Source organism: Sphingobacterium sp. PCS056, from assembly GCF_023273895.1.
GTDB lineage: Bacteria > Bacteroidota > Bacteroidia > Sphingobacteriales > Sphingobacteriaceae > Sphingobacterium.
On sequence record NZ_CP096883.1, the window covers coordinates 1,384,112 to 1,441,782 of the forward strand.

The following is a 57,671-nucleotide window of genomic DNA, read 5'->3' on the forward strand; positions in this document are numbered from 1 at the left end:
TCATGTTTAATGAAGGTGGATATTTCCTGATCAATAAATTGCTTTCTGTCTTTCAAGACCCATCGGTCACCGTGAGGATCATTGTGTTTACCATTTGTTTTTCAGTTAGTTTTAGTTGCTTCAGATATACCGATAAACTTTGGAAGGCTTTTGTGCTGTTAATTTTGTTGTTTTTAAATCCGCAGTTCTTTGCTATGGAACTTGTGGTCTTGCGGCAAGGTTTAGGCCTTGCTATTTTGTTGTTGTTCTTTCCAAGCAATCGTGTCAAACTGTTATTTTTATTATTATTGTTGGGGTTGATCCATACCTCATTTTATATTCTGTTTGCTTTTTTTCTAGCCTCTTTAGTTATCGAAAAGATTTTAAAAAATTCTTTGATTGGTTTGCGTCAGCTTGTTTTAGTTCTTATCGGAATTATCTTTAATGTTCTCATCTATTTTGTGAGTCAATATTTGGGTGCAAAACAAGAATTAAATGCGAGCGATGCCGGCGGTTCAGGATTTATGTTTCTCATTTGGTTAGTTGTGTTACTTTATATCTTGATTTTTAAAAGGGAGAGCCGCACGAGTTACGACAAATATTATGAATTATTTTACGATTTTTCGGTGATGGGTTTAATGATCTATTTAACTGGATACTTTCTATCTCCGATTAGCGGTAGGCTAATCGGTACATTTATTCCTTTTATTTATTTAGTTCTTTTAAAGCGTGTTAATTTTTTAGGTTTTATTGTTTTATTTTTAGTTTTTTGTTTAAATTTTCTTTTATTTTTTCGAGGAGGTATGGAGGCGTTTACATTGGTTAGTATTATTGATTTTTTTAAACACTTGTTATTTATTTCGTAAGATGAAGAGAAAAATTTTTGTAGCAGAATTAATTCAAAATGCCTTTCCTCACGCAGAGATCAATGCCGGTATTTTAACTATTTTAGATCGGTACTTTTATACGTGTGAAAAATCCATTATTGCAGATTCAAGACATGTAAAGGCAATAACAAGTATTCAACCATTAGCCGATTGGGAAAAATTACCGATTCAAGTAACCGGTTTTCAAGCTAAATATCTATTGTATTTGGATCTTGTCATGTGCATGCGTGTCGTGCGGGCCTATTTTAATCTGCAATCTCAGGATGTTTTAGTTATCTTAGGAATACTACCTTTATCCCATATTGTTTTAACCTTTTTAAATAAGATAGGTAGGAAGCATATTTTTGTCTGTCTACATGGAGAGATGGAAGCACTTCTTCCGCGAACTAAGATTGGGCTCACTCGGTATTATTACAGATTTACGCAGTTTTTGTTTAAAATATCAAGCGGTTTGACCTATTTGATCTTAGGTGAATCCGTCTATGCTAATATTAAATTTTTGTTTGGAAAAGAAACAAAATATTTGATTATAGATCAACCTTATTTATGGTCTTCAGAACAGGTCGTTTCTAATAATGAAGTAGAAAATAAAGGTGAAGTTATTAAACTTGGGATTGTTGGACGATTCAATAATTCTAAAAATGTACAGGAATGCTTTAAATTTATCAAAGGTATAAAGCCCCTTATCGAAGCTGGTAAAATTGAAATATATATTATTGGAAAAGTAGATATTCATATAGAAGAGGATATACGGGAATTATTAACTTTTTACTCAAGTAGCCCATTAAGTCCAGAGGATTTTATGGCATATATTCAAAAGCAAAATTTCATTTTATCTTTTACGGATAGAAGCTACTATCGTGCTACTCCAAGTGGGGTATTTTTTGATTGTATAAAATATAGTAAACCTATTTTTGGTTTAAAAAATGATTATTTGTGCCACTATTATAATAAGTATGGAGCCTTTGGATATTTATATGATGATGTTTCTGAAATGATAAATGCATTGCAACAGAATCAAATACAATGTCGTAGAGATTTTGATTCGACATATGAATTACTTAGATCCCGAACTTCAGTAAGTGCTATCTATAAAATAATGGCAAGTAAGTTTGATGAAATTGGATTAGCTCCAGATCCTCTGAAGGAATATTAAGTTTTTTTTATTGCGTTAATCATATTATCAGTGAAGGTTTTACATGTTATAAATAGTCTCCATACGGGAGGTGCTGAGAAGCTAGTCATTTTGTCATTACCACGGTTAAAAAGCGAGGGCTTGGATGTTGAGTTGCTGCTGTTAAATGGTGAAGAAACTCCATTTTTAAAAGAATTGCAATTAAATTCTAATATCCAGATCAAATTTTTAGGATATTCATTCTATAATCCACTGTATATTTTTAAATTAATTTCTTATTTAAATAAATATGATTTAATACATGTTCACCTTTTTCCTGCCATGTATTTTGTTGCCTTAGCGAAGGTTATATCTTTCAGTAAGACAAAGATTATTTTTACTGAACATAGTACTTCCAATCGGAGGCTTCAAAATCCTATTTATAATCCCATAGAGCGTTTAATTTATTCTATTTATACAAGCGTCATCTGTATAACGGAAGAAGTAAAAAAAACATTGGAGGATAAACTGCATCTGAAAAATGATAAATTTCATGTTATAGAAAATGGAATTGATATCAATTATATAAATAAATCAGTTGCGCATAACAGGTCTGTTTATGGGTATCATGAAAGTGATAAGCTAGTTTGTATGGTCGCTGGTTTTCGAAGAGAAAAAGATCATGATACCGTTATACGAGCATTAGAATTATTGCCGGAAAAATATAAATTAATATTTATTGGAGATGGATATCGAATGGAAGAGGTTAAAGCTTTGGTAGCATCTCTTGATATTTGTGATCGGGTTAATTTTTTAGGAATTCGGAACGATGTTTTTTCGTTCATAAAAATGAGTGATATTGCTGTTTTAAGCTCGCACTGGGAAGGTTTTGGTTTAGCTGCAGCGGAGGCGATGGCATGCGGTGTTCCAACTATTGCATCCAATGTTAATGGATTATCGCAAGTCGTATCGGGAGGTGGTCTATTATTTGAAAAAGGCGATGTAGTAGAACTCACTCGTCTGGTGTCATTATTAGAAGAGCCTTTGTTTTATAAAGAAATCAGTGACAATGGGAAGAAGAAAGCGGCATGTTACGACATATCCAATATGATTCGTAAAATGATCGTATTATATACCAAAGTCACAGGGAAAATGAGTAGTTTAACTCTAAATCATAAAAATGATGAAAGGTAAGAAAGTATTACATATTGTTTCCGTATCATTTTCACTGCGCTATTTTGTGGGAAATCAATTTCATTATTTTAAAGAAAAGGGGTATGAATTTCATGTTGCCTGTTCTGATTCTCCAGATTTTACAGCTTTATCGCGGGAATTTGGCTTTACGTCATTTCCAGTCCCTATTTTACGCAGTATTAATCCCCTTCAAGATATAAAATCTATTTATCGATTATATCAGTACATCCGTCGTGAGCAGTTTGATATTGTTATTGCGCATTCGCCTAAAGGTGGTTTGATCGGTATATTGGCGGCTTATCTCGCCAGAACACCAAAACGTATTTTTTTTAGGCATGGTTTAGTCTTTGAAACGGTTACAGGATTAAAAAAGCACTTACTGATTAATATTGAACGGTTGATCGGTTTTTGTGCAACCAGTATTGTTAATGTAAGTCCCTCCATTGCCAGAGTTTGTGATCAATTGCAGTTAAATTCATCTTCTAAGAATGTATTATTAGGGAATGGAACGTGCAATGGTATCGATATCACCAAGTTTAAACCACGATTTGGTTATAAAGATGATGCAGTCATTACAATAGGTTTTGTGGGCAGGTTGTCCAAAGACAAAGGTCTGATTGAGCTTATTGAAGCATGGAAATTGTTATGCAAGGAGTACAAATCACTACGATTATTACTCATAGGTCCTATGGATGAAAGAGACCCTCTACCGCATTCAACTTTAAATCAGGTACATGTTGACCCGACAATCGAATATGTTGGTGGAGTGGATGATACTTCTTTATATTACAACAAAATGGATATTTTTGTGTTGCCGTCCTATCGGGAAGGTTTTCCCACTGTTACCTTAGAAGCGTCAGCTTCGGGTGTGCCCGTAGTGACTACTAGAGTCACGGGTTGTGTTGATTCTATTGTTGAGCATGTAACTGGAATTTTTGCGGAAAATACTGCCGTTAGTCTCTATACTGCATTGAAGTATTATATCGACAATCTAGAGGTTGCTCATGTTCATGGGGCAAATGGACAGCAATTTGTAAAAAACAATTTTTCGGAAGATTTTATTTACAGACAGATTGAAGATAAAATTTTATAGGCATGTAGCAATGGTTGTACTGTACCCGTATGTTCTATTTATAAAAATCAGTAGTTTATTCCCTACTTCTCTCAAATTGCTACCTATTGAGCAGCACTTGACAGGTCGTAAATTATCATTTCTTAGCCTTAAATTACCCGATATTAGGAAAATTAATAAGTTTTTTAAATTCATTTTTAGGCAATTAAAGTTTTTTTATGTTTATTTTTCACTGATGAATAATGAGTTTAAAGGTCTTAAGACGCTCTTAACTGCTTGAAATTTACTATTCTATAAATATTTTATTGATAACTGTAGCATTTCTAAAATACTTAACGTTAAGTAATAAAACTGCAAATTTTACTATCTTTGCAGCGTTAATTATTAACTGGATTTTATGGTGTGTATCTTTAATGTTATATTATTGTCTATTTTCGAATATTTATATTTGTAGCATAGTAGGTGCGAAACGATTTGTCTAGTGGACCTGATAGGTGTTTTCCTCCTCAATTCAAGTCCTTCTCCATTTGTTTGGATGACTTTGAAAACGAATTTTAGAGAATAATAAGGGTAATTAACGTACGTGTTTAAGTAGGTAAGCGTAAAAAACTGGAATTTTGATCCACTTAATTAATTGCTTTTAATTGATTAAAGCAATTTTTTAAATAGGAATTTATGTAATGATATGAATAAGGTTGAGTGATATGAAGGTATTAGTTTTAGGTGGTAATAGCGGTTTTATTGGAAGCCATCTGAGTAAGAGCTTGGCGACTTCATTTGATTCCAAATTTGTGTCGATGAGGAATTTAGGTTGGATAAATGAAAATTTTTCGCCTAATTGCATCATCAATTTGGTGGGCAAAGCGCATGATTTTACTGGGACAGCAAAAGAAGAAGATTTCTATTATGCCAATTTTGAACTTGCTAAAAAAGCTTTTCAAATATTTTTATCATCATCCGCAAGTCTATTTATTCACATTAGTTCTTTGGCTGCCATAGAGGAGGTCGAGGCCCCAAATCCATTATCCGAGTTCGCGAGCTACAACTCCGTAACCCCATATGGTAAATCTAAACGCGCAGCAGAGGAGTGGCTTCTTCAGCAAACTTTACCCGCTGACAAAAAAATGATTATTTTGCGTCCACCCATGGTGCATGGTGAAGGAGATAAGGGCAATCTCAATCAGTTGTATAAATTAGTAAACAGAGGAATTCCTTATCCGCTGACCCAATTTAAAAATAAGCGGTCATTTTTATCTATAGAAAATTTTTGTTTTTTTATTGAACAAATCCTGTTTAAAAAAGATAAAATGGAGACGGGGATTTATCATCTTGCCGATGATGAAACATTGTCATCTAACGAAATTGTTAAGGTCATTAAAGAAGAGACAGGGTTTAATACCCCTTGTCTGCCAGTACCAAAAAGTTTAATTCGTTGGATATCTAAGGTTGGTGACCGAACATCATTGCCGTTGAATACTTGGCGTCTCAAAAAATTGACCAGCAATCTGGTTGTTTCAAACAAAAAAATAAAAGTAGCTTTATCCATTCAACGACTTCCTCGTACCGCCAAAGAAGGATTAAGAGAAACTATTCGCTCATTTCAACGAGAAAGTAAACAAATATTTTGATCTGTAGTTTGAAATTTTTTTATAGGAGATGTTGGTTCGTATACTGCTTGAATTATAGTTCTAGATTCATTTCATCTACAAGGCTTTAAACAAATTTAAAAAAAGTGATTTAGATCGATCTTTTTAGGACTTTCTATGATCAATCTTAATAAAGTATGAAGACAGCATTAATTACAGGAGTGACAGGACAAGATGGTTCTTATTTAGCCGAGTTATTATTGGAAAAAGGATATATGGTTCATGGTATCAAACGAAGAGCATCTTCGTTCAATACGCAACGTATAGATCATTTATATCAGGATCAACACGAAAATCATATTAACTTTAAACTTCATTACGGTGATTTAACAGATTCAACTAATATCATCCGAATTATTCAAGAAGTGCAGCCCGATGAGATATACAATTTAGGAGCTATGTCACACGTAAAAGTATCATTTGATTCGCCAGAATATGTTGCTCATGTAGATGGTATCGGAACTCTACGTATTTTAGAAGCTGTACGTATCTTGGGACTGGAGAAGAGAACCCGAATTTATCAAGCGTCTACTTCTGAACTTTATGGTGGACTAGCTGAGAACAAAAATGAAAGAGGTTTTTATGATGAAAAATCACCTTTTTATCCTCGTTCACCTTATGGGGTAGCTAAAATTTACGGTTTCTGGATTACAAAAAACTATAGAGAAGCTTATCATATGTATGCATGTAATGGGATTTTGTTTAATCATGAGTCTCCACGCCGTGGTGAAACATTTGTCACCCGTAAAATTACTATGGCTACAGCAGCTATAGCTTTAGGGAAACAAGAATGTTTGTATTTAGGAAATCTGAATGCATTAAGAGATTGGGGACATGCCAAAGATTATGTGGAGGCCATGTGGCGGATTTTGCAGCAAGATGTAGCAGAAGATTATGTCATTGCTACTGGGGTAACTACCTGTGTCCGCGACTTTGTGAAAATGGCTTTCGCAGAGGTCGGCATTGCGTTACAATTTGAGGGGGCCGAAGAAAACGAAATTGCAAAAGTGAAATCATGTTCAAATCCTGAATACCAATTGGAGATCGGAAAAGTGATTGTCCGAGTAGATCCTCAGTATTATCGTCCTACTGAAGTTGACTTGTTAATAGGAGATCCAACAAAATCGAAAACCCAGTTGGGATGGGAACCAAAATATGATTTAGCTTCTTTAGTGAAAGAGATGGTTGAAAATGATATTTTAATTTTGAAAAACTAAGATCTTAAACTTCATTTTTCAAAATTCCTACGCGCTATGTTATAAAAAATGTAAAGAAGAGCATATCTTATTGTATATCGTTGCAATGTGGTCAATCATCTAAAGAAAACTTAAAACTATTGTATAAAGTCATCTTCTTCCCATTACTGCGAAACAAGGTTTAAGGGAAACGCTTGAATCATTTCAAAAAAAGAACTTTAATTTTCTAAAAAAAACTAAATGCCTCCAGATTACATATGGAGGCATTGCCTCATAAAAATCATTGTATTTGTACCTGATGATTTTTTTACCATCCTTTTTCGTTGATCGCACATTATTAAGAGCCATCTTTCCTTATACCTTTTATTTGTCTATCACAAGTTTTGTATTATAATGGTTTTGGTTTATGCTACATCGCTTGATGGTACACACTTCCTTGTCCATTATCATAGCTATTTAAGAGTTATAATAGAGGGTTCGTAGAGTGTTCATATAGGTAAAGCTCTATAAAACCTCTCTTTGATCCAGCTTAACATAAAAAGAAATCTCTTAAAGAATCGGATCTCCATAGAAGGAACTGCCCATTCGTCTTAAATGGTAGCTAGTTATAATTAACTGCTACTCAACCCTACTATTCCGATCGGACTGCGTTCACATTATTTTGATCATCAATGACCATCTCGATCGAGTTAACAATTTTTTAATTTGGAGATTTAATTTCCAATGAGTACTTTTGTTACTCAAAGACTAATCAACCAAATGTTGGATTCGCTTATCACGTCCAAGACAAGACTCAAGCTTCTGATCAAATTTTTTGTATCAGCTAGCAATCAGGGCTATTTACGCGGATTGGCTGATGAGTTTCAAGAGTCTACTAATGCCATTCGAAAAGAATTAAATCAATTAGAAGATGCGGGTTTTTTGACTAAAAAATCAGATAAAAATAAGATCTTCTATCGCGCCAATACCACACATTCCTTATTTAAGCCGCTTCAAAAATTAATTCATACTTTTTTAGGAATCGATGAGCTCGTGGATCATATTCTTGATCAAGCAGGTGATATTCAGACGGTCAGTATAATCGGTGATTATGCTAAAGGGCTTGATTCTGACCAGATCGAAGTACTTATTTTAGGCGAAAATCTAAATGAGGCATATTTATTGCGGTTAGCGGCAAAGGTTGGTGCAAAGCTGAAAAAAGTGGTGATACTGTATTGCAATGTTTCCACGCACGATGGGCATTGCATTCAGTTGTACACTAAGTAACACAGAAGTATAATTATTTCAAATAAAAATGAGTAAAATATTAATCACTGGAGGGGCTGGATTTATTGGTTCCAATTTAACAGAGCATTTCTTAGGAAAAGGTTTTCAGGTAGTTGTGTTAGACAACTTTGCAACGGGGCACCGTCACAATCTGGAGCAGCATGCAGACAATCCTAATTTTTCTTTAATTGAAGGTGATATACGTAATACGGCGGACTGTGAGTTGGCTGTACAGGGAGTAGATTATGTATTGCATCAGGCAGCATTAGGATCCGTTCCCCGTTCAATCAAAGATCCACAGACGACCAATGAAGTGAATGTAACGGGCTTTTTAAATATGTTAGTTGCTGCACGTGATGCTAACGTGAAACGTTTTGTCTACGCAGCCTCTTCTTCTACATATGGCGATTCCGAAAATTTACCAAAAGTAGAAGATATTATCGGTAAGCCTTTGTCACCTTATGCCATCACCAAATACGTCAATGAGCTTTACGCAGATATCTTTTCCAAAACATATGGTTTAGAAACTATTGGTTTACGTTATTTTAATGTCTTTGGCCGTCGTCAAGATCCGAATGGCGCGTATGCTGCTGTTATCCCCTTGTTTGTGAAGAAATTTATGAATCACGAAGGACCAGTGATTAATGGTACGGGTGATTTTTCACGTGATTTTACTTACATCGACAATGTCATTCAAATGAATGAGCTAGCCATGCTGACTCAAAATACAGACGCTGTCAATACAGTCTATAATACAGCGGTAGGTGACCGCACCACCTTAAATCAATTGGTGGCACACTTAAAAGAATATTTGACAGCGTTTGATGCTGAGATTGCACACGTTAATGCTTCTTATGGCCCCAATCGTCAGGGCGATATTCCCCATTCATTGGCATCTATTGAAAAAGCAAAAACATTATTAGGTTATGAACCAACACATACTATAGATAAAGGCTTAAAAGCAGCTGTGCAATGGTATTGGGAAAATTTAAAATAAGTATTAAGAACATTAGTTATAAAATTTAGAACACCAAAATTATAAAATAGATGAAAAAAATTGCAGTTATAGGCTTAGGATACGTAGGATTACCTTTAGCCCGCTTGTTTGCAACAAAATTTCCAGTGGTCGGTTTTGATATCAACCAAAAACGTATTGATGAGCTGCGTGCTGGGAAAGATTTAACATTAGAAGTGGAAGATGATATTTTACAAGCTGTTTTAACAGATTCAAATCCGCTTTCATCAGGTACTAATGGTCTATGGTGTTCTAACCAATTAACTGATATCGATGATGCAAACTTCTATGTCGTTACGGTGCCTACACCAGTTGATAAAAACAATCGTCCAGATTTGACACCTTTGTATAAAGCTTCCGAGACCGTTGGTAAAGTTTTGAAAAAAGGAGATATCGTGGTGTATGAATCTACGGTATATCCAGGTGTTACTGAAGAAGAATGCATTCCGGTATTAGAGCGCGTATCCGGTCTTAAATTTAACGTTGATTTCTTTGCCGGTTATTCACCGGAGCGTATCAATCCAGGAGATAAGCAACATACAGTTGAAAAAATATTAAAAGTAACTGCAGGTTCAACACCAGAGATTGGTCTAGAAGTCGATGAAGTTTATAAAACTGTGATTACAGCAGGTACGCATTTAGCACCTTGTATCAAAGTTGCTGAAGCCGCTAAAGTAATTGAAAACTCACAACGTGATATCAATATTGCCTTTGTCAATGAGTTAGCTAAGATTTTTAATATTTTAAATATTGATACTCATGCCGTTTTAGAAGCAGCAGGTACCAAGTGGAATTTTCTTCCATTCAAACCAGGATTGGTCGGTGGTCACTGTATTGGTGTTGATCCATATTATTTAGCTCAAAAAGCACAAGAGCATGGCTATCACCCAGAGATTATTTTGGCAGGTCGTCGTCTCAATGATTCTATGGGCGAGTACGTAGCATCACAAGTGATCAAAACGATGATCAAAAAATGTATCAATGTCAATGGTGCAGAAGTATTAATGTTAGGTGTAACATTTAAAGAAAACTGTCCAGATGTACGTAATACCAAGATTGTAGATGTTATCGCAGCATTAGAAGACTATGGTGTCAAAGTAACCACTTATGACCCTTGGGCAAATCCATCAGAAGTAAAGCATGAGTACGGTATTGATAGTTTAACTGAGTTACCTTCATCAAAATTTGATGCTATCATTTTAGGTGTAGCGCATAATGAATTCTTAGATGTCGATTTTGATTCTTTAAAGAAGGATTGTGCTATTATCTATGATGTCAAAGGTATTATTTCAGAAAAAGCAGACAATAGATTATAAGTTGATGATGAATGTAAAGAAAATAGCTTGTATTGGAGCAGGATACGTAGGTGGGCCTACTATGTCTGTTATAGCTCAAAAAAATCCAGGTATAATTGTCACAGTAGTTGATTTAAATCAGGCACGTATTGATGCGTGGAATGATTCCGATTTAAATAATCTTCCAATATATGAGCCTGGTCTAGCGGATGTTATTGAAGAGGCGCGAGGAAGAAATCTTTTCTTTTCTACAGATGTTGAGAAAGCGATTGATGAGGCCGATATGATTTTCATTTCGGTCAACACGCCTACCAAAACATATGGAAAAGGCAAGGGTCAAGCTGCAGATTTAAAATTTATAGAACTTTGTGCTCGTCAGATTGCCTCAGTAGCTCAATCCGATAAAATTATTGTTGAAAAATCTACGTTACCTGTTCGTACAGCCGACGCATTAAAGAGTATTTTAGACAATACTGGAAATGGCGTTAATTTTCATATTCTATCCAATCCAGAGTTTTTAGCTGAAGGCACTGCTATTCCGGATTTGCAAAGTCCAGATCGCGTACTAATTGGTGGTGAAAATAGAGATGCAATTGAAGCTTTGGTTGGTATATATGAAGCTTGGGTACCAAGAGAACGGATTTTGACTACAAATCTTTGGTCATCCGAGTTATCCAAATTAGTAGCTAATGCATTTTTGGCACAACGTGTATCCTCTATTAATGCGATTTCCGAATTATGTGAAGTCACTGGAGCCAATGTTGATGAAGTTGCTAGAGCAGTGGGTACGGATTCACGTATTGGCCCAAAGTTTTTGAAATCATCAGTAGGATTTGGTGGTTCATGTTTTCAAAAAGATATTTTGAATCTTGTTTATATAGCACGCTCTTATAATTTACATGCAGTAGCAAATTACTGGGAGCAAGTTATTTTATTAAATGATCATCAAAAATCACGATTTGCCGAAAAAATTATACGTGATATGTACAATACTGTCAACGGTAAACGTATTGTTTTTTTAGGCTGGGCATTTAAAAAAGATACCAACGATACGAGAGAATCAGCAGCCATCTATGTCGCTGATCACTTGTTGAGCGAAGAGGCTAATATTATTATATATGATCCAAAGGTTACAGCCGAGCAGATTTATCGTGATTTAGATTATTTAGGTACTCGGAGTTCTGAAGAAAATAAAAGACTTGTACAAGTGGTTGAGGATCCGTATGAGGCTTGTAAAGATGCACATGCGATTGCTGTCTTGACCGAGTGGGACGAGTTTAGAACATACGACTGGAAGCTTATCAAAGAACAGATGAAGAGACCTTCCTTTGTATTTGACGGACGTAGTGTATTAGATAGTTCTTTAATGGAATCATTAAACTTCACCTACTATAAAATAGGTAGTGATGTTAATCAAAAGTAATATGAAAACTATACTTGTTACAGGAGCCGCTGGATTTATTGGATTCCATTTAGCTAAATCTCTTTTAAAAGACGGATATCAAATCGTTGGGTTGGATAATCTAAATGATTATTATGATGTCAGCTTAAAATTGGATCGTTTAGAAGAATTGGGAATTCGTGATTTTGACATATCTAACAGTGCATCATTTTCTGTATCAGATCAATATGAAGGAAGATTTACTTTTGTAAAATTAGATCTTCAAGATCGCATAGCTCTTCCAAAATTATTTGAGAAGTTTCAATTTGATGGTGTTATCAATTTAGCTGCGCAAGCAGGTGTTCGTTATAGTATTGAAAATCCAGCTTCTTATATTGATAGTAATATTGTAGGTTTTCTGAATATCTTGGAATGCTGTAGACACCATAAAATAAATCATTTGGTCTATGCTTCAAGTTCATCGGTATATGGCGAGAATGAGAAAGTTCCATTTTCTGAAGATGATACCGTAGATCAACCAATTAGTTTGTATGCAGCTACCAAGAAAAGTAATGAGTTGATGGCTTATACTTACAGTCATTTATATGGTATGGCGACGACTGGTTTACGATTTTTTACGGTATATGGTCCTTGGGGTCGTCCAGATATGGCTCCTATGCTATTTGCAAACGCGATCACTGCAGGTAAGGCGATTAAGGTATTCAATGAAGGTCAGATGAGTCGTGACTTTACCTATATCGATGATATTGTAAAAGGAATAAAAATTGCTTTCGATCATCCTGCTTCAACGAATCAAGGAGCGGCTTATCAAATTTTTAATATTGGTAATGGAGCTCCAGTATCACTATTTGAGTTTATCGAAACCTTGGAGAAAAGCTTAGGACAAGTTGCTGATAAAATCATGTTACCTATGCAAGATGGCGATGTTCCAAAAACCTGGGCAAATACAGATAAATTAAATAATTTGGGTTATCAAAGTACAACCCCTATCAAAGAAGGTATAGCACAGTTTATATCGTGGTTTCAAAATTATTATACAAAAGAATCTTAAAAATGAATTCAGAAATATTAAAAATAAGCAAAGGAAGATTATATGGTAACGTCAGAGTAAGCGGTGCAAAGAATAGTGCACTTCGACTTTTGGCTGGATCAATTTTGACTGAGGAACCGGTTGAACTTAATAATTTTCCAAATGGATTGTTAGATGTACAAGTACATTTGGACATGTTAAAAGTACTAGGTAAGAGCTTTGTTACTGCAGGTGATCAAGTACTTATCAAAGAAGAGACTACTGGTATAACCGTTTTAGATTGGCAAGGTAGATCAATTCGCAATACCTTATTAATTTTAGGTGCATTGACAGCACGGTTTGGAGAAGGACGTGTGCCTTTACCAGGGGGATGTAAGTTAGGAGAACGGAAATATGACTTACACGTCATGTTATTAGAAAACTTAGGTGCCAAAGTTTGGGAAGAAGATGATTATTTATGTGCGAAAGCTCCTGAAGGTGGGTTAGTTGCCAGTGAGATTCATTTGCCTATGCGTTCAACAGGTGCTACAGAAAATTCTATTTTATGTGCGTCATTAGCAAAAGGTACCACTACTATTTGGAACCCACATATCAGACCTGAGATTATGGATCTTATCGATATGCTCTCAAAGATGGGTGCTAAAATACGCGTTTATGGACAGAAATGTATTGTGGTGGAAGGTGTTCGTTCATTAAGTGGCGTAAAGCACTCCGTTATTCCTGATAATATGGAGGCATTGACTTGGGCAATCGGTTCGGTGATCACACAGGGAGAGGTTGAGATTGAAAATTTCCCTTACGAGCATTTAGAAGTACCATTAACTTATTTAAGAGAAAGTGGTATGAAAATGTATCGAGGGACTGATAGTCTTATCGTAAAAGGTGGAGAGGCATATCCTATCGAGATCAGTACAGGTCCATATCCCGGTATTAATTCAGACATGCAACCTTTATTTGCTGTTTATGGAGCTATGTGTCAGGGCGAGTCAAAAATTATCGATCTTAGATTTCCAGGAAGATATGGTTACGCAGAAGAATTAGCAAAAATGGGAATGGATTACCGTGTTGAAGGTGATTTATTGGTTATCAACGGTGGAAATAAATTAGTTGGTACAACTGTAAATGCTTTAGACCTTCGTGCAGGTATCGCCTTATTATTAGCAGGTTTGACAGCAGATGGTGTAACAGCTATTGAGAACTCTTGGCAGATACAACGCGGCTATGAAAATCTTAGTACAAAACTGAAAAACTTGGATGTTAATGTCTCTTAAAAAATTAATAAGTGTTATAAAAGAAGATTTGCAACCCAAAGCTTCTTTTATAACAAGCTATTTTTTTAGCCCTAGTTTTAATTTACTTGTTAAATTTCGCATTGGGCAGTACTTTTATTTTAAAAAGGGTGTTTTTTCATCAATAATTGCAAAATATTATAAAAATAAAATAATACGAAGAGGTTGTGATATTTCATATGGTGCATCAATTGGTAAGCGCTTAAAGTTTCCTCATCCTTTAGGAATTGTTATTGGAGATGGAGTAATTATCGGAGATGATGTTACTATTTATCAAAATGTGACATTAGGAAGTCATGGTAAGAATAAAGAATTACAAAAGGAGTATCCTGAACTAATGAAATTTGTAAAAGTTTATGCCGGTAGTATGATTATCGGTTCAGTAGTAATTGGAGAAAATTCTGTAATAGGAGCTATGAGTCTGGTTAATGTAAGTATTCCTGAAAATAGTGTGGCATATGGAATACCTGTAAAATTTAAAAATAAATTTTAATGAGCAGTTTTATCAAGGATATAGGTCGCGTCGGTGTATCTAATTTAATTATTATGGCGTCAGGTTTAATAACCTCAATAATAACAGCACGTTCAATAGGTCCTGAAGGAAATGGAACAATTGCTGGCCTATCTGTTTATCCTTCTCTCTTTTTGACAATTGGTTCTTTGGGAATTAGGCAGTCAACGGCTTATTTTATCGGTAAAGGTATTTTTGATGAAAATAAAGTTAAAGAGGCAGTGGTCAGTATTTGGCTTTTCACTACTGTAGTTTCGGTATGCATATGTTATCTACTGATGAAATTTTTTAGTAAGAGTGGTGATAATGATCTTTGGGTACTATTATCATTGATCCCCATTCCATTTAGTTTATTCGTAACTTATAATTCTGGTATCTTTTTAGGCAAGAATGATCTTAAAACATTTAACAGAGTAAACTGGATACCTCCATTATTCATCTTATTAGTAACAGTAATACTCGTCTTATTGTTTAGTTGGGGAGTTTCAGGCGCACTGATTGCTGTTGCGGTAGGACCTATTGTTATGAGTGTCATCATGCTCTTTAAAAATGATTTTATAAAAGCATTTAGATTAAAAATACATTGGAGTGTTATCAAGTCGCTTTTAAGCTTAGGAGTAATTTATGCTTTATCGCTACTGGTAATTAATCTAAATTATAAAGCAGATACTATTCTGCTTGATAGAATGAGTAATGCCTACGAACTGGGGATTTATAATAAAGGGGCAGTATTGACCCAATACTTGTGGCAAATCCCTATGGTACTAAGTACGGTAGTTTTTGCCAGGAGTGCTGCTGCAAAAGATAATTATCAGTTTTCATTAAAAGTGTGTCAGCTTTTACGTATATCAATTATTCTTATTGGCATAGCATCTTTAGTTTTGAGTATATTTTCTGAATTTATAATTACTATGCTTTTTGGTGAAAATTTTAGAAGCAGTGCCTTGGTATTACAGTTTTTGTTACCAGGAGTCCTTATTTTAACAATTTTTAAAGTAATTAATATGGATCTGGCAGGAAAAGGTAAACCTTGGATAGCCATGAAAGCGATGGTTCCCTCCCTGTTCATAAATATAGTTTTGAATATTTTATTTATTCCTAAATATGGTGCGGCAGGTTCCGCCCTCTGTTCTACAATTAGTTATGGATTTGCAGGAATTAGTTTTCTTCACTTTTATAGCAAGGAAATTGGTATACCAATAAAGAAGATTCTAGCATTTAGCATGAATGATTTTAATTTTTTTGTTAATTTTTTGAAAAAGCACAAGTATGGAAATAAAATATAATTTTGATTTAACCCCTTTTAATTCTTACCGTTTGAATGCGACTTGTCAAAAAGCTATTTTCCCTTCAACTGAAGATGATATCTTACAAGTTTTTACAGAGGAAAGTAATTACGTGCTGATTGGTAGTGGTCATAATATTATTTTATCTAAATCATTTTACGATGAGACTTTTATTATTTTAACAAAAACATTTGATTCCATTCAGGTTTTTGATGATATTTTAGAAGTTGAGGCAGGAGCTTGGATGACCGATTTAGCTGTTAAGGCACAAGAATTGGGCCTGAGTGGCTTAGAGGTTTTTTACGATATTCCAAGTTCTTTGGGCGGTGCAATTGTAATGAATGCGGGGGCATCTGGATATGAAATTAAAGATGTCCTTCTGAAAGTCCGCTATCTCGATCTACAAGATATGCAAATTAAGGAGATCCTTAAAGAGGATATGTCTTTTGAATATCGAAATAGTTTTTTTCAGCGTAATACAGATAAAGTTGTACTCAAAGCATGGTTACAACTGGAGCGGAAAGACTGCGAAAGTGTTCAGTTATTTATGGATGAAATCAAAACTCAACGATGGGCAAAGCAACCTAAAGATTTACCAAATGCTGGTAGTGTTTTTAAAAGACCAAAGGGCTATTTTGTTGGGGCTATTATTGATGAATTAAATCTTAAAGGTTATACGGTTGGTGGAGCGAAGATATCCGAAAAGCATGGTGGGTTTATCGTGAACTTTAATCAGGCTACTGGTGAAGATATTATTCGAGTAATAGAACACGTCAAAAAATGTGTTTTTGAACGATTTCAAGTTGATTTGGAAATAGAACAGCGTATTATTTAATGGAGCGTCTATCGATTGTATATTTTATTTTTGCCACAGGTAAGGCCAATGGCGGACATTATAGAAGCCTAGCGCTTACTGCTGAGCATATGGCCAAGCATCATGATGTTAAAATAATTGTTTTAGGTTATACCTACTCGCATATTATTAAAGATGCTCCTATTGAAAGCGAATTTATATATTTTAATGGTTTGAATATCAGTTCTGCTTTAAAAAAGGTGCAATTATCTGTTGATAAGAAAAGTATTCTACATGCTTTTGATCTATATGCATATTTTATTGTGCGACTGCTCCGTTTAAAACTGGGTAATAAAATTGCATTGACTAAGTGTGGGGGGCCAAATCCAAAAGATTATTTTCCTAAAGTCAAAAATCTGGTTCTTTTTAGTCAAGAAGATTTTGACTATTTCTCTGAAAGATCTCGTTATGCTGATAGCGAGTTGCATTTGATCCCCAATCGTACAGAAGACTTTCTAACAAATCTGAACAAAATTGAGGAAATTAAGAGTAAGTTTAACCTGCACAATTTTGATAAAGTTATCCTAAGAATCTGTCGTATCAGCCGAATGTATCAAAAGTCTATTTTGCAAAGTATTAATTTGCATCAATATGTCACTGATCAGGGCTGTAAAGCCGCATTAATAATCTTAGGAAATATTCAAGATCAATCAGTGATTGATAATTTAAAAGTTAAGCTTCCAGAAAGTGTTTTTTTTCTGACAGAAGATCGATTTACTGCTAATGCGAAAGAAGTGATTGAAGTTGCTGATTGGGTTATTGGGACGGGAAGAGGTTTTATGGAAGCCAGCGCGAAATCGAGAGTAATGTTTTCAGTATCGATGCAAGATGACTTACCTATGCTTATTGGATCTCATAATTTTGATCAGGCATTTGCATTTAATTTTTCAGAACGAATTGCTTTTGAAAACCAGCAAATTGTTGACAACAAGGTTAATATCATAAAACTGTTTAATGAGGAAGAATACGAGGAAAATTTAAAAAAACAATCTTTAATCCGTTTTCGGGAATATTTTTCAATAGAGGGAGCTGTAGAAAAATATAGTAATATGTACACAAAATTACGTGACGACTCTAAAGATGATAAAGATTTGATTTTACACTGGTTTAAATTTATAAGAGCTAATTTAGGAACATGGTACAGGGAATTGCGCAAACAAATAAAGTAGAAAAATTTATTTTACTTCTATTTTCTTTCTTTCTTGCCTTTGGAAAGTACGATCCTTTTCATACCGGTGGTCTTTATTTTGATGCGATTACGGTATTTTCGTTAATCGTTATTTTCAGTAATGCAAACAAAAATAGATTATGGAGCAAAGAATATTCCAGACAATATTTTCTCCTATTTTCCATTGCCATATTATTTTATATTGCCACTATGTTTTATGGATTAAGTTTTACCAATGATATCCCATTAAAGGTAAAATACCTCTTTGCCATTACAATCTTTATCTTCTTTTCTTATAAATTTAGCGAAGATGAATCTTTAAAATATAAAAGTTTGTTACTTTTTGGATTAGCTTGCGGTTTAATTGCTGTAGGTTATAAATTGGGACTTTTTAACAGTCAATTTCAATTTAACAAGGGGAGGTTACTTATTTTTGGTGAAAATCCAAATTCGATCAGTGCACGATTAGCTGCTGGATTTATTATTTTATATTATAATATTCTAGAAGACCCTTTACGTTTAGGTAAGAAACGCTTCTTATTAGCTGTTTTTTTGATTCCACTTATTCTATTCGTTATAGATACAGGTTCTCGCGGGTCATTTATTATATTAATATTAGCATTTATATTACTAACTATCGTATCCAAAATTCATATTGCAATCAAATTTTTTCTTGGATTACTTTCTGTATTAAGTACTTCTTATCTTTTGATTGCACTAGCAAATTCATCTTTATTAAGCCGATTTCAAGAAAAAGATCTAACTGGGGGAAGGGAGAGAATTTGGAACATTATCTTTGAAATTGTTCAAAATAATATTTGGGGCGTTGGAGAAGAGGGATATTTAATTGAAATGGGACTAATCTCTGATCGTGTTCAAGATGCGCACAATTTATTTTTATATCTGCTAGTATGTGGTGGTTGGTTAGCATTGACATTATTCCTAATATTCTTATGGAAGCTATTTCTAAAATCATATGAACAATTTCGACAGAAGAACGTATTACCTTTTATTTTTTTCGTGTTCTTTGTCTTTCTAATGACGAAGACCGGTGGTATTATGACATATCTGATTATGTGGTATTTTCTAGCCTACATTAATAGTTATTCGAATTTTAAATTAAAATCAGTATGAAAGTAAAATCAATTTTAATACATGCTTGGACGCTTCGTAAAAAGGATGGGAAATATTATATTCCTTTTACGCACTGGGTCTATTTGAATGAGATTGTCAAGTATTATGATAAAATATGTTTACTTTCTCCTACTGATTTAGATCTCAATGATGAAACAATGTATGAATCCATTGATGGTTTTTCGAATGTAGAAGTATACGAACTTCCCTACACGGATGGATATATTGCAGCAGTAAAGCATTTTTTTAAATATAAGAAAGCGTATAAAGAACTATCTTCTCATTATAATGTTGTCTATGCAAGGTATCCAATACCATTTGGCTGGTTACAAAAAAAATATTTTCAAGGGAAAAGTAGGATCATTCATTTCGTTGGTGACCCAATGGATACAATTATAAATAACCCCAGTTTATCAATTCTCAAAAAAGTTGTATATAGACTTTTTTTTAAACCAGAGCATGCTATGTTTATGTCAGCATGTAAAGATGCTAAAGTATATACAAATGGATATCATTTAGCAGAGCGATTAGAAAAATATGGTATAAAAGCAAAGCCTTTGATTTCATCAACACTTAATGATGAAGATTTCTATTTTGAAACAAAGGATCTAAACTGTAGTGCACCTAGAATTATTTATGTAGGATATTTAAGGAAGGCTAAGGGGGTGGAAACAATAGTTAAGGCTTTTGGATTACTTCAAGTACATAAGCCAGCAGCTAGATTAACTATTGTAGGTCATGGAGAATCAGAAGTATTTTTAAAATCACTAGTCGAAAATGAAAAGATTCAGAATGTAATTTTTGAAGGGCATGTGGATAATAGAGATAGATTAAACCAATTACTGAGAGACAACGATATCTTTTGCTTTGGCTCCCTTTCCGAAGGTTCACCACGTGTAATTCTTGAAGCGATGGCAAATGGACTTGCTGTAGTGAGTACTCCTGTGGGTTCCCTGCCTACGACATTTGAAGATAATAAAGATATTTTGTTTGCAAACTTTAGTGATGAAAAGGATTTTATGGAAAAATTACTAAAACTTTCTTCAGATTCTGAAGTTTATCAGTTTATACGACTAAATTCTTATAATAAAGTTTCTAATTATAAAATCGAAAATTTTTTAAAAACAATATTTTATGAAGCATAAATTAGTATTAATATATAGCTGGTTTATAAGAGTTATTTTCCTAGTAGTACCGGATTTTCCTTTTACAATGAGAGTTAGAGGTTTTTTTTATGGTTTAATGATGAATAAGTGTGGTAAAAACTTTCAAGTAACGAATAACGCAATCTTAAAAGGGCTTCATAACTTTTCGATCGGAGATCATGTGTTTATTGGAAATAACTGTATAATTATGGGAAGTGGTGAATTAGTAATTGAAAGTGAAGTAATGGTAGCTCCTAATACTGTCATTGTAATGGGTAACCATACTTCAGTTAATAATTCTTATCGATTCGGACCAATAAAAAAAGGTAAAGTTTTAATTGGTAAGGGAAGTTGGGTAGGTGCAAATTGTACGATAGCAATTGGTGCGGTTTTGCCTGAGAATTCAGTACTTGGAGCAAATAGCTTTTTAAATAAAGAGTTCGATATTAAACATTCATTGTATGCCGGGTCTCCCGCCAAACATATTATTAACTTATGATAAGTAGACTACTATTTTATTTGGGTGTTGTGTGGAGAAATCCAAGTTTATCCAAATCTATGAAAGAATTAATGCAAACTGATTTTGCTTCATTGGATGATTTAAAAAAGATTCAAGAAAAGAAACTTCATAAATTATTAAATATTGCATTTGAGAAATCTCCTTATTTGAAAGAAAAATATTTTGCAGCGGGTGTTAAACGTGAAGATATAAAATCTATAGCAGACTTAGTTAAATTGCCCGTTATTGATAAGGATGAATTAAGGATAAATAGTTCAAGTATTAATAGTACTATTAAATTTAAAAAGATTTTTTTGTCTGAAACTTCTGGGACTTCAGGTCAGCCTTTAAAGTTTAATAAAAATGAAGAGTGGGATTCCATAAATAGAGCTGCTATGTTTAGAGGATATAGTTGGTATGGAGTAAAACCTTGGGACAAGAATGGTTATTTCTGGGGTTATAATATTGATATAAAAAGTCAAAAAAAATAAAACTACTTGACTCTTTACAGAATCGATTTCGAATTTTTTCTTATGAAAAAGATGAAATAATACGTTTTTCAAAGAAGTTATCACAGGCAAAATACTTAGAGGGCTATTCTTCCATGATTTACGAAGTGGCTAAAATAATTAATTTAACACCACAATTAGAAAAGCCAGTAGGAATAAAGTTAATAAAAGGAACTTCAGAAAAAATATATGATAATTATCATGATGAAACAATTAAAGCATTTGGTTCAAAAATAAGAAGTGAATATGGTGCTGCAGAAGCGGGATTAATAGCATTTGAATGTCCTCAGGGCTATATGCATATTAACAGTGAAAACGTGATTGTGGAAATAGAAGATGGCGAGATTTTAGTTACGAATCTTGTATCACATTCATTTCCTATTATCAGATATAAATTGGGTGATAAAATTTCGCTTGCGCCAGAAGAATTTCGATGTAACTGTGGACGTCAGCATCCCGTTATATTAGATGTTTTAGGACGTGTTGGAAAAAAAATTATTGGTTTTAACGAAACATATCCAAGTTTAACATTTTATTATGTATTTAAAAATTTGGCATTAAATTCTGGAATAGTATTAAATTATCAAGCGGTTCAAAATAAGAAAGGTTTTGTTCTGCTTAAGATTGAGCAGGATAGATTAGAGGAAGATTTAGTTTCTAAAGAGCTTGAAAAATATTTTAAAAATGATATTAGGTTTGAGGTTCAGTACAATGTAGTCTTGCATGCAATGGATGGTAAATTAAAAGATTTTATAACTACACTAGATTAAAAATGAAAGTTTCTATAATCACTCCTGTATTTAATGCTTCGCGATTTTTAGAAGAAACAGCAAAATCAGTTCTTGGCCAATCGTATTCAGATTGGGAATGGTTATTAATTGATGATTGTTCTGGTGATAACTCTTGGACGATTATGCAACAACTTGCTCTAAAGGATCCAAGAATACGAATTTACCAAAACGATACAAATCTGCGAGCGGGTAAAACTCGGAACAGAGCAATAGAAATGGCTAAAGGAAGATTTATTGCATTTTTAGATAGTGATGACCTGTGGCATGCTGACAAATTAAAATTGCAGATACCTTTTATGTTGGATAATAATTACTCGTTTTCACATACGTCCTATGGCTATCTGGATGAAGAAGGACGCAATATAAAGAGTACATTACATGTTAGCAAAGAGGTAGATTATCAGCATCTATTGAAATATACTGAAATATCATGTTTAACGGCTGTTTACGATGCGCAAAATATAGGTAAATGGTATATGTCGGAACATGCAAGAAAACAAGATTATGCACTTTGGCTATCAATATTAAAATCAGGAGTTAAATCATATGGTCTTGATCAGGAACTCGCTTACTACAGACAGGTCAGAGGCTCTGCAACAAGTAAAAAATATAAATTAATCTGGAAACATATTGTTTTTTTAAAACAAACACAAGGCTTTAGCACGTTCAAAGCGATCTATTATACAGGTTACTGGATGGTTAATGGCTTTATTCGTTATTTCCTTAAATAAATCATAAAATGAAACATTTCATTATAATAGTATATCTTTTCAGTCTGTCCTTGCTATCTTTTGCACAGCAGACTGAAATGAGAGGGGGCTTGAAATATTATAAAATTGATAAAAAATACTATCCCTCTGCAGTCGAAAAGAGTAAGTTTGATACTGAAATAAAACAGTATAGCCAAACAGCTTTTAAGGTCGACAATGCTTTACCTAAAGGTAAAAAGACTAAAGGCCAAGTTGATTACACCACCGAAATTCAGAAGCTGATTGATCAGTATGATGTGCTGTTATTTCCCGATTATCCATTACTTATCAACGAAAAGGGATTGAAGGTGCGATCTAATCAGGTTCTTATTTTTCCTCCAAATTCAAAATTGATTATGAAGGCTAATAATAAACCTCGCTATGTGCTATTATTAATACAGGAAGTACAAAATGTCAAGATCTATAATGTCAAGATGGAGGGTGACCGTTATCAGCATTTAAATTCTGAAGGGGAATGGGGTATGGGTATCCGTGTTTTCGGTGCTAAAAATGTGAAGATTGTTAATCCTATAATTGAAAAAATGTGGGGCGATGGAATTTATATAGGTGGACCTCGAGGTAAAGAAAGTAAATCGGTCGATGTTTATAATGCGGTATTGGATAATAACCGGAGAAATGCCATATCGATTACTTCAGCAGATGGCGTAAATATTTATAATGCATTGTGTGCCAATTCAAATGGAAATCTTCCAAAAGGTGGAATAGATATAGAGCCTAATAGTAATGAGAATGTTATTGACAATATAAAGTTAATTAATCCAATCACATTTAGAAATCCAGTTTATGGAATAGCATTATCACTAGGCAAACTAGTTGGAGAAAAACGAAAAACAGTAAATATTACAATTGAAAATCCTTTGATTATTGGTAGTAAGTTTGGTTTAACCGTTCCAAGTTTTAAAGCCGGTTTTAAGAAAAATCAAGTAGTTGGAACAGTTACTGTTAACAATCTACAAGTTTATTATTCTTCAAATCCTGTTAAAAATGTTCCTGAATTCGAATATGATGTTAATGTAGTATTTAATAATTTTAAATTTTTCAATACAAAGAAAGGAGCGGGCACAATTCGAAATGAAAAAATTGAAAGACAGGTCCAAACTAATCTTTCAAAATTCCAAAGGATAAATGTTAAATAAGGTATTTGATTATTTTTTATATAGTATTATTGCTTTAGTAAGGTACTATGTTTTTAAACTGAATTAAGATCAAGAATGATATATTTACTAGTATTTGCTTCATTATTTTTATTGGAGTTGTTTTATTTTCGATTGGCAGATCGTTTTAATATTATTGATAAGCCTAACGAAAGAAGTTCGCATACAAAAATTACCTTAAGAGGTGGTGGTATTATTTTCTACATGGGTGCTCTTATTTATTTCCTCATTTCGGGATTCCAGTACCCTTGGTTTTTTCTTGGATTGACCTTGATGACCCTAATTTCATTTTTAGACGATGTCTTTACTTTGTCTAATAAAATTAGATTATTGGTTCATTTTTCAGCTGTTTTATTAATGGCTTACCAGATGCATTTATTTGACATGCCTTGGTATTATCTGTTGATTACCTTTATTATTGTAGTAGGTGTCATTAATGCCTATAATTTTATGGATGGTATAAATGGCATCACAGCTTGTTATAGTCTTGCAGTGGGAGGTTTATTATTGATCGTCAACTATAAAATCGGTTATATAGTGCAAGATCTTTTGATATTTACATTATTAGGAGTTCTCGTATTTGCATTCTTTAACTTTCGTAATAGTGCTCGATGTTTTGCAGGCGATGTCGGCGCTGTTTCAATAGCATACATCTTGCTTTTCGCTCTTGGCACATTGATATTAGTTACTGGAAATTTGATTTATATCTTATTTCTAAGTGTATATGGCATAGATGCAGTATGGACCATTATCAGAAGATTGTATCTAAAGGAAAATATATTTGAAGCCCATCGTTCTCATTTATATCAGTTTTTAGGTAATGAGGCGGGATTTCATAAATTGCTTATTTCTTTTCTGTATGGGGCCATTCAATTTTTAGTTGGTGTCATTGTTATTCAAATTTCAAATTATTCAGTACAAGCACAGGCCATATTTTCGATAATTTTACTTATTTTCATGAGTTTCATGTACTTAATACTGAAAAGTTGGATATTAAAAAAATATGTAAAAAAGATAAGCTATGTCTAAACAGATGAAAACCATAATTGGTGGGATTGCAAAGGATGCACGTGGACAAATTCGTTATGTTAATGACTTTGACATGTCACTGGTCAAGCGTTTTTACATCATTCAAAATGCAGATACTGAATTGAAGAGAGGTTGGCGCGGTCATCAGACTGAGCAAAGGTGGTTCTATGTATTATCTGGTTCATTTGAAATGGATGTAGTTCAAATAGACAATTGGAATAGTCCTTCCAATAATCTTCCTGTTGAACATTTAACAATTAAAGATACGGATCTGAGTGTACTACATGTACCAACTGGTTATGCCACTGCTTTTCGGGCACTGGAAGGAGGTAGTGAATTATTAGTTTATGCCGATTACGATATTAGTCACGCCGCATTGGACGATCACACCTGGCCTATTGACTATTTTAGATCAAAATAAATATTTCAGAATATAAGGTGATGAAGGATAATGTACAATCAACAAAATATAAAAAAAAATTGTATAATTTACAATTATGGTTGTCAGACAATGTTTTTAGAGTTAGGCATTTTAGGCATCAATTTTGCATAAGGCCTAGCATTTTACGTACATCATTTTTTAAAATAACAATTAATACGAATTATCTGGGTAAATTAATATATTTTTGCCCTTAAATTAAATCTATCTCATAATTTATAAAACATGCGATTAATATCAAAGTATGGTTTAGCATTGGTGCAAATGGCCTTTGTGCTAATGATTTTTAGTTCTTGTGGAACGCGCAAGAGCATGGTGTACTTACAACCAGATTCTACACATATAAACACTGTTTTTGAGCAGTATATCCCTAAGATACAGAAAAATGATATTTTGACCATTGCAGTGACTGCCGCTGACCCCAAGGTAACCGTACCATTTAATCCGCTAAGTTCAATAACTACAGGTGGGTTAACACAAGCTGTAGATATGGCCCTAAGACCAACATATACTGTAGATGCCGAGGGAAATATTATTTTGCCAATGTTAGGTAAGGTCCATGTTGAAGGATTAACGCGAATGCAAGCCATCGAAAAAATTAGAACAGAGCTGAGCCAATATATTAAAGACCCTGGGGTGAATATGAATTTTAATAACTTTCGGGTTTCTGTTCTGGGTGAGGTTGCTCGACCAGGTTCTTTTATAATACCAACAGAGCGTATTACAGTATTAGAAGCCTTAGGTATGGCTGGTGATATGACGATCAGAGGTATACGTCAAAATGTGACGTTGATCCGCGAAGTCGATGGAAAGAAATCGATACATCATTTGGACCTCACCAAACAAGAAACATTAAATTCGCCCTATTACTATTTAGCCCAAAATGATGTTATTTATGTAGAGCCGAATAAAGCACAAATCAATAATTCTAAATTGGGAGCAAATACAAATATTATCATTTCTATTGCAGGCCTAATAATTACCGTTATATCCGTATTGACACGCTAAAAGAATCCATGGAACAAAAACCTATGCAAAGTAAAGATAATCAAGAAGTCGAGATTAACTTAAGACAGCTCTTTGAGCAATATGCTTTTTATTGGAAGTGGTTTGTGCTTTCTGTACTATTAGCAGCCGGTATTGCAATGGTATACTTGCGGTATGCTCAAAAAACATACAATACGACAGCTAAAATTTTATTAAAAGACGAACGTAGCGCATCTGCTGGTGAGTTGGCCGGTATAGCCGAATTGAGTACCAGTATGGGGCTTGGAGGTGGACGCTCTGCTTTCGTATCCGATCAGATAGAAGTCTTATCTTCCAGAAGATTGATTCGAAAAGTGGTCGATCAGCACCATCTGAATATTTTATATTCAGTAAAAGGTCAGATTCGTTCTAGAGAGGTGCTAGAACGCGATATGCCTTTTATTATTCAGCCTCAGGGTGATCAAGACACCGTACAGTTGCAAATTCAGGTACGTTCGGCAGATGGGAAAGAGTTACGAATCACAAATTTATCAAACAATAAAGAATTTACTGCTAGTTTTGATAATTCCGTAAAAATTGGTAACAATGTCGTAACGTTTAGAAGAAATAATAATAAACAGATCGATAAAGATAATGAGTATAAAATCGCGGTAATGCCTAAAAATTGGGCTGTAGATGCTACTAGAGCGGCAATAGATATTTCTGCTGGAACAGAAGTGCAATCTTTTATTGTCAACTTTGCTATGATATCAACTACTAGCAAGAAGGCAGAACTCATTTTAAATTCTCTAATTGATATCTATAATGCCGATCTAACGAACGATAAATTACGGACAACTCGTGCAACCTCCGATTTTATCAATAAACGATTGGTACTGATTTCTAAAGATCTTTCTGGCGCTGATGAAGAGGCTGCAGATTTCAAATCCGCAAACTCTATGGTAGACATGGCTACTGAGGCGGGTGTATTTTTGAATACAGCATCTGAAAACGATAAAAAAGTATTAGAATACCGTACCCAATTGAAATTGGTAGATCATGTAAGCGATTTCTTAAGAGATGAGCAAGAAGGAAAGTTATTACCTTCTAACATTGGCTTGCAAGATGCTTCAATAGGTACTGAAATCGCTGCCTATAACAAATTGGTGATTGAACGCGATGATTTATTAAAATCTGCATCAGATTTAAATCCAACAGTTATAGCGCTGAATGAGAATATCCGTGAAAGTAGAAACAATATCCGTAGATCTCTTGAAAACTATCAACAGGTCACCAAATTGGCACTTAATAGTATTGAGCGTAAATCAAATGAAATAAAAGGACGTATCAGTTCAATACCAAGTCAGGAGCAAGGATTTAAGAAAATCTCTAGGCAACAACAGATTGTAGAATCGCTGTACTTGTTATTGTTACAAAAAAGAGAAGAATCTGAAGTGAGAGCGGCAGCTACCCCAGATAATTTAAAGATTATTGATGCTGCTTATGGAAATGGATTACCTGTTGCTCCTAAAAAGGGAATTGTACTTTTTGGAGCATTGATGATTGGCTTTCTTATTCCATTGATATCCCTATATTTGAAATTTTTATTGGATAATAAAATACATTCGCGTAAGGATATTGAAGAATTGGTTAAAATACCAGTATTAGGAGAGATTCCAAGCTCTGAAGATACTGTTATTCATCAAAACGATCGTTCTTCATTGGCAGAAGCATTTCGAATTTTGCGGACCAATATGAACTTTATGTTTGGCGCTGATAAGAAAGATAGCTCTAAAGTTGTCTTTGTGACATCAACAATTGCAGGTGAGGGTAAGTCTTTTGTAACAACAAATATGGCACAAATACTTAGTATGTCGGATAAACGTGTTTTGTTAATAGGTGCGGATATTCGGAGTCCTAAGGTCTTGGATTATCTTGGTCTCTCACATTTACAACATACGAATGTGGGTATTACTCAGTTTTTGATCAATCCAGAAATGGATGTGGATAATATCATTATTAAAAAACCTGGAAATTATGATTTCGATGTGGTTTATTCAGGTTATATCGCCCCAAATCCCGCAGAATTATTAATGAATGGACATTTTGACGATGTGATTAGGTATGCTCGTGAGCATTATGATTATATCTTGGTCGATACGGCTCCTGTAAGTTTGGTAACCGATACTTTATTAATCGCCCATAATGCTGATTTGACATTATATGTTTCTCGTGTGAACTTCTTGGACAAGCGTTTATTACAGGTCCCTCGTGAACTATATGTCGATGGTAAGTTGAAAAATTTGGCAGCTGTTGTCAACGACGTAGACTTTGCCCGCGGTTATGGTTATGGTTATGGTTACGGCTATGGTTATGGAGATAAAGGAACAAAGAAAACTGGATTAGCTAAAGTTTGGCAAAACTTAAAAACTAAGATCGGCATGAAATAGATGTTAAACGCAAAAAAGGCTCTTTTCTTTTAAAAGAAAAGAGCCTTTTTTTGTGTCTATATTTTGTTTTAATTTGGAACATTATAACAGGTATACGCCTGAATATTAAAAATTGATCAGAAACCAATAGTTTCCATTATTATTCTTTCACAAATTATCCAATTTTATTTGCGTGTTCACCCTTCTCACTTTGAATAGTTAATTTTTATCTATACCAAAAAGTCTAGAATAAGTCCTCATAATAGGAAAAAAAAGAATTTCCTGAGGAGCATATTTAAAATATGTTTTTAGGCTTCTCAAAATACGCCTCGTGCTATCAGGACGAATTGAAAATGGTGAAATTTTTCCACTTTTAAATCGTTCATCATGAAATCCAAAGTTACCGGAATACCAAATTTCGTCCATCATCCAATCTGCATTCCAGCCCTCGGGATAAGGAAAAGGTACTTTGTCTTTGGGTAAGCCGAGGTTTTTTACTAAAATAATATGAAGTAAATGTGTCCATCCTAATATTCCCGCGCCTTGATAAATTTTCTTTAAAGTGTCTGGATCTATTTGGCTTGCCACAGTATAATATAATCGTGCAGAATCACAAAGTTGTCTTAAACCAATTCCAAAAGATATGAGATGTTTCAAAATATGCGCATTTACCTGTAATAACTGCAATTCGGGTGCAAGTAAAGTAATGGAAACATCATGGATGACAAGTTCTGTTTGTTTGCTTTTATACTTCTTCTGGAGTTTTTTTAAATAATTATATTTAAGAGGACTTCCCAAGTCAAAAAGTTTTTTATGATGTTCGATATGGATGCCCTTCCAGTCATAATCTAGACTAAATCCTGCAGTGTCCTTGAAGGCTAAATTTTTATCTTTAAGCATCTGGCGAGCTTTAGCATATCCGCCTTCTTGGAAATACCAATCAATATCGCCCGAAATACGATGTGAGGGTATCTCATAGCATGCAGCTACACCCTTCCCTTTCTGTAATATAGGTTTTAGCCCCTGTTTTGTAAAAGACAAATACTGCGCAGCGATTACTTGATTCATCTGCTTATTATGCCGTTCTATCTGATCCATGCGCACTGCCCATTTCATAAGCAATGCTTTGGGGGGAAGATGCTGCTCATCTAAATAAGCAAAACTATCATAAATAAGTCCCTCGACAGTATGATTGATCGCACAATCGCGAATTTGAATCCAATCTGCCTCAGATAAAGACTGTGATCTAGTGAGCGTGCCTTTGCCCCAAAGTCCAATACGTATCAATTGAAAAAAAATAGCTCTGAGACTCTCTTTCATACTTTTTGTTGAAATGGTTATAAACCAAAAATAGCTTATTTTGGGGAATATTTTTTTTAAAACACCGATATATTCCCTTAAATTCGGAATTTAAAATTAGAAAATCAATGGTATGGCTCAAAAATTGCTAGAAACCTTCTTGAAAAATAAAGCTTGGTACACATACAATTCTTTTATTTGCAACAACAATGTGACCCAAAATTTCGTTTCTTATAACAAATCAACTTACACAATGAAAAAACTTTTTTTTACCCTGATAATGTTTGGCTGTTTGGCGACTGCTTCGGCTCAGTTTTCCCGTCCTATCACGATAGGGGCTGGGGCAGGAGTTTCTTACGGTCTGACAGATTTGAAGAATACTAAAACCAATTTTGCCTGGTACGGAGAGGGAGATTATTTATTAAGTCCGTTTATATCGTTTGGATTGCAGGCGCAAAAAGGCGAATTGTCCGGTGATAATGGTGAAAATTCATATAATAATAGTTATTATGCAGGTAATGTCAATGCCAAGCTACGATTGGGACAATTTATGGACCTACCTGAAAATTACAGCTATTATACTTTGGGCGCAAGCAATTTACAACGCATTTTAAGCAATATTTATATCGGCGCAGGAGCTGGATTGATGAAAAATCGGATTAAAACTGATTTTACGGGTACCTATATGGAGAATATTTTAAATCGCGAGGGAGAAATCGCAAAAGACCGTTCAGGTATTCACTTTGTCGTTCCTTTGAATATCGGTTTGGATATTCCATTCGGAAGAACACTGTATGGACCTAAATGGGCTATCAATGTCAATTACCAACATGGACTGACCTTTAATGATAATGTTGATGGGGTCATTCTTGGAAAAAATGATCAGTATGGCGTGATGACCGTAGGTGTGAAGTATGCATTTTTTAATCGCAATTAATTTTTGACCTTTATTTAATTAACATTTAATAATAATAGCAGTAATTATGAATAATATGAAGAAATACGTTCCGAATCCTGCCATCGGTCTGGTTTTTTTAGCAGTTTTGATCTGTATGCAAGCTTGTCAATCAAGTTCTTCCATATATCAAGCTCCTAAAGTAAATGCTTTCCGTGCCGGAACGCTTCCTGCGCCTCCGGGAATGGTCTATGTCCCCTCTGGAACGATCCTTTTTAAAAGTTCTCTGGATACTGCGGATACCGGTAAAAATGTAAGTCTAAGTGCGTTTTTTATCGATGAAGCCGAAGTCACGAATAAACAGTACCGTGAATTTATCAACTGGGTGGCAGATTCAATCGCCATTACGGATTATTTACAAGATGATCAGTATTTTTTAAATACCGGCGAACCAGCAGAGGAGCGGAAGATTGATTGGAAAAAAGTAAAAAAGATTTCGCCTTTATGGAAAAGTAATGATCCAACAATAAGAGAGCGTTTAGCGCCTATGTTACTGGTACAGGGTACAAAAAGAATGCTTAACCCTGATGTGCTTCGATATGAGTTTTCATATCAAAAAACAAAAGGTAATGCGAAAAAAGAGTTCGTCACAGAACAAGTGCCTGTCATGCCTGTCAACGATATCTGGTCGAGTGATTTCCCAAATGCACAGCTGGCTTCACTAGATATGAATTACTTTACACATGAGTCTTTTGATTATTACCCGGTAGTAGGTGTGACTTGGAGACAAGCGCGTGCTTTCACCGATTGGCGAGGTAAGGAGTTTATGGCGACGATCATGAAGAATTCATACCTCAGTGGTTACCAATTGACATTAAGTCTCCCTACAGAAGCGCAATGGCAATATGCTGCTGAAGGTAAATTGGATCCGCGTGATACTACGACTACAAAACGCTTAACGATTGATGGTGCTGAAGGTAAAGACAGATTAGCGGTCAACTTTAAGCAAGGTGATGGTACCTACTCTCGTGATGGCGCCACGTTTACCCTCCCAGTGAAATCTTATACCCCCAATGCGTTTGGACTTTATAATATGGCAGGGAATGTGTCGGAGTGGACTCTGGATGCTTTTAGCCCGTCTGCAACGGTATTTGTCAATGATTTAAATCCGGCACTTTTATATGATGCCGATGAGAAAGATGCGGATGCACTGAAAAGAAAAGTCGTCCGTGGTGGTTCTTGGAAAGATAATGGAGAGCAGCTGAATACGGATACACGTAATTATTCGGTAGACTATGAGCCTCACTCGTACATCGGTTTCCGCTGTGTTATGGCTGCATTTGAAATGCCTACGGTACAAAGTAAGACTAGAAAATATTAAAAGCATACATGCTCATGAAGATATGGATAACAATGGCAATGGCTATAGGATTGATGCCGGCCTTTGCACAACAAGAAATACCAGATAGTTTGAGATCTCAACAGGTCACCACTGCTGCTCAGGGAGAGATATTAATGGATACGATACCGACAACGGATGGTTTTTACCAAGCGAATAACTTGGAAGATGCCGTTCCTTTTGCGTATCCGGAAGTGAATATGAAGAATATTCGCTTCTACAAACGCGTATGGCGCGATATTGATCTAAAAGATGAAAAAAATGCACTTTTGGCGACGCCAGGAAATTCATTGATGGAGATTATAATGAAATCTATTGAAATAGGTAAATTGTCCCTGTATAGCCCTGATGACGATTCTTTTAAATCCAGGATGAATGCCAATGAAGGAATGGCTCGTTTTACAGATAGCGTACTGGTTCCCATATTTGACGATGAAGGAAATCAGATCGATTCCAAAATGACCTTAAATGAATTTGATCCGACGCGCGTCACGAAATTCCGGATCAAAGAGGATATCTTCTTTGATAAACAACGTAGCCGTTTAGAAAGCCGGATCATTGGCGTAGCGCCTTTAATGAATATCACGACTTCTGCGGAATTGGCAGAATCGGTGGGTTCAACTCCTGCATTTTGGTTATATTTTCCGCAATTGCGCTATAGCTTGGTCAAAGTGGATATTACCGATCCCGATAAAGGTTTGTATGATATGACGATGGATGATCTGTTTGTTCAAAAGAAGTATGTGAGTACCATCATCCGTGAATCGTCTGCAGGAGCTTTAAAGCTAGGTGATGAAGCACAGCAAGCACAAGATGCGCAACAGATCGAACAAAAGATCGACGCGTATAAAAAGCAATTGTGGACGAGCCCTAAAGGTGTAAAAGAAGAAAACTTGGAAGAGTTTATTCCGAATGCAAAGAAACAGAAAAAAGCAAAGAAAAAATAAGCTCAATTAAATTTTGCTATTACAAAAAAGCATGCTCATCTTTTGAGCATGCTTTTTTTGTTTCATGAGTTTTCCCTTTAAGATTTCATGGTATTTGATTTTCCCTTCTTTTTTTTGGTAACAAGCCAATATCTGGACGCTCACTGTTCCTAAGCGTTATTAGCTGAGGAAGTTAGAACCTAAAGTCTACGGATAATTGCTACCGTCGTGCGCAATTCACATATCCTATTAGCATATTATGCTGGGAAACATAAGATCGGTTATTTTGTGGTTACTCATCATGTCGACAAATGGATTGTGCGCACATTTTTATTCTTGACAAACGAAGGAACGCCCGAGGGCGAAAAACTGAAAGAGCTTACCGCACTCAATAAAATTGATGCGCAATATTTGAAAATAGATACGATGGAGGCCTTTATTAATTATGATATTGAAGGAAATGAGAAGCTGTTTGCTATTTTCAAAGAGGCCGGTTGTGCTTCCTTATTTGAATATGCTAAATTCTTTGATCGCACAAATAAACAAATTAAAAATGCAGATTTTATATCTAAATATTTGTCTATTGCAGGATCTGAAGATGAATATTAAAATAACTATTTTTCCTAAACCTGGATTGCTCAACTCAATTTACAAGCTTTGAGAATATTTTTATTATTGTATGCGGTTGTAATGCTTAAATAGAACTATAATAAAAAAGGCTTCAATATGAAGCCTCTCTATTAAATAAGAATTAAGGTGTTTACCACGAAAAAGTGTAATCCTTTATCATAGAAATATCATTTACGACGAGAACAGATGATTTTAGCTCTCGTTTCGTTCTTGTAGTCTGTGTCTTCTCAACCACTCTTAACAATTCTTTCATGCTCAAAGGCATATTGGCAAATGTGAATGATTTATGAAAATTTTCTAAATTGATTTGCTTATGCAGTTCATCTGCAAATGATCTGGACATAAAATTAATTCCTGTAAAATCTAATGTTATATCGTAACAGTCCTCTTTATCCAACTCGTTCTCGATATGATTGATCAGAAAATGTACAGATTCTCTGGTATCTAAAGATTCATTAAATAAATCCTTTAACCTAATGTCTGCTGCAGTTGTCATAGTTTACTCCTGTTCTTTAATAGTTTGCAAAGATATACTTAAATTATAAATTATAAAAATGCTTTTAAACAATATACAAATTCTTCTTGTAAAGAACAAATCAATAAATAAATTGTTCTTTACTTTTTTCTATTTATTCAGCAAATTTGTAATAATCAAAATCTTGAGGCACGAGCGCCGGTATTCTTAAACAGACTAATACCCCTTGCCAGTTAAAATCACCTTTTGTATTATAAATCTCATTTTTCTCGGCAGATATATAGCAGAAGGTATCTCCTGAATAGATAAAATACTTACCATTCATTCCTTCTGTCAACATACGTGTTGATGTACTTATTCCAAACCCTCTACTGATATCCTGTAATTTTGTAGATTTACCCTGAAGTGCTGCTTTCATTGCTTCTAGGTGATTCGTTACATTATAAGCATTATCTTTAAAGTAAGTATAAGATTCTAATAACGTCCTTCCAATATCGCCTATGCAAATGTCAAGGTAGCCTAATGTAGGGTAAAATTGAGCAAATATATAACCATTATCGCGGTAAGCGTGATGAATAATATTTTCAATCGTCTCATCAATAAGATAAAGCAGAGCTGAAAGGAGATTATAATTTGTGCCTACGTTAACAAATCCTCTTAATAAAGAATTTAGGTGACCAATAAAGATATCTCTTATTCTTGATGTCTCATCATCACTACCTATTGGAAATGAAAGTAGAGGTATGTATGTCTTATTTTTATATTTTTCCAATAGTGATTGGACAGAATCGCTATTAGTTTTGTCACAATGAATGATATGAGGAAAAGAAATATTACTCATATACCCCGCAACACTTTGATTTTCTATTTCTGACTGTAAATTGATAGGAGCTCTTTTACCCTCGTATTGCTTAATGAGAAGTAAGAGACCTAATGTGAAAAAAGGTTTAGTGAATGAGGCTTTACTATAATCCAGTAATATTTCTATGTCTTTTTCTGTATTATCAATCTGCACTTGGAGCTCAAAAAGTTTACCCATTGAGTCTCCAAAATTATCATTTATATGTGTTGGCAATGATATTGTTTTCATACTGTAAAAGGGTAATTAGATATTATTAAATACTGATCTAGCTGCAGTTTTGGTTTATCGTAACTAAGATACCAAAGATAAGTATGATTTTAGTAATTAATAAATGAAAAGTATGTTCATTCTTCCTCGATCACATTATTAGAGTAAATAGTGAAAATTTACTTTCGTTTATCTAATACAGGTAATATTTACCCTTGTTTATATTTCAGTTAATTAGCTTATCTTTGTTTTAGCTTATTCCCGTTGGTCCCTGAATTCTTATTCAAACTAGAGGGTTTCGTTTTTTTAGCCTTGATCCTCATCTATTTTTCATAGATAAATTGAAGCTTTCTATCATAGACCTTATCCTTCACTTTCCTTTCCCTCAGCTGGTTTCGGTGATAGGCCAATAACTGGACGCTCACCATTTCCGTAAAACTATTCGAATAGTATATGTGGCTCTATGTCGAAAGCTATTGCTAATGCGCAGACTTCATATGCATAAATGCGATTAAACTTATTTTTAAATATTTCCTTCAGCTGGTTTCGTCAACTGGCCAATAAATGGACGCCCATCGTTTTAAAAGTTAGAAGGTTATTTGGTGAGTAAGTTAGACTCTAATGTCCACCAGACAATTCATGTTGTGATTAAAAATAAATTCTAACCATTATGAACTATTCCTGTTTATCACCAACATCAAATCCTATCTTTTTTCTTTCTTTTGGGATGGGTTCCTCTATCTTGTCTTGGAGACGGTCAATGTATTCGAATACAAGCTCCATATTTTTATCTTGACCGTCTTGTTTTCTAGAAATTTTTTCGACAGCATTTTTTATTTCAGCGATTTCGAGACGGAGGTCTGTGTTATCCGTTAATAACTGACGCATGCGTGTAAATACACGCATTATCTGTATGTTTATCTTGATAGCAATGTCGCTTTTCAATACGGAAGATAGCATTGCGACTCCCTGTTCTGTGAACATCATTGGCAAATATCGACTACCACCTCTATTATCTGTTTTTGAGGTCACAATTTGTGACCTCAAAAGTTCAAATTCATTTTCTAATAACTCAAACATAAAATCATCAGGGAAACGGGTTATATTTCTTCGTACTGCTTGTTTTAAGACCTTAGTTTCAATTCCATATAATGCTGCGAGATCACTATCAAGCATTACTTTATGTCCACGGAATACATATATTTTATTCATGACCACCTCTTCGGGTAGTATTGATAGCGTTTCTTGTTTCGCCATAAGTGGTTAAATGTATTGGTGTTCAATGTCTAAGATAGTCAAAAAGTAATGATATATCTTAACCTTTAGACTCATCTCCCGTATGTGGTTGAGCTAATCCTAGTATAGGCCGTTCACCATCGCCGTAAAATTGTCGTTGCGACAATCCAGGATGCCTATTGAAAGTAAATCAACTTATCATGAACGATTAGAATAGTATATGTGGCTCTATGTCGAAAGCTATTGCTAATGCGCAGACTTCATATGCATAAATGCGATTAAACTTATTTTTAAATATTTCCTTCAGCTGGTTTCGTCAACTGGCCAATAACTGGACGCTCACCATCGCCGTACAAGTATTCGAAAAGTTGGCTGGGTTTAATCACCATTAGTTTGGCAATATTATTTAGCTCTTCTGCGTAAGGTCGCTTTTTAGGATCAGTTAGAAGTTTATTAAGTCTCACGTTATCAATTCCTGTATTATGTTCAATATAGTTTTGAGGTTTGAAATAATCAAAAAGTAACATACCAAGCGTTGATTTCCATTTATTGCTAAACTCTTTTTTATTTGAATTTTTAAAAATGTCCTCCCTCGTAATAGTGAAGCGTTCTAGATTTGAATCCTTATATATGCTAATTAAAATTTAAGAATTGTTGGATCGATGAAAATTTTAGCATATGTATCTACAAGACCTAGTTGATCATAAATTCTTAGATCTCCCGATTTAGTAATAATAAGCTTTTGGTCAGAAATATTCATGTCAATGTACTCTTTTCCATTGTAAACAATTTCACTATAAGGTACGCGCGATAAAGTATTTATTTCTAAGGATTCTTTATCTATGTCACATGGTCCATAATAAAACTTATTATCCTTTAGAACGATTTTCTGACCTATTCTTTGATTGTATACTTTCGAATTGTGAGCATCCAGCCAAACACCTACGAGATGGCCCATTTTTTCATCCGATTCAGTATGTAAATTATTGCTTACGTTCGAATTGGTAGTGGATGTTTTAGTTTGATTGATTTCGTTCGTACAACTTAGAAAGAAAAGATGTAGAATTATTATAGCGATTACAATTGGAGCTCTATTTTTCATTTATTTGATTTCCTGTAAAAAAATATATTAGAATTAAGATTTTGAGAATTTTATGGCAAATTTTAGTAGCCGCTTCATTTTTTACCTTAATTTCGGTGTCAAGCCAATAACTGGACGCTCGCCATCACCGTAGAAGTATTCGAAGAGTTGGCTAGGTAGAAGATTGAAAGCGATGGCTAATCCATAAACTTCGTCAGCATATAGCTCATTTAGTTTATTAAGTTTTAGCAAACGACTAAACCTAGTTTTATCTATATCAGCAGCGGTATAAAAATCCGACTGTGAATTTAAAAATGGATGGACAAGTGCTTTTAGTAAATTCTCTGATTCAATTACAAGATTCAATTTTTTAGCTTTTGATGACGCAAATACTTTTTTACAGAATATATTTAAGTCAAAATCATATTCTACAGAAAAATCATAAAAACGTTTCCCCATTAGAAATACTTTATCTGAAAACAACTTTTCAATATTGTCTATTTCTTTTGTGATTTGTCTTTCAGCATGCTTTTTTTTACTGATGAAATCTATAAGTTCATTCTTGAATATAAGAATATACTGTTTTTTATATTCAGGAATTTCTCTTGATTTTAAAATCTGAGAATTTTGTTGCATATTTATTTTATTGTTCTTATATTTGTTAAACAATCAGTTAGCTGATTGAAGTCTCGTTAACGAAACCAGCAAATTTTATTAACGCGAGACCTTTAGGAGCATATTGTCCCAATTTTGTATATTCGTACATTATTTGGGAGTAGCTCCTACTGGAAATCGTGTTAGGCCCTTGCTGGTGCCAGTTAGCGATGGAAGGTAGGAGCTATTCCCTTTTTATATAAGCCCTTATTACCTTCCGCGCGAGACTTATTTTCATTGACCAATGTTTTATTACCCAATCATGATGAAAAGAAAAGAGTCCAGAAATCCGATTTTACCTCTGCCGATCCAGGATCGGGCAGGGCAAAGCGCTATCAATGCACTGATAAAAAACAAGCTCCGCCAGCCGGAATAACTTGTATACCACTAAAACCAAAAGGATCCCATCTACCGATGAAAGGCGATCAATAGGAATGGCGAAGAGCCACCTTGATCGCTAAACCCCTTGTTGGTTTTACCGATTCATCTATGCAGTCTATCATGCTATAGCAATCAATTTTTGTTCTTTTATTCTTGACACACTAAAAGTAATGAATTATTTACTGCAAAGCAACACTATAGCTGCTCGATGTATAGAAATTCTGTATAGAATGAATCGGTTTTTTAATCTAGTATAACACAAAATGCAATCGCGAATAATAATGATAACCGTTGATGATGACCATTTAATTGCATTTTTCCACCTTATTTTTTAACTGTTGAGCTGTTGTAGCAGATCGTTGGATTGCTAGCGTCCATCCCGCTAAACTAGACTTAACGTAATCTTTAAAAATATGCTAAAAAATAGCAAAGGGGAAAGGTATGCCCTGTCCCCAAAGGAAGAAATATGCTTGGATGTAAGTCAAAAACGGGATTTAATGACCAAAAAGAAGCCTATGATAACAGACTTACAAGAATACATGCAGGCACATGCTCCTGTGGAATGGGAGGACAGCCTCCTGGATCCACTGGGCATCGCTGGCCATACTTATTCGGAAAAAAAGGAGCGCTATGATTCCCTGCTGATCCGTGCAACTGGTCAGGGGGACCCCTGGACTGCTGTAGTGCGGCATGAACGCGCAGATATGCTCCGGATATCGCTGGTCAATATGACCCTCTGCCAATGTTACCTATTTGCGCTGGATCTACCGATGGACTTTCCGCTCGATCATATCCTGGTACTGGGAGGACCGCGACATACCTATATCCCTGATGCCACAGGTGCCACAACGGATCTGTACAGCTATGAGCTGACGGTGCCCGCAAATACCGAACGGGAAGAATATAGGCAGCGGATATTGAATGAGCTGAATGCCCACTTTGAACTCGAAGTGCGCACGGAAATGCTTCATATCGTAAAGGGAAGCCGTCCGATAAGCCATCTGGAGCATGAGGAGGTCGAGATCCTATGGGATCAGCAACTGACCGTGATCATGAAAACAAAAAAAGGAGCGCGAGTAGGGAAGACCTATCCTATACTGGCGCAAAGCAATTAAATAGTCAAGTTTCAGTGTTTATAAATCCCCTTTCTACCGAGGGCTAAAAAAGACCTTAGGATCAGGTCTACCCTCGGCATGAAAAGGGTATAGGCACATTATGTCTAAAAATATGATAAAATTATTAAATATATATAGCACCAGTTTTTGGAAATTGATCCAGAAGCTATTCAAATCTAAGGGAGAAGGGCTTTTGTTGGTTGGGAAAATGATGATGGTGATTCTGTTGGTGGTAGGGAAAAGTGAGGGGAGGGCTCAGGAAGTTGAAGCATTGCGCGTAGGGGATTATGTGCCTAAAGATTTTTGGAACCAGAAAGTAAAGATTTATAATCAAGGCGATACTTCGGTTATTGAACTTTCGAAATACAGAGGTAAATCTTTATTGATCGATTTTTGGGCATCTTGGTGCGGCTACTGCGTTCAAGGATTTCCGAAGTTGGTGGAAATCCAAGAAGGTTATCGTAATCACCTGAATATTTTACTTGTTAATTCTAGCTATACTAAAGACACCTTTAATAAAATTCATACCATGAGGAATGCTATTCTCCGTGAAAATGATCTCACGACAGCTTTTATGGATGACTACTTTATTCAGCTATTTCCACATGGTCCGATTCCCCATTATGTATGGATTAATCCAAAAGGGAGAATTGCAGGTATAACATTCCGTGAGTTTGTAAATGAACGTATGATGGAGGAGTTTATTAATAAAAATCTGAAAAATGAAAACATTAATTAATTTTATACTTCTATTTCTGATCTACCAAAGTGGTTTTGCACAGAGTAGATATTATGGTAAGGTCGTGGATTCTCTAGGAAATCCGATTTCACAGGTATCGATCTTGTTGAAGTCTAATCAAAAATTTTACCGATCTGACGAGAATGGATCTTTTGTTATTCCTGCTGAATCAAATAAGACATTAGCAAGAATTTCGAGGCTTGGATATTTGACCCAAGAAGTGGTATTGGATGCAGAAAGAAATGATGCAGTGTATATGATGTTTCCAAGTAATAATATTCTGGACGAGGTAGAAATTGTAAATACAGGGTATCAAAGCTTGAATAAAGAACGGTCAACAGGTAGTTTTTCCTTAATCGATAGTACTAAATTGGAGACCCGAATATCTACCAATATTTTGGAGAAGCTAGAATATCTGGCTCCTGGCTTGCAATTTGATAATCGGACTGGCACTCCCAGTATCAATATCAGAGGTACAAATACATTTATTGATCTACTCACCCAACCTTTGATTATCGTAGATAATTTTCCATATTCTGGTGACATAGCCAATATTAATCCCAACGATGTTGAATCCGTCACATTACTAAAAGATGCTTCTGCTGCGTCGATTTGGGGGGCAAGGGCAGGTAATGGAGTTATTGTTATTAACCTCAAAAAGAATACAAGAGGAAGTAGCCACCTGGATTATAGTAGCAGTTTTGTAATAGGAGGGAAGCCGGATCTTTTCTACCAGCGACCTATAGCATCAACGGATTTTGTAGATGTTGAGATCATGCTATTTGAAAAGGGGTTCTATAAAAATGCTTTAAATAGCGCAAGTAAAAAAAGACTCATCTTTTCACCTGTAGTGTCCTTATTGGATCTAGAGTCCAAGGGATTGATATCGCGCAAGGAAGTAGAGGATAGGATAGGTCTATTTAGACATAAAGATTATCGAAACGACATGTTGGATTATATGTTTAGAACTTCATTTAATCAGCAACATCATCTGGGATATAATTTTGCCACCAAGAGTTTTTCGAATCGTACAGCGGTCGGATTTGATAAGAAATATGAAACACAAATAGTCAATAACAGCGAAAGGTTTTCTTTACAGTCCAGCAATAATTTTAAAATCTCCGATAAAATTCAAATACAAAATACGATTCAATGGTCTAGCCAAATTAAACGGTCTAGTTCGGGAAACCTTAATTATCCGATCATGCCCCAAGGTGGAAAGGCAGTTTTGTATCCTTACGCTGAGCTTGCTACAGAGACAGGAGAGGCGCTAGCTATTCCTTATATTTATAATTTAGATTATATACAGAATTTAAACAACACTGGATTATTAGACTGGACTTTTAAGCCGATTGAAGATTTTAAAAAGAGTAAATCCAATAATACAACCAACGGATTATCTTTAAATGCAGCTATAACTTATAAGCCTGTGTCGTTTTTGAAAATAGAAGGTCTTTATAATTATGAAAATCAACAAAATGAATTTAAGTCTTTATACGGTGAAGACTCCTTTTATGCCCGTAATATAATTAATAGATTTACCCAGATTAAAAATAATGCAATCACTCGTATTGTGCCTCTGGGTGGTATTATGAGTACGAATCATAGGCGTATGCTTGCAAATAAAGGAAGACTACAGGTTGTATTTGACTACAATCTGTGGGATGATTGGATGATCAATTTATTTGCAGGTGCAGAAATTAGTGATTTGCAAACAGGAGTTCAGGCCAATACGTATTATGGTTATAACCAAAAATTGCTGTCTACGGTACAGATTGATCCCATCAATACCTATCCAGTTTATGATGGGTTGTCTTCCAACTCGAAGATTCCAAGTTCATCAGGTTTTGGAAAATTGACGACAAGATTCGTATCGCTTTTCTCAAATGGAGCGGTAAGCTATAAAAATAAGTACTTTATTAACTTTTCTTTAAGAAGAGATGCATCCAATAATTTTGGAGTACATACGAATCAGCGATGGAAACCGCTATGGTCCTCTGGTCTTGCTTGGGCCTTGAATCAAGAGTCTTTTTTTAAGGACAAGGATTGGATTAACCTGCTAAAAATTCGTACGACAGTAGGCCATTCTGGTAATATTGGTGGCGCATCCACGACCTTACCCACTATTTACTATCAAAACAGCTCTGGATATGGATTATCAAACTGGCGTCGAGCTAATGTCAATTCCTTGCCGAATCCCTATTTAAAGTGGGAAGACGTAAGAATGATTAATTTAGCTTTGGACTTCTCATTGTTAAATAATAATCTTTCAGGGAGTATTGAAATTTATCAAAAGAAGGCGACCGATCTATTGGCTAATGATCCACTGGATTATACTTACGGAGCTGGTACCATTATGCGCAATGTTGGAGAATCTGTAGGTAAAGGCGTGGATGTTAATCTGGCAGGGAAATACAAAGTCACGAATGACGTCAGAATCTCTACGGATTTACTGTTTTCCTATAATACAGATAAAGTGACCAAATTTAGCGGAACGAATGGTGGGGCACAGTATTATATATCTGGTAAAGGAGGAAGTTTAATGCCATTGGAAGGCTATTCACTATACCCCGTCTTTTCCTATCATTTTGAAGGTTTAGACCCCAAAACAGGGGATCCCCTCGGACATCTTAATGGCGAAACAAGTAAGGATTATGCAAATCTGCTAAATGTATCTACAGACGAGCTGATTTACCATGGTAATGGACTTCCAAAATATTATGGGTCATTTAGACCGACATTCTTCTGGAAAGCTTTTCAAGCATCAGTTAACGTAGTATATAAAATGGATTATTATTTACAGAAGGAAACCATCCGCTATTCTTCTTTATTTAATTCTTGGACCGGACATGCGGACTTTGCTTTAAGATGGCAGAATTCGGGAGACGAGAAGAGGACAACTGTACCATCTTTACTGTATCCTGCAAATGCAAACCGTGATGATTTCTACGCTTATTCTTCACCTAATATTGTTGAGGGAGACCATATAAGAGTATCAGATCTGCGAATAGCATATACGTCAAATCCTAAAATCGGTAATAAATATAGAAAACTTACTGTAGCTGCATATGCCAATAATATTGGAATTATATGGAGAAAAAATAAGGTTAACCTTGATCCTGATTACTTTGGTATTCCTCCTGTGAAAACGTATGGAATGAATATAAATTTTAATTTTTAATGTTATGAATTATCAAATTATGTTGCGAGTGATATGTGGCTTGTCTGTCCTCATCTTTTGTTCATGTAATAAATTTTTAGAAGAGAAACCTGATATTTCATTAACCGTACCCGAAAGTTTGGAAGATGTAAGGGCCCTACTAGATAATGATGATGTTTTAAACATGGTAGCCCCTCCATTACTGGAAATGGGCACAGATGATTATTACCTGGATGATATTGTATTAACTAATTTAAATGACACCTACCAAGGTATTTACCTTTGGCGAGAGAACTATCCTGCGTTTGAGTTGTCTGGAGATTGGCAATTCTCGTACCGAGCGATTATGATTGCCAATATTGCAATGGAAACAGTAAAGCGATTGAAAGAAGAAAATAGCGCTGAGGGAAAGGTGTTAAAAGGTGAAGCTTTATTTCTTAGAGCATTTAATAACTACAATTTAGCACAGATCTATACGCCTTTAGGTAATGAAACGATGGATAAAAGGCTGGGGATTCCGTTGCGGTATTCATCCGATTACACAGAGCCCATTTATAGAACTACTTTGGGAGAAACTTACGGAGCTATTTGGGATGATCTCTATGCATGTGTTCAATTATTGCCAGAGGTCTCAACGCAGTCAAATAGACCATCGAAAGTTGCTGCATATGCATTGATGGCCAGAATATCTTTAGCTATGGATGACTATGAAGAGGCTGAGAAGTATGCTAATCAGGCGCTGGCGATATATTCGTCATTGCTCAATTTAAATGAGATTGATGTAACCAAAAATTTTCCTTTTCCATTTTTACATAACGAAATAATATATCTTGCATTTAGTAATAAGAATAGTACAATAGTCAATGACAGAATTTCTATTGATAGTGCTTTTTATAAACAGTATAATGATTTTGATCTAAGAAAACAAGCTTATTTCTATAAAAAGGACAACGGTGAGATCGGTTTTAAAGGGAATTACGCGGGGGCTCAATTTTCAACTTTTTTCGGCGGATTGACAACTGCAGAACTGTATCTAATCAGTGCCGAATGTGCTGCCCGAAGAGGGGATCTGCAAGTAGCATCGAAACAGTTGAATACCCTTCTCGAATCGAAATGGAGCAGAGGCAATTTCGTACCCTTTTTATTCTTTGATAATAAAAGTGCTCTAGCTAAAATTTTAGACGAAAGACGCAAAGAGCTGTTATTTAGAGGAGTAAGATGGAGTGATATTAAAAGATATAATCGTGATCCAAATTTTAGATTAACACTTGTTCGCAAAAATGATCAGGGAGAGGTTATTGCAAGCTTACCGGCTTTGGATAAACGTTTTTATTGGCTTATCCCTGAAGATGTGATCAGGTTAAGTAATATAGAACAAAATGAAAGATAAGTATTAGAGAAAAAATGGACAGATTGAATGATCTGTCCATTTTTCCTAACTTAGAGATCAGTTAGAATGATCGTAGAGAAGTAACAGTCTCGTTTGTACTTGGGCTACCAATAGTAGGGATAGCGCTATTAATTCTACTGGCCACACTGTTGCCTGGTGTTACTTGATGCGACATGTTGGGCTGACCTGGATTGCTCGTGTCTTCTGGAGCCAAAACAATACAAATTGTTTGTTCTACTCCGCCGCAGGGCTCTGAACTATATTCAGAATATTTGCTTGCATCTAATTTTTCGCTGTTCGACGTTCCATTAAAATGCCATTCTTTTAGTTCTGGATCTGTCTTGACCACTTGCATTTCCTCATTTTTCGTAAAGGCATTTGCTCCTAATACCATTCCTGCTGCCACGACACACACACTTGTTGCGCCGATGGCTCTTTTTAATAATGTTCTCATATTGCTATTTTTTTAATAGACAGCTGCAAGCTCAACTGTTGTTTTTATCATGTCTCGGCAATGTGCTCTTTTTGTCCTATTATTCCGCAGGGGAATCTGTATATCTGGTATGTCGCAATTCCGAGAGATGCTATCCCTTTCTGGGTCCTATTCTTCTTTTTTTAGAACTTCTGAAAGGCAGTTGAATACCGCATCTGTTTATATATCAAATGTCAAGCATTTTATTGTGGTCTGCTGGATGCACAACTGCTACATATTTTGCGCGGTTTTCCATATTGATGGATGCATATATGATGCTTTTTACGGAATTCGCCGGTTTGCGCGCTGGATCGTACTACGAGAGATGGATAAAAGCATCGCCATTTCGCGTTGCGAAAGGATAGCTCGGAGCATCGGCATATCACGGTAAAACCGGAGATAACGCTCTGATGGATTTTGGATAAGGGATAGCCGCCTGAGCTGAACGAGCTGCTTTTTCTTTTTACTGTGGAGTACATCGACCAAAACCGCCACTTTAGCGTCTTTTTTCTTGTATTTATGTACCGTCTCATATGGTAATGCGAGGATATGGCTTGGCCGTATACCAACGATATGTCCCTGACTGGGACGGTCTGAATATAAATGCTCCGTAGTCGTCAGAGCCATGCCGGGGAGAGCGACGGAAAAGATTTTATCTGTTTCAGACGCGTCATTTTCATAAATGCGGGCAATCAATCCACCACACACGATGTAAACATTTTTTTCTCGGCTTCCTTCTTGATATAAAACTCCCCGAGTCGAAACTTGGTGATAGGTGCTATGGTCTAAAAGCCAATTGAAATGGGATCTTTTTATTTTGGCATATTGACTCCAATACGTGAGCAGCTGCTCTACAGCCTGCTGATGTAAGACGGTATGTTTTTTCATTGATTTTGTTGTTAGATGGTTAGGTGGTTAGAGAGTTAGATGGTTAGACCACTCCGTCACTCGTCACTCGTCACTCGTCACTCCATCACTCGCTTATTAAAAGAAAAATTAGTCTATAATAATAATTGCCGGTTGAATTGATGAAAATATTTCTGAATAGGTGTTTTTATAGGGTGAATGCGGGGGTTTTAAAAGGTTAACTGTTTTCTGCTAATTTTTAAATGTCAAAAAGTTTGAACATGATATTCCTTTATGGGATTAGTTGACTATTTTGTTGCAGTAACACTTGTAAAACGTGTTTTTATAATAAAAGATAATTTTGTCTTTTATTATTTAGTTCTTATCTTTGTTTCCATGAAAATGGACATTCAGAATTTGGAAGATATAAAAGTATTGGAGCTTTCATCTGATGAATTTGTATTTGATGAAATTTATCGTTTTGGAGAAATGTCGGACCCGGGCCGTGGACGTATTTTGTTTGCTATTTCGTCTCCGATGTACCATATAAAGGAATCTGTAATTCATAGTTTTGGCGCTGATTTTGGTTATTGTTCTTCCAAATGGGTACAATATTTATATCAATCCAAGACAATAATCTAATATGGGTTTTTTTTCAAAAACATGTGAGTATGCTTTGAGAGCCGTATTTTATATCGCCAGTAAATCTCAGGATGGACAACGTGTAGGTATAAAAGAAATTGCCGAGAATATTAATTCACCAGAGCATTTTTTGGGGAAAATATTGCAAAAATTAAGTCGGCAGGATATCATATTATCAGCTAAAGGACCTAATGGGGGCTTTTACATGGATACAAAAGGGCTAAATCGACCCATAGCCGATATCATTAGTGCTTTAGAAGGTGATGATATATTTACGGGCTGTGGTATGGGCTTAAGTTACTGCTCAGAAAGCAACCCTTGTCCGCTACACCATGAATTTAAAAAAATTCGTAACCAAATGACGCACATGTTGCATATGACCTCTATTGGGGCATTTAATACCGAATTACTCCATGGAACATTAACACTGAATAAATAATTTTTTTAATCAAATAAAAGACATTTTTATCTTTTATTAATACTTTTTATAACATGACAAACGAGCAAAAACAATTGGTAAAAGCTACTGTACCTGTATTGAGAGAGCATGGTGTATTATTGACCACACACTTTTACAACCGGATGTTTCAGCACAATCCCGAATTAAAAAACATGTTTAATATGGGAAATCAACAAAATAGTAAGCAACAAACTGCTTTAGCAATGGCTGTGTTAGCTTATGCAGAAAATATTGAAGATCCTTCGGTATTGCTACCTGTAGTAGGCAATATTGGTCATAAACACACGAGTCTTGATATCCGACCAGAACATTATACGATTGTAGGTAATCATTTAATAGCATCTATTCAAGAAGTTCTCGGCGAAGCGGCTAGCCCAGAATTGGTAGATGCTTGGACAATTGCTTACCAACAACTGGCGTTATTAATGAGCGGCCATGAACAAGGTTTGTATAAAAAGCATACGGAGCAAAAAGGTGGTTGGACAGGTTGGAGACCTTTCGTTGTAAAACAAAAAGTAGTAGAATCAGCAGAGATCACTTCATTTTATCTTTACCCTGCTGATAACGGTTCTGTAGAAAATCATCTTCCAGGACAATATATTAGTTTGCGTTTATTTCTTCCTGAATTACAATTATTACAACCACGCCAATACAGTATTTCAAGTGCTCCTAATGGCCAATATTATCGTATATCTGTAAAAAGAGAAGCGGGTAGCCCATATCCCGATGGTATGATTAGTAACCGTCTTCATGACTATATTAACCCAGGCGATATGGTAGACCTTTCAGCACCTGCTGGTACATTTGTGTTAAATGTAGCAAGCGATTCACCAAAAGTTTTTATCAGTGGGGGCGTGGGACAGACGCCTTTGTTATCTATGTTTGAGGATTTAACTTCAAATAAAAACATCAATGTGCCAATAACTTGGGTACATGGTTGTAGAAATGAAGAAGTACATGCTTTTAAAGATAAGATTAATGAAATAACTGCTGTAATTTCCAATATCAATCAGCATATCTTTTATGAACAAGTGAAAGAGGAACAAAATGACAAATACGAAGGTTGGGTTGATCTTGAAGTGCTAAAAGATAGCATACTTGAAAGTGAGACAGAATATTATATTTGTGGACCTGCTCCCTTCATTAAAAAACATTATAATTTTCTAATAGAAAACGGTGTGCAAAAATCGGTCATCTATTTTGAGGAATTTGGACCAGCATCATTGCAGTTGAATTAAGATGATCAGTAGCCGACAGCAAACGACTACTGTCGACTACAAACGTTTAATAACCGGCTAATATTTTTAGTTTTTATCATATTTGGTTATCTAATTAATGATTTAAATAAACCATATTATTATGAAAAAAACAAAAAGTAACTTAGGTAAGTATGTTGGTTTTAGTGGAGACTGGAGTTTTAAATTTTATTTTGGCAGGGAAGAAAATAAGCCGATTTTAATTGGGTTTTTAAATGGGCTCTTTGAGGGAGAGAAAGTTATTCAAGATCTTCATTATCGGCCAGTGGAGCAGGATGGCGATCTTGAAAATGAACGGAAGGTTATTTTCGATCTGTATTGTACCGGCATTGATGGTGAGCATTTCATTATTGAGATGCAGCAGCTTTATCAAGATTTTTTTAAGGACCGAACCGTTTTTTATACATCCAGGCTGATCAATAAACTTATTCCCAAGGGCTATAAGGGAAATACATATGAACTTCCCGAAGTCTATTTTATCGGTATTTTAGAGTTTGAATTAGGAGAAACAGAACCCGGAAAGTATTTTTACGATGTTGCCCTCTGCGATAAGCAGAGTAATCGTGTTTTTTATGAAAAGCTTGGTTATAAGCTGTTGGTATTACCAAATTTTAATAAGGATGAGACTGATATCAAGACGGATATGGATATGTGGCTATATCTATTGAAAAACATGAGTAAACTTGATAAAATACCGGATTTTTTGGATAAGCGGGTATTTGGTCTTATCTTTGACATAGGCGAAGTCGCAAAATTAACACCGGAGGATAAGATGGCATACGAAGCAAGTTTAAAACATAAGCGTGATGCAGAGAATACCTATGCTACTGCTCAGCGTCTTGGTCATGATCGAGGTTTAAAAGAAGGTTTAAAAGAGGGTATAAAAAAGGGTTTAAAAGAAGGTCTTGCCCAAGGCGAGCAAAAAAAAGCCATGGAGACAGCTTTGAAATTTAAAATGATGGGTTTACCATTAGAACAAATTGCCGAGGGTACCGGGCTTACCATCGACGAGATCGAAAAACTAAAATAAATCAAATAGATCATATAGATAAACCTATAAAGCCATTCTGGCCAGAATAGCTTTATAGGTTTTATACCATCCTTACCGTATCCGTTAATGAAACTAATCCATTATTTTCGGGCTTTTAAAACAGTACTCATCATAGACTATGATCGTTACCAGTACCCATACCATCGAGGGCAGAGAAGTCCTGTATTTTTCCGTTACTACTTTTGAATATTTCTTTTTCCCAGCGCTTCAATAGGGTAAATTCTTGCGGTTTTTCCTCAGGCTCCTTCGGAAAGGGCAATCTACAAAAACAAGGATTTTTTAACATTCTGATCCTTTGATCTGTCATCATCTACATTCATTTTCATAAAAAAAGACTTCAAAATTTTTGAAGTCCTTTTTATAATTATTATAGGTAGATGAATAATCAAATGAGTGGAACAATATCTTGTTAGTAAAAGATATTGGTATATCATATCTATTTATTGGAAAGCTTTTTTCTGAGAATAGTAAAAACTGAATAATATGTACCGCTATTACCGTTCTTATGTAGAAGATCCAATCCGATGATAGATTCAAATTTACTAAAAAGTATTACATAACACAAGTTAATATAGGTTATTATAGCCTATTTGTTTACTTAACCTTCTGTCAGCAGTTCTATAGCGCTCTGTTACAGCTCGCTGAGGTAACCGATGACGGTACGGTCTGGTGGCAAATGTGCTTCATCAGGAGATATTGCTGTTATTTGTTTTTTTAAAGAAGATCGAGAATGCATCTACATTAAATAATTTTTGGTTACTTTTTTTATGATATGGCGTTGACTGCAGCCGCAGGTTTTATGATTTTTAAAGCTATGGAAATTGATCTCGTTGACATATTTGTTTTTCAAAAGTTGATGATAAAACGTTAAAAATGTTTCATATTCCGTTTGAAAAGAGAGGTAAAGATGGTTGTAGTAGAAATCATTCCAATCTTTTTATTAAAAGAAAAACCCGTAACATCAAGTTACAGGTTTTCTTTTATAAGCCCCATTATGAATAGCATCCTATGCATACTTAAATATAGTCATAAATAGTATAAGTATCAAATACGGTTAAAAATATCGTTGATTTTGAATTTTGTTTAGGTCAATTTTGGATGTCGATTACAATCACATTAAAAAAGGATAGGCTCTTGTCTATTAATAATTATTGGATATAATGGTAGAGACCAATATTTTGTATCATCGGATTTAATCTGCTTTCAAGTATTTTTAGGCGAACATGTTTTCCTTTGATGGTGTTAAATTGTAAAATTCTTCTTGAGCCTATTGTTGTTCCAGATGCAACTTTAGTCCAAGCATTATTTTGTAGCACCTCCAGCTCAAATTTCTCTACACGCTGTCCATATTTTATAAACTCTGAAATATCGAGCAGATTAAATTCTTGCTCTTTTCCAATGTCAAATACAAAGGTTGCAGTATCCACTCCTTTTGTTGTCCAATATTGACCTGTTTTCTCCTTTTTTGTTATAATTTCCTTATGCTGATTGATGAGTTTCGCAGAAGTTGTTTTCAACAAATTATTAGCAAAAATTTGATCTCTTAAATTTTTCCACCCAATAAGCGCCTGTTCATCCTTTTCGTGAATGAGACCATCTTGTGATGGAGGGATATTCAGTAATAATACACCATTCTTGCCGACAGAGTTAAAATAAATATCCAAGAGCTTTTCGGGGCTCTTTACTTGGTCATTTTGATTTTCATGGAAAAACCAGCCCGGTCTTATGGAAACATCTGTTTCGGCAGGATACCAAACTAATGCTTCTGCTTTTTCGATCTGACTTCTTGATCCTAAATCGCTATTTCTCATGTCACCTTTAGGTTTTATAGTCATGTCCTGCTGCGATTCACCTGCTACGGCATCCTGTCTGAGCGCAGCAGTTGGTACGACAGACCACTCTGTATCTCTTCCATAACCTGTCTCTGTACCTACCCACCTGACATCTGGTCCCATCACGGCGATGACGGCTTCGGGTTGAATGGCTCTTATGGTCTTATAATACCTTTCAAAATCGTACTCTTGTTTTTTGCCATTTGGACCTTCTCCGTTTGCACCGTCAAACCATACTTCATCTACTTGGCCATATTGTGTCAATAATTCTGTCAGTTGTTTGACAAAAAAATCATTATAAGCTTCTGTTCCGTAAACGGCTTCGTGTTGATCCCAGGGAGATAAGTAAACACCAAATTTTACACCATGTTTACGACAGGCATCGGATAATTCTTTCATAACATCGCCTTGACCATTTAAATAGGGTGAGTTTTTAATGGAATGTTCAGTTGTGGCTGTTGGCCATAAACAGAAGCCATCATGATGTTTTGCTGTTAAGATCAATAGTTTTATCCCTGCTTTTTTAGCAATTTTTACCCATTGTTCGGCATCTTGTTTTTTAGGGTTAAATAATTTAGGATCTTCTTTGCCATCTCCCCATTCTTTACCGGTAAAAGTATTGATCCCATAATGTATAAATCCGGTTACTTCAAGCTCTTGCCATTTAAGTTGACGTTTGGTAGGTCTTACATGTGCCGCTTTTCTGATGATGTCTTCTTTTGTATCCTCAGGTTTTAATTCCACATAATTCTGCTGTGCAAGTGTGATTGATGCAAGACAAATAAGCCCGCATAAAATCGGTATTTTGATGTTTTTCATTTTTGTTGATACTACAATCACCATACTGCAGAAATGCAATATGGTGATTTAATTTTTGGGATTAGCTTAATTATTTTGCACCTTGATTGGCCATTAATGGCCATCCCGGATTTTGGTATATACTTGACGATTCCGGTGAACCGTCTGGTGAAGTTATGGTAAAGTGGCTCATAGCAATTGGATTTAAATAATGTGCACTGATCCATTTATACCCGTCGAGGACTAAATTGGTTGCCGCTAAGTTGATGCGGTAAGGTCTAAGATAATTGCTTTCTGACTTTAAGGAAACATTACCCGTTTTTCCGGGAGTATTAGGCGGTATCAATGTTGAAACTCCTTTTTCATCTTTGTACCAGTCTTGCATAGGTCCCCATATTTTCATGCCTTCAACAATATAAGGTTTAGCCGCCAATTGGTCCAATGCTCTCCAGCGTTTTAGATCGGCAAACCGCATGCCCTCTGCCACTAATTCCAAACGTCTTTCTCGTCGGATATTATACAAAACTTTATCCGATAATAATTGTCCCGCAGAGTACGCCCCAAAATCACCTTTTGCTTCCATATTCATATCGGTATTATTGACCGTGTTCATATAATCGGGATTGACACCAGCACGCTCCCTGATTTGCGTCCAGTATGCCTGCGCCTTAGCGTTGACCGAACCATTTTTAAGGTAGCTGGCTTCGATATAATTTAAGTAAGCTTCAACGGCCCTGAATACAATAGATCCGGTAGTGGTGGTTGCACCTTCGGATTGTGCGATCAGGTAACTGAACCCTTTCTTAAGAGCATAACCTGTTACATATCGAGTTTCAGCAATACCTAAAATATCTGGGTTTCCCTCAACGATATCTTGTCCATTGGTATTCTTTCGGTCGGTGTAGCTTAACTCTCCCGGAGCTTTCATAAAGATCTGTAAGCGGTTATCGCGGTCAATTTTTACATCGCTGATTACATTATCGCCTTTATATCCTGAATTTGCAGCATAAATCGGTAATCCGTTTGCCATGGTGAAATTTTCCACTAATCCTTTTGCATATCCCGAATTCCCTGCATTTCTGTTCATGTAATGATTGACAGTATGCGTAACATTTAAGGGTAGGCTATATTGCCTCCAAAGAAGCACTTCACTATAGGCATTTAGGTCAAAATCACCAAACATTTTGAAATAAGGATTATTGGATGAGTTAAAGCCATTATCTTTGGTATTGTTGACTAAAGCTACTCCATCTGCTACCAACTGCGCAGACTCCATAGCCTGTGTCAAGAAGTAATCGATTTCCTGATCGATATTCATGGCGAAATTAGGATTTGATTGTGCTCCTGGCCATCCTGGTCCTCCGGGAACTAAAGCAGTTCCTTTATGGTATTTCAGCCAGGTAGCTTCATGCAGTGCCACTCTAGATTTTAACAATAGCGCTGCATTTTTGGTGATACGGGTTTTCCCGGAAGCAGTTGTTGTACTCAGCAAAGTAATGGCAGAATCGAGATCTGCGATGATAAAACGAGCAACTTCATTTCGGGGTTTGCGCACAGAGATGGCGGTTAATTCCTCTAGATTATCTTTTACGGTATTTTTTAAGATAGGAAAATCTCCCAATGCTTGTACTTTGTTGAAGTATTCGTAAGCCCGTAAGAAATAGGCTTCACCGATATAATGCTCAATATTGAGTTTATTGCCGGTGATGCTGTTACTTTTCCATTTGGGTACTACCGATTCGATGAAATAATTGACCTGACGGATATTCGTAAAATCCCAGTCTCCACCTGTAGCGCCTACTCGCCATTCGCCAGGTACCCAACGTGTCGCATAGCCCGAAGTCACTTGATTGTCTGTCCCGTTATCATTGGCAAATGTACCCAATCCCCAATCTCTATGTGTCGGAAAATTGTAACGGGTAATGGTATATGCAGCGAGATCAGCTTCAGTATTTAAATACTCTGACGGTGTTACATCGGACAAAGGTGCTCTATCCAAATATTTATTACAGGAGAATAATGTACTCAAGACAAGGACACCTGCAAATAATTGTTGTATCTTATTTATATAGCTTTTTTTCATTATTCAAATCATTAAAAATTCACACTTAGTCCAAAAGAATAGATGGTTGAGAACGGGTAGGATTTACCATCGTTCCAGCCGCCTAAACCAACCGTCTCCGGGTCAAATACTTTTGCCATTTTTGTAAATGTCAATAGATTCTCTCCGGAAGCATATACACGGATTTTTGACAGTCCGATCTTTGATAGTAATGCTGGATGGAAGGTATAACCGATCTGTGCATTCTTTAAACGCAGATAAGCGGCATTCTGTAAGTAGCGTGTCTGGGTCTGCTGATTTTTTTGTGTGTTGAAGTACGGTCTTGGTAGGTATGCATCTGTATTGACACCTAACACATCATTTTGTACCATCACTGAACTTTCGTCTCTGAAGAAATCCATATTTTCCTGGAAACCTGCCGATTGCCACATACCGCCATTGGCACCCCAGAAATATGGTCCATTAGGCACGTGGTCCCGTTTCCCAATTCCCTGAAGAAATACTCGGACGTCAAATCCTTTATAAGCTGCAGTAAGATCTAAACTGTATCTAAAGCGGGGCAGGCTATTGCCGATAATACTCAGATCACCTGGATTGGTCAAGGTATTTGCTCCGTTGTTGACCTGTCCATCTCCATTTTTATCCATATACATGACATCTCCTGCTTGCCATTTGGTAGCAAAGGATTGTTTGGTATTGGCAATGTGTGCATCCATCTGCTCTTGTGTCTGTGCGATACCCAGCGTTGTATAACCCCAGATCTCCCCGTTCTTTTTACCATTATACCATTGGGTAAAATTTCCGGTTGAATTCGGGTATTTTGTGATGGTCTGTTGATCGTCTGATAACACGGCACGTACGCCATAATTGAAATCTCCGATATCGTCTTTCCAGGAAAGTTCTACTTCAAATCCTTTGGAATACATTTCTGAATTATTGATGCGAGGTACCGCTGTTCCCAGAATCGCAGGTAGATCGGGTGCTGGACCAATCATGTCATAAGTATTTCTTTTATAGATATCAAACGCGAGTCCTAAACGATTGTTGAGGGCAGCGACATCCAATCCCAGATTCCAGCTCGACACACGTTCCCAGGTTAAAGAAGAGGAAATTAAATTTGGAGCACTTGCCGAATTTGGTTTCACACCATTGAGTAACCAGCTTCCTTGTCCAGCTGTAACCGGCATGATGGAATAGAAAGGATACCAGTTGTCTGTTCCCTGATTACCCAGCTCTCCGTAAGATCCTCTAAGTTTGAATAACGATATTTCAGATTTTAAAGGCCAAAAGGCTTCGTTGGAGATATTCCAGCCTGCAGAAAATGAAGGGAAGAGATTCCATCGTAAGTCGGTTGGAAATCGGGATGAACCGTCATAGCGGGCATTTAATTCCAATAGATAGCGGTCTTTATAGCTATAGTTGACCCGGCTAAAAAATCCTGCGATAGCCCAATGTTGATAACCACCATTGGTTTTCGGGTCTAATGTTGCGGTATTTAAAGTAGGGATATCGTCCGTGATCAAACCGCTCATACTTCCCCCTAGCGTTCTGTACTTATTCAATTCTGAATTGAATCCTGCTAGAACGGTAAACTGGTGATCTTCGGCAATATTGAAACTATAATCTGAAAATAAATTGGTACTGAAGTATTCATCTTTTCGCGCAGTTTCCGCGACACTGGTTCCTCCAGCACTGTTGTAACCGACTGGTACAAGGAAAGGTTCTTTGTTTACAGCATAAGCATAAGCTTTTAGGATTTCGCTGTGATCATTTCTATTGGTGATTCTGTAATTGACATTACCGGTGATATTCCAGCCTTTGATCGGTTGATATTTTAACTGAATCTGCTGGTATAAAAAGTCTTTTTGATAGTTGGTGCGTCCTCCGTCCAGTAATTGATTTATTTCTGAAGGCTCTGAAAAGAATCCATTATCATCGCGTACAGGAACTGTTGGCCAGCGTCTGGCAATATTGTGATAATAAAGATCATTCATATGCGTCGCTTTATCAAAATCTTCTCTTACAAACCGGGTATTTGTCAATAGATCTAGTTTATCGGAAATTTTGATATCTAATTTTGTAGCAAATGAAAAACGTTTGAAATTATCGTTAGCATATTTATTGAGACCATCCTGATCCATATAATTCAGTGAAGAATAATATTTAACACGGTCTGATCCACCGTTCACACTCATGGTATGTTCATGTGAAGTGGAGAAGTTTTTGTAAAATTCTTCAAACCAGTTGGTATTGGCGTTCGATCCCGTATAGTATTGCCATTTTCCATCAGCCCCTGCTGTGGAGACTGTACTGATTTCGCCATTTTGGTAGGCAATGATTTTATCAAGGACAGTTTGTGAAAATTTGGCAGCTTCGCCATCATTAGCCGCAACTTCATTGTAATAGTAAGCAAATGTTTTAGAATCCAACATCGTTGGTAAACCTCTTGGTGCACTTAGCCTGATATTATTGTTGTAATTGACCACCGGTTTTCCGATTTTTCCTGCTTTTGTTGTAATTAAAATAACACCGAAAGGAGCTCTAGATCCATATATCGCGGCTGAAGCTGCATCTTTTAGAACCGAGATATTTTCGATATCCTGCGGATTTAGCGCATTCATATCACCTTCCATTCCATCGATCAATACCAATACAGATGAAGTGGAGCCCACACCAATTGTACCTGCTCCACGGATATTGAGGCTCATGGTTTGATTGAGTTCGCCTCCAAGTCC

Annotated in this window: 52 protein-coding genes (2 of these 52 running past the window's edge); 39 read left to right on the forward strand and 13 right to left on the reverse strand. The window is 35.6% G+C overall.

Annotated features, from left to right (window positions below):
• From MUB18_RS05910 to MUB18_RS06040, 27 genes are all read left to right on the forward strand, one after another.
• Nucleotides 1-845, forward strand: the 3' portion of a protein-coding gene (locus MUB18_RS05910; protein WP_248755255.1) for an EpsG family protein. The gene continues 163 nt to the left of window position 1, outside the view; only the last 845 of its 1,008 coding nucleotides appear in the window; its start codon lies off the left edge, out of view; it ends in the stop codon at nt 843-845.
• A gap of 1 nt (nt 846) precedes the next feature.
• Nucleotides 847-2,022: a hypothetical protein gene (locus tag MUB18_RS05915; protein ID WP_248755256.1), complete on the forward strand. Its 1,176-nt coding sequence runs from the start codon at nt 847-849 to the stop codon at nt 2,020-2,022.
• Nucleotides 2,023-2,052: 30 nt separating this feature from the next.
• Nucleotides 2,053-3,174: a glycosyltransferase family 4 protein gene (locus MUB18_RS05920; RefSeq protein WP_248755257.1), complete on the forward strand. Its 1,122-nt coding sequence runs from the start codon at nt 2,053-2,055 to the stop codon at nt 3,172-3,174.
• On the forward strand, nt 3,161-4,267 hold the full coding sequence (locus MUB18_RS05925; RefSeq protein WP_248755258.1) for a glycosyltransferase family 4 protein: 1,107 nt from the start codon (nt 3,161-3,163) through the stop codon (nt 4,265-4,267). The genes MUB18_RS05920 and MUB18_RS05925 overlap by 14 nt, the downstream gene beginning before the upstream one ends.
• A 683-nt stretch (nt 4,268-4,950) precedes the next feature.
• The gene (locus tag MUB18_RS05930; RefSeq protein ID WP_248755259.1) at nt 4,951-5,874 is read left to right on the forward strand and encodes an NAD-dependent epimerase/dehydratase family protein; all 924 of its coding nucleotides are present in this window, start codon (nt 4,951-4,953) and stop codon (nt 5,872-5,874) included.
• A gap of 155 nt (nt 5,875-6,029) precedes the next feature.
• Nucleotides 6,030-7,109, forward strand: a complete 1,080-nt coding sequence (gmd, locus tag MUB18_RS05935; RefSeq protein WP_248755260.1) for a GDP-mannose 4,6-dehydratase — start codon at nt 6,030-6,032, stop codon at nt 7,107-7,109.
• Between the two features lie 702 nt (nt 7,110-7,811).
• On the forward strand, nt 7,812-8,354 hold the full coding sequence (locus tag MUB18_RS05940; RefSeq protein ID WP_228115995.1) for an ArsR family transcriptional regulator: 543 nt from the start codon (nt 7,812-7,814) through the stop codon (nt 8,352-8,354).
• A gap of 28 nt (nt 8,355-8,382) precedes the next feature.
• Nucleotides 8,383-9,351 carry an SDR family oxidoreductase gene (locus MUB18_RS05945; protein ID WP_248755261.1) on the forward strand — a complete coding sequence of 323 codons (969 nt, stop codon included), beginning with the start codon at nt 8,383-8,385 and terminating at the stop codon, nt 9,349-9,351.
• A 50-nt stretch (nt 9,352-9,401) separates the two neighbouring features.
• Entirely contained in the window at nt 9,402-10,685 is a 1,284-nt protein-coding gene (locus tag MUB18_RS05950; RefSeq protein WP_248755262.1) for a nucleotide sugar dehydrogenase, read from the forward strand.
• A complete protein-coding gene (locus MUB18_RS05955) occupies nt 10,639-12,087 on the forward strand; it encodes a nucleotide sugar dehydrogenase (RefSeq protein WP_248755263.1) in 1,449 nt (482 codons plus the stop codon). Before MUB18_RS05950 ends, MUB18_RS05955 begins: the two co-directional genes overlap by 47 nt.
• A gap of 1 nt (nt 12,088) precedes the next feature.
• Nucleotides 12,089-13,117, forward strand: a complete 1,029-nt coding sequence (locus MUB18_RS05960; RefSeq protein ID WP_248755264.1) for an NAD-dependent epimerase — start codon at nt 12,089-12,091, stop codon at nt 13,115-13,117.
• Between the two features lie 2 nt (nt 13,118-13,119).
• On the forward strand, nt 13,120-14,367 hold the full coding sequence (locus tag MUB18_RS05965) for a UDP-N-acetylglucosamine 1-carboxyvinyltransferase (RefSeq protein ID WP_248755265.1): 1,248 nt from the start codon (nt 13,120-13,122) through the stop codon (nt 14,365-14,367).
• Nucleotides 14,357-14,878 carry a serine O-acetyltransferase gene (locus tag MUB18_RS05970; protein ID WP_248755266.1) on the forward strand — a complete coding sequence of 174 codons (522 nt, stop codon included), beginning with the start codon at nt 14,357-14,359 and terminating at the stop codon, nt 14,876-14,878. The genes MUB18_RS05965 and MUB18_RS05970 overlap by 11 nt, the downstream gene beginning before the upstream one ends.
• On the forward strand, nt 14,878-16,182 hold the full coding sequence (locus MUB18_RS05975; RefSeq protein ID WP_248755267.1) for a polysaccharide biosynthesis C-terminal domain-containing protein: 1,305 nt from the start codon (nt 14,878-14,880) through the stop codon (nt 16,180-16,182). Before MUB18_RS05970 ends, MUB18_RS05975 begins: the two co-directional genes overlap by 1 nt.
• A complete protein-coding gene (murB, locus tag MUB18_RS05980) occupies nt 16,166-17,017 on the forward strand; it encodes a UDP-N-acetylmuramate dehydrogenase (protein WP_248755268.1) in 852 nt (283 codons plus the stop codon). Before MUB18_RS05975 ends, murB begins: the two co-directional genes overlap by 17 nt.
• The gene (locus MUB18_RS05985) at nt 17,017-18,204 is read left to right on the forward strand and encodes a hypothetical protein (protein ID WP_248755269.1); all 1,188 of its coding nucleotides are present in this window, start codon (nt 17,017-17,019) and stop codon (nt 18,202-18,204) included. Before murB ends, MUB18_RS05985 begins: the two co-directional genes overlap by 1 nt.
• On the forward strand, nt 18,171-19,337 hold the full coding sequence (locus tag MUB18_RS05990; protein ID WP_248755270.1) for an O-antigen ligase family protein: 1,167 nt from the start codon (nt 18,171-18,173) through the stop codon (nt 19,335-19,337). The genes MUB18_RS05985 and MUB18_RS05990 overlap by 34 nt, the downstream gene beginning before the upstream one ends.
• Complete coding sequence (locus MUB18_RS05995) at nt 19,334-20,482, forward strand: glycosyltransferase family 4 protein (protein WP_248755271.1); 1,149 nt, start codon at nt 19,334-19,336, stop codon at nt 20,480-20,482. The genes MUB18_RS05990 and MUB18_RS05995 overlap by 4 nt, the downstream gene beginning before the upstream one ends.
• Nucleotides 20,472-20,981, forward strand: coding sequence for an acyltransferase (locus MUB18_RS06000; protein ID WP_248755272.1), 510 nt, complete (start codon nt 20,472-20,474; stop codon nt 20,979-20,981). The genes MUB18_RS05995 and MUB18_RS06000 overlap by 11 nt, the downstream gene beginning before the upstream one ends.
• A gap of 59 nt (nt 20,982-21,040) precedes the next feature.
• Nucleotides 21,041-21,472, forward strand: a complete 432-nt coding sequence (locus MUB18_RS06005; RefSeq protein ID WP_248755273.1) for a hypothetical protein — start codon at nt 21,041-21,043, stop codon at nt 21,470-21,472.
• Between the two features lie 113 nt (nt 21,473-21,585).
• Entirely contained in the window at nt 21,586-22,260 is a 675-nt protein-coding gene (locus tag MUB18_RS06010; RefSeq protein WP_248755274.1) for a hypothetical protein, read from the forward strand.
• Nucleotides 22,261-22,262: 2 nt separating this feature from the next.
• Nucleotides 22,263-23,012: a glycosyltransferase family 2 protein gene (locus tag MUB18_RS06015; RefSeq protein WP_248755275.1), complete on the forward strand. Its 750-nt coding sequence runs from the start codon at nt 22,263-22,265 to the stop codon at nt 23,010-23,012.
• Between the two features lie 8 nt (nt 23,013-23,020).
• The gene (locus MUB18_RS06020; RefSeq protein WP_248755276.1) at nt 23,021-24,187 is read left to right on the forward strand and encodes a right-handed parallel beta-helix repeat-containing protein; all 1,167 of its coding nucleotides are present in this window, start codon (nt 23,021-23,023) and stop codon (nt 24,185-24,187) included.
• Between the two features lie 75 nt (nt 24,188-24,262).
• The gene (locus MUB18_RS06025; RefSeq protein ID WP_248755277.1) at nt 24,263-25,234 is read left to right on the forward strand and encodes an MraY family glycosyltransferase; all 972 of its coding nucleotides are present in this window, start codon (nt 24,263-24,265) and stop codon (nt 25,232-25,234) included.
• Between the two features lie 4 nt (nt 25,235-25,238).
• Entirely contained in the window at nt 25,239-25,655 is a 417-nt protein-coding gene (locus MUB18_RS06030; protein WP_248755278.1) for a hypothetical protein, read from the forward strand.
• A 243-nt stretch (nt 25,656-25,898) separates the two neighbouring features.
• Nucleotides 25,899-26,681 (forward strand): polysaccharide biosynthesis/export family protein, encoded by a 783-nt coding sequence (locus tag MUB18_RS06035; RefSeq protein ID WP_248755279.1) that lies wholly within the window; start codon nt 25,899-25,901, stop codon nt 26,679-26,681.
• Between the two features lie 8 nt (nt 26,682-26,689).
• On the forward strand, nt 26,690-29,089 hold the full coding sequence (locus MUB18_RS06040) for a GumC family protein (protein ID WP_248755280.1): 2,400 nt from the start codon (nt 26,690-26,692) through the stop codon (nt 29,087-29,089).
• Nucleotides 29,090-29,287: 198 nt separating this feature from the next.
• On the opposite strand, the gene MUB18_RS06045 is transcribed toward MUB18_RS06040, so the two are convergent.
• A complete protein-coding gene (locus MUB18_RS06045; protein ID WP_248755281.1) occupies nt 29,288-30,388 on the reverse strand; it encodes a nucleotidyltransferase family protein in 1,101 nt (366 codons plus the stop codon).
• A 232-nt stretch (nt 30,389-30,620) separates the two neighbouring features.
• Between MUB18_RS06045 and MUB18_RS06050 the strand changes: the two genes are divergently transcribed.
• From MUB18_RS06050 to MUB18_RS06065, 4 genes are all read left to right on the forward strand, one after another.
• A complete protein-coding gene (locus MUB18_RS06050) occupies nt 30,621-31,304 on the forward strand; it encodes an outer membrane beta-barrel protein (RefSeq protein WP_248755282.1) in 684 nt (227 codons plus the stop codon).
• A 46-nt stretch (nt 31,305-31,350) separates the two neighbouring features.
• A complete protein-coding gene (locus tag MUB18_RS06055; protein WP_248755283.1) occupies nt 31,351-32,643 on the forward strand; it encodes an SUMF1/EgtB/PvdO family nonheme iron enzyme in 1,293 nt (430 codons plus the stop codon).
• A gap of 14 nt (nt 32,644-32,657) precedes the next feature.
• Nucleotides 32,658-33,608, forward strand: a complete 951-nt coding sequence (gene gldN, locus MUB18_RS06060; RefSeq protein ID WP_248755284.1) for a gliding motility protein GldN — start codon at nt 32,658-32,660, stop codon at nt 33,606-33,608.
• A gap of 207 nt (nt 33,609-33,815) precedes the next feature.
• On the forward strand, nt 33,816-34,196 hold the full coding sequence (locus MUB18_RS06065; RefSeq protein WP_248755285.1) for a hypothetical protein: 381 nt from the start codon (nt 33,816-33,818) through the stop codon (nt 34,194-34,196).
• A 151-nt stretch (nt 34,197-34,347) separates the two neighbouring features.
• Here MUB18_RS06065 and MUB18_RS06070 read toward each other — a convergent pair whose 3' ends face one another.
• From MUB18_RS06070 to MUB18_RS06095, 6 genes are all read right to left on the reverse strand, one after another.
• Nucleotides 34,348-34,713: an STAS-like domain-containing protein gene (locus MUB18_RS06070; RefSeq protein ID WP_248755286.1), complete on the reverse strand. Its 366-nt coding sequence runs from the start codon at nt 34,711-34,713 to the stop codon at nt 34,348-34,350.
• Between the two features lie 133 nt (nt 34,714-34,846).
• Entirely contained in the window at nt 34,847-35,782 is a 936-nt protein-coding gene (locus MUB18_RS06075) for a hypothetical protein (protein WP_248755287.1), read from the reverse strand.
• A 654-nt stretch (nt 35,783-36,436) separates the two neighbouring features.
• Nucleotides 36,437-37,018 (reverse strand): ORF6N domain-containing protein, encoded by a 582-nt coding sequence (locus MUB18_RS06080; protein ID WP_248755288.1) that lies wholly within the window; start codon nt 37,016-37,018, stop codon nt 36,437-36,439.
• A gap of 269 nt (nt 37,019-37,287) precedes the next feature.
• Nucleotides 37,288-37,524 (reverse strand): helix-turn-helix transcriptional regulator, encoded by a 237-nt coding sequence (locus MUB18_RS06085; RefSeq protein ID WP_248755289.1) that lies wholly within the window; start codon nt 37,522-37,524, stop codon nt 37,288-37,290.
• A gap of 110 nt (nt 37,525-37,634) precedes the next feature.
• On the reverse strand, nt 37,635-38,099 hold the full coding sequence (locus tag MUB18_RS06090) for a hypothetical protein (RefSeq protein ID WP_248755290.1): 465 nt from the start codon (nt 38,097-38,099) through the stop codon (nt 37,635-37,637).
• Nucleotides 38,100-38,180: 81 nt separating this feature from the next.
• Nucleotides 38,181-38,714, reverse strand: a complete 534-nt coding sequence (locus MUB18_RS06095; protein ID WP_248755291.1) for a hypothetical protein — start codon at nt 38,712-38,714, stop codon at nt 38,181-38,183.
• Between the two features lie 896 nt (nt 38,715-39,610).
• Here MUB18_RS06095 and MUB18_RS06100 point away from each other — a divergent pair.
• The 4 genes from MUB18_RS06100 (at nt 39,611) to MUB18_RS06115 (ending at nt 45,517) form a co-directional block, all read left to right on the forward strand.
• Nucleotides 39,611-40,228, forward strand: coding sequence for a hypothetical protein (locus MUB18_RS06100; protein ID WP_248755292.1), 618 nt, complete (start codon nt 39,611-39,613; stop codon nt 40,226-40,228).
• Between the two features lie 112 nt (nt 40,229-40,340).
• A complete protein-coding gene (locus tag MUB18_RS06105) occupies nt 40,341-40,967 on the forward strand; it encodes a TlpA family protein disulfide reductase (RefSeq protein ID WP_248755293.1) in 627 nt (208 codons plus the stop codon).
• Nucleotides 40,951-44,148, forward strand: a complete 3,198-nt coding sequence (locus tag MUB18_RS06110; protein WP_248755294.1) for a SusC/RagA family TonB-linked outer membrane protein — start codon at nt 40,951-40,953, stop codon at nt 44,146-44,148. The genes MUB18_RS06105 and MUB18_RS06110 overlap by 17 nt, the downstream gene beginning before the upstream one ends.
• Before the next feature lie 4 nt (nt 44,149-44,152).
• A complete protein-coding gene (locus tag MUB18_RS06115; RefSeq protein ID WP_248755295.1) occupies nt 44,153-45,517 on the forward strand; it encodes a RagB/SusD family nutrient uptake outer membrane protein in 1,365 nt (454 codons plus the stop codon).
• Between the two features lie 61 nt (nt 45,518-45,578).
• Here the strand turns inward: MUB18_RS06115 and MUB18_RS06120 are convergent, their stop codons facing one another.
• Nucleotides 45,579-45,971, reverse strand: a complete 393-nt coding sequence (locus MUB18_RS06120; RefSeq protein ID WP_248755296.1) for a hypothetical protein — start codon at nt 45,969-45,971, stop codon at nt 45,579-45,581.
• A gap of 300 nt (nt 45,972-46,271) precedes the next feature.
• Entirely contained in the window at nt 46,272-46,877 is a 606-nt protein-coding gene (locus MUB18_RS06125; RefSeq protein WP_248755297.1) for a Crp/Fnr family transcriptional regulator, read from the reverse strand.
• Nucleotides 46,878-47,237: 360 nt separating this feature from the next.
• Between MUB18_RS06125 and MUB18_RS06130 the strand changes: the two genes are divergently transcribed.
• From MUB18_RS06130 to MUB18_RS06145, 4 genes are all read left to right on the forward strand, one after another.
• Nucleotides 47,238-47,477 (forward strand): hypothetical protein, encoded by a 240-nt coding sequence (locus MUB18_RS06130; RefSeq protein WP_248755298.1) that lies wholly within the window; start codon nt 47,238-47,240, stop codon nt 47,475-47,477.
• A 1-nt stretch (nt 47,478) separates the two neighbouring features.
• On the forward strand, nt 47,479-47,916 hold the full coding sequence (locus MUB18_RS06135) for an RrF2 family transcriptional regulator (RefSeq protein ID WP_248755299.1): 438 nt from the start codon (nt 47,479-47,481) through the stop codon (nt 47,914-47,916).
• 53 nt (nt 47,917-47,969) lie between these two features.
• Nucleotides 47,970-49,175, forward strand: coding sequence for an NO-inducible flavohemoprotein (hmpA, locus tag MUB18_RS06140; RefSeq protein ID WP_248755300.1), 1,206 nt, complete (start codon nt 47,970-47,972; stop codon nt 49,173-49,175).
• Between the two features lie 121 nt (nt 49,176-49,296).
• The gene (locus MUB18_RS06145) at nt 49,297-50,223 is read left to right on the forward strand and encodes an Rpn family recombination-promoting nuclease/putative transposase (protein WP_248755301.1); all 927 of its coding nucleotides are present in this window, start codon (nt 49,297-49,299) and stop codon (nt 50,221-50,223) included.
• A gap of 130 nt (nt 50,224-50,353) precedes the next feature.
• On the opposite strand, the gene MUB18_RS06150 is transcribed toward MUB18_RS06145, so the two are convergent.
• From MUB18_RS06150 to MUB18_RS06165, 4 genes are all read right to left on the reverse strand, one after another.
• Entirely contained in the window at nt 50,354-50,554 is a 201-nt protein-coding gene (locus tag MUB18_RS06150; protein ID WP_248755302.1) for a hypothetical protein, read from the reverse strand.
• Between the two features lie 838 nt (nt 50,555-51,392).
• Nucleotides 51,393-52,895 (reverse strand): alpha-L-fucosidase, encoded by a 1,503-nt coding sequence (locus MUB18_RS06155; protein ID WP_248755303.1) that lies wholly within the window; start codon nt 52,893-52,895, stop codon nt 51,393-51,395.
• Between the two features lie 70 nt (nt 52,896-52,965).
• Nucleotides 52,966-54,957: a RagB/SusD family nutrient uptake outer membrane protein gene (locus MUB18_RS06160; RefSeq protein WP_248755304.1), complete on the reverse strand. Its 1,992-nt coding sequence runs from the start codon at nt 54,955-54,957 to the stop codon at nt 52,966-52,968.
• 11 nt (nt 54,958-54,968) lie between these two features.
• Nucleotides 54,969-57,671: the 3' portion of a TonB-dependent receptor gene (locus MUB18_RS06165; RefSeq protein WP_248755305.1), read on the reverse strand. It continues 720 nt past the right edge of the window; only the last 2,703 of its 3,423 coding nucleotides appear in the window; its start codon lies off the right edge, out of view — the gene reads right to left on this strand; the stop codon is at nt 54,969-54,971.

Excerpts from the sequence above, each read along its gene's own strand:
- hmpA (WP_248755300.1), top strand. The coding sequence starts at position 47,970 with ATGACAAACGAGCAAAAACAATTGGTAAAAGCTACTGTACCTGTATTG.
- MUB18_RS06080 (WP_248755288.1), bottom strand. The coding sequence starts at position 37,018 with ATGGCGAAACAAGAAACGCTATCAATACTACCCGAAGAGGTGGTCATG.
- MUB18_RS06070 (WP_248755286.1), bottom strand. The coding sequence starts at position 34,713 with ATGACAACTGCAGCAGACATTAGGTTAAAGGATTTATTTAATGAATCT.
- MUB18_RS06105 (WP_248755293.1), top strand. The coding sequence starts at position 40,341 with ATGATAAAATTATTAAATATATATAGCACCAGTTTTTGGAAATTGATC.
- MUB18_RS06050 (WP_248755282.1), top strand. The coding sequence starts at position 30,621 with ATGAAAAAACTTTTTTTTACCCTGATAATGTTTGGCTGTTTGGCGACT.
- MUB18_RS06010 (WP_248755274.1), top strand. The coding sequence starts at position 21,586 with ATGATTTACGAAGTGGCTAAAATAATTAATTTAACACCACAATTAGAA.
- MUB18_RS06020 (WP_248755276.1), top strand. The coding sequence starts at position 23,021 with ATGAAACATTTCATTATAATAGTATATCTTTTCAGTCTGTCCTTGCTA.
- MUB18_RS05970 (WP_248755266.1), top strand. The coding sequence starts at position 14,357 with ATGTCTCTTAAAAAATTAATAAGTGTTATAAAAGAAGATTTGCAACCC.
- MUB18_RS05985 (WP_248755269.1), top strand. The coding sequence starts at position 17,017 with ATGGAGCGTCTATCGATTGTATATTTTATTTTTGCCACAGGTAAGGCC.
- MUB18_RS06005 (WP_248755273.1), top strand. The coding sequence starts at position 21,041 with ATGAAAGAATTAATGCAAACTGATTTTGCTTCATTGGATGATTTAAAA.
- MUB18_RS06055 (WP_248755283.1), top strand. The coding sequence starts at position 31,351 with ATGAATAATATGAAGAAATACGTTCCGAATCCTGCCATCGGTCTGGTT.
- MUB18_RS06075 (WP_248755287.1), bottom strand. The coding sequence starts at position 35,782 with ATGAAAACAATATCATTGCCAACACATATAAATGATAATTTTGGAGAC.
- MUB18_RS06090 (WP_248755290.1), bottom strand. The coding sequence starts at position 38,099 with ATGAAAAATAGAGCTCCAATTGTAATCGCTATAATAATTCTACATCTT.
- MUB18_RS06100 (WP_248755292.1), top strand. The coding sequence starts at position 39,611 with ATGACCAAAAAGAAGCCTATGATAACAGACTTACAAGAATACATGCAG.
- MUB18_RS05960 (WP_248755264.1), top strand. The coding sequence starts at position 12,089 with ATGAAAACTATACTTGTTACAGGAGCCGCTGGATTTATTGGATTCCAT.
- MUB18_RS06150 (WP_248755302.1), bottom strand. The coding sequence starts at position 50,554 with ATGATGACAGATCAAAGGATCAGAATGTTAAAAAATCCTTGTTTTTGT.
- MUB18_RS06095 (WP_248755291.1), bottom strand. The coding sequence starts at position 38,714 with ATGCAACAAAATTCTCAGATTTTAAAATCAAGAGAAATTCCTGAATAT.
- MUB18_RS06155 (WP_248755303.1), bottom strand. The coding sequence starts at position 52,895 with ATGAAAAACATCAAAATACCGATTTTATGCGGGCTTATTTGTCTTGCA.
- gmd (WP_248755260.1), top strand. The coding sequence starts at position 6,030 with ATGAAGACAGCATTAATTACAGGAGTGACAGGACAAGATGGTTCTTAT.
- MUB18_RS06000 (WP_248755272.1), top strand. The coding sequence starts at position 20,472 with ATGAAGCATAAATTAGTATTAATATATAGCTGGTTTATAAGAGTTATT.
- MUB18_RS06085 (WP_248755289.1), bottom strand. The coding sequence starts at position 37,524 with ATGTTACTTTTTGATTATTTCAAACCTCAAAACTATATTGAACATAAT.
- MUB18_RS06110 (WP_248755294.1), top strand. The coding sequence starts at position 40,951 with ATGAAAACATTAATTAATTTTATACTTCTATTTCTGATCTACCAAAGT.
- MUB18_RS05915 (WP_248755256.1), top strand. The coding sequence starts at position 847 with ATGAAGAGAAAAATTTTTGTAGCAGAATTAATTCAAAATGCCTTTCCT.
- MUB18_RS06040 (WP_248755280.1), top strand. The coding sequence starts at position 26,690 with ATGGAACAAAAACCTATGCAAAGTAAAGATAATCAAGAAGTCGAGATT.
- murB (WP_248755268.1), top strand. The coding sequence starts at position 16,166 with ATGGAAATAAAATATAATTTTGATTTAACCCCTTTTAATTCTTACCGT.
- MUB18_RS06145 (WP_248755301.1), top strand. The coding sequence starts at position 49,297 with ATGAAAAAAACAAAAAGTAACTTAGGTAAGTATGTTGGTTTTAGTGGA.
- MUB18_RS06125 (WP_248755297.1), bottom strand. The coding sequence starts at position 46,877 with ATGAAAAAACATACCGTCTTACATCAGCAGGCTGTAGAGCAGCTGCTC.
- MUB18_RS06035 (WP_248755279.1), top strand. The coding sequence starts at position 25,899 with ATGCGATTAATATCAAAGTATGGTTTAGCATTGGTGCAAATGGCCTTT.
- MUB18_RS06115 (WP_248755295.1), top strand. The coding sequence starts at position 44,153 with ATGAATTATCAAATTATGTTGCGAGTGATATGTGGCTTGTCTGTCCTC.
- MUB18_RS05940 (WP_228115995.1), top strand. The coding sequence starts at position 7,812 with ATGAGTACTTTTGTTACTCAAAGACTAATCAACCAAATGTTGGATTCG.
- MUB18_RS05925 (WP_248755258.1), top strand. The coding sequence starts at position 3,161 with ATGATGAAAGGTAAGAAAGTATTACATATTGTTTCCGTATCATTTTCA.
- MUB18_RS06045 (WP_248755281.1), bottom strand. The coding sequence starts at position 30,388 with ATGAAAGAGAGTCTCAGAGCTATTTTTTTTCAATTGATACGTATTGGA.
- MUB18_RS06130 (WP_248755298.1), top strand. The coding sequence starts at position 47,238 with ATGGACATTCAGAATTTGGAAGATATAAAAGTATTGGAGCTTTCATCT.
- MUB18_RS05955 (WP_248755263.1), top strand. The coding sequence starts at position 10,639 with ATGATGTCAAAGGTATTATTTCAGAAAAAGCAGACAATAGATTATAAG.
- MUB18_RS05990 (WP_248755270.1), top strand. The coding sequence starts at position 18,171 with ATGGTACAGGGAATTGCGCAAACAAATAAAGTAGAAAAATTTATTTTA.
- MUB18_RS05930 (WP_248755259.1), top strand. The coding sequence starts at position 4,951 with ATGAAGGTATTAGTTTTAGGTGGTAATAGCGGTTTTATTGGAAGCCAT.
- MUB18_RS06135 (WP_248755299.1), top strand. The coding sequence starts at position 47,479 with ATGGGTTTTTTTTCAAAAACATGTGAGTATGCTTTGAGAGCCGTATTT.
- MUB18_RS05945 (WP_248755261.1), top strand. The coding sequence starts at position 8,383 with ATGAGTAAAATATTAATCACTGGAGGGGCTGGATTTATTGGTTCCAAT.
- gldN (WP_248755284.1), top strand. The coding sequence starts at position 32,658 with ATGAAGATATGGATAACAATGGCAATGGCTATAGGATTGATGCCGGCC.
- MUB18_RS06160 (WP_248755304.1), bottom strand. The coding sequence starts at position 54,957 with ATGAAAAAAAGCTATATAAATAAGATACAACAATTATTTGCAGGTGTC.
- MUB18_RS06030 (WP_248755278.1), top strand. The coding sequence starts at position 25,239 with ATGAAAACCATAATTGGTGGGATTGCAAAGGATGCACGTGGACAAATT.
- MUB18_RS06025 (WP_248755277.1), top strand. The coding sequence starts at position 24,263 with ATGATATATTTACTAGTATTTGCTTCATTATTTTTATTGGAGTTGTTT.
- MUB18_RS05965 (WP_248755265.1), top strand. The coding sequence starts at position 13,120 with ATGAATTCAGAAATATTAAAAATAAGCAAAGGAAGATTATATGGTAAC.
- MUB18_RS05995 (WP_248755271.1), top strand. The coding sequence starts at position 19,334 with ATGAAAGTAAAATCAATTTTAATACATGCTTGGACGCTTCGTAAAAAG.
- MUB18_RS06015 (WP_248755275.1), top strand. The coding sequence starts at position 22,263 with ATGAAAGTTTCTATAATCACTCCTGTATTTAATGCTTCGCGATTTTTA.
- MUB18_RS05975 (WP_248755267.1), top strand. The coding sequence starts at position 14,878 with ATGAGCAGTTTTATCAAGGATATAGGTCGCGTCGGTGTATCTAATTTA.
- MUB18_RS06120 (WP_248755296.1), bottom strand. The coding sequence starts at position 45,971 with ATGAGAACATTATTAAAAAGAGCCATCGGCGCAACAAGTGTGTGTGTC.
- MUB18_RS05950 (WP_248755262.1), top strand. The coding sequence starts at position 9,402 with ATGAAAAAAATTGCAGTTATAGGCTTAGGATACGTAGGATTACCTTTA.